Annotated in this window: 67 protein-coding genes and 2 pseudogenes (1 of these 69 running past the window's edge); 13 read left to right on the top strand and 56 right to left on the bottom strand. The window is 33.8% G+C overall.

Annotation, left to right across the window (positions count from 1 at the left end; all coding sequences use genetic code 11):
- Positions 1-4 precede the first annotated feature (4 nt).
- Genes NST60_RS00005 through NST60_RS00025 form a run of 5 tightly spaced genes read right to left on the bottom strand, consistent with a single transcriptional unit; the run spans position 5 to position 1539 of the window.
- The gene (locus tag NST60_RS00005) at positions 5-214 is read right to left on the bottom strand and encodes a hypothetical protein (RefSeq protein ID WP_224428334.1); all 210 of its coding nucleotides are present in this window, start codon (positions 212-214) and stop codon (positions 5-7) included.
- Positions 215-228: 14 nt separating this feature from the next.
- Positions 229-894: an ORF6N domain-containing protein gene (locus NST60_RS00010; RefSeq protein WP_224428335.1), complete on the bottom strand. Its 666-nt coding sequence runs from the start codon at positions 892-894 to the stop codon at positions 229-231.
- 5 nt (positions 895-899) lie between these two features.
- Positions 900-1028, bottom strand: a complete 129-nt coding sequence (locus tag NST60_RS00015; RefSeq protein ID WP_263479857.1) for a hypothetical protein — start codon at positions 1026-1028, stop codon at positions 900-902.
- An 11-nt stretch (positions 1029-1039) separates the two neighbouring features.
- Complete coding sequence (locus tag NST60_RS00020) at positions 1040-1309, bottom strand: DUF771 domain-containing protein (protein ID WP_224428336.1); 270 nt, start codon at positions 1307-1309, stop codon at positions 1040-1042.
- A 5-nt stretch (positions 1310-1314) separates the two neighbouring features.
- Positions 1315-1539: a helix-turn-helix domain-containing protein gene (locus tag NST60_RS00025; RefSeq protein WP_224428337.1), complete on the bottom strand. Its 225-nt coding sequence runs from the start codon at positions 1537-1539 to the stop codon at positions 1315-1317.
- A 253-nt stretch (positions 1540-1792) separates the two neighbouring features.
- Between NST60_RS00025 and NST60_RS00030 the strand changes: the two genes are divergently transcribed.
- The 3 genes from NST60_RS00030 (at position 1793) to NST60_RS00040 (ending at position 3895) form a co-directional block, all read left to right on the top strand.
- A complete protein-coding gene (locus NST60_RS00030) occupies positions 1793-2230 on the top strand; it encodes a helix-turn-helix domain-containing protein (protein ID WP_224428338.1) in 438 nt (145 codons plus the stop codon).
- Between the two features lie 14 nt (positions 2231-2244).
- Positions 2245-2661: an ImmA/IrrE family metallo-endopeptidase gene (locus NST60_RS00035; RefSeq protein ID WP_224428339.1), complete on the top strand. Its 417-nt coding sequence runs from the start codon at positions 2245-2247 to the stop codon at positions 2659-2661.
- 82 nt (positions 2662-2743) lie between these two features.
- Positions 2744-3895, top strand: coding sequence for a tyrosine-type recombinase/integrase (locus tag NST60_RS00040; RefSeq protein ID WP_224428340.1), 1152 nt, complete (start codon positions 2744-2746; stop codon positions 3893-3895).
- Positions 3896-4000: 105 nt separating this feature from the next.
- On the opposite strand, the gene glnA is transcribed toward NST60_RS00040, so the two are convergent.
- The 5 genes from glnA to spoVK form a co-directional block, all read right to left on the bottom strand.
- Positions 4001-5338: a type I glutamate--ammonia ligase gene (gene glnA, locus NST60_RS00045; protein ID WP_169188525.1), complete on the bottom strand. Its 1338-nt coding sequence runs from the start codon at positions 5336-5338 to the stop codon at positions 4001-4003.
- Positions 5339-5372: 34 nt separating this feature from the next.
- Positions 5373-5792 (bottom strand): MerR family transcriptional regulator, encoded by a 420-nt coding sequence (locus NST60_RS00050; RefSeq protein ID WP_016204997.1) that lies wholly within the window; start codon positions 5790-5792, stop codon positions 5373-5375.
- Positions 5793-5903: 111 nt separating this feature from the next.
- Entirely contained in the window at positions 5904-7172 is a 1269-nt protein-coding gene (locus NST60_RS00055) for a methionine gamma-lyase family protein (protein ID WP_169188524.1), read from the bottom strand.
- Positions 7173-8447, bottom strand: coding sequence for a GTPase HflX (gene hflX, locus NST60_RS00060; RefSeq protein ID WP_169188523.1), 1275 nt, complete (start codon positions 8445-8447; stop codon positions 7173-7175).
- A 179-nt stretch (positions 8448-8626) separates the two neighbouring features.
- Positions 8627-9580: a stage V sporulation protein K gene (spoVK, locus tag NST60_RS00065; protein ID WP_169188522.1), complete on the bottom strand. Its 954-nt coding sequence runs from the start codon at positions 9578-9580 to the stop codon at positions 8627-8629.
- A 346-nt stretch (positions 9581-9926) separates the two neighbouring features.
- On the opposite strand from spoVK, the gene NST60_RS00070 reads away from it, so the two are divergent.
- Positions 9927-10538, top strand: a complete 612-nt coding sequence (locus NST60_RS00070; RefSeq protein WP_224428341.1) for a Type 1 glutamine amidotransferase-like domain-containing protein — start codon at positions 9927-9929, stop codon at positions 10536-10538.
- Positions 10539-10694: 156 nt separating this feature from the next.
- Here the strand turns inward: NST60_RS00070 and hfq are convergent, their stop codons facing one another.
- From hfq to nadB, 7 genes are all read right to left on the bottom strand, one after another.
- Positions 10695-10931 carry an RNA chaperone Hfq gene (hfq, locus tag NST60_RS00075; protein WP_169188520.1) on the bottom strand — a complete coding sequence of 79 codons (237 nt, stop codon included), beginning with the start codon at positions 10929-10931 and terminating at the stop codon, positions 10695-10697.
- Positions 10932-10958: 27 nt separating this feature from the next.
- On the bottom strand, positions 10959-11921 hold the full coding sequence (gene miaA / locus NST60_RS00080) for a tRNA (adenosine(37)-N6)-dimethylallyltransferase MiaA (RefSeq protein WP_407939812.1): 963 nt from the start codon (positions 11919-11921) through the stop codon (positions 10959-10961).
- Between the two features lie 126 nt (positions 11922-12047).
- Positions 12048-13403 carry a DUF4030 domain-containing protein gene (locus NST60_RS00085; RefSeq protein WP_169188518.1) on the bottom strand — a complete coding sequence of 452 codons (1356 nt, stop codon included), beginning with the start codon at positions 13401-13403 and terminating at the stop codon, positions 12048-12050.
- A gap of 22 nt (positions 13404-13425) precedes the next feature.
- Complete coding sequence (locus NST60_RS00090) at positions 13426-14868, bottom strand: sigma factor-like helix-turn-helix DNA-binding protein (protein WP_341097900.1); 1443 nt, start codon at positions 14866-14868, stop codon at positions 13426-13428.
- A 208-nt stretch (positions 14869-15076) separates the two neighbouring features.
- Positions 15077-16180, bottom strand: a complete 1104-nt coding sequence (nadA, locus tag NST60_RS00095) for a quinolinate synthase NadA (protein WP_341097902.1) — start codon at positions 16178-16180, stop codon at positions 15077-15079.
- A gap of 21 nt (positions 16181-16201) precedes the next feature.
- Positions 16202-17038: a carboxylating nicotinate-nucleotide diphosphorylase gene (nadC, locus tag NST60_RS00100; protein ID WP_341097903.1), complete on the bottom strand. Its 837-nt coding sequence runs from the start codon at positions 17036-17038 to the stop codon at positions 16202-16204.
- Positions 16992-18587, bottom strand: a complete 1596-nt coding sequence (nadB, locus tag NST60_RS00105) for an L-aspartate oxidase (RefSeq protein WP_341097905.1) — start codon at positions 18585-18587, stop codon at positions 16992-16994. Before nadB ends, nadC begins: the two co-directional genes overlap by 47 nt.
- A gap of 292 nt (positions 18588-18879) precedes the next feature.
- Between nadB and NST60_RS00110 the strand changes: the two genes are divergently transcribed.
- Entirely contained in the window at positions 18880-20010 is a 1131-nt protein-coding gene (locus NST60_RS00110; RefSeq protein ID WP_016204985.1) for an IscS subfamily cysteine desulfurase, read from the top strand.
- A gap of 50 nt (positions 20011-20060) precedes the next feature.
- Here the strand turns inward: NST60_RS00110 and NST60_RS00115 are convergent, their stop codons facing one another.
- The 8 genes and pseudogenes from NST60_RS00115 to NST60_RS00150 all read right to left on the bottom strand — a co-directional run bounded on the left by NST60_RS00115 (position 20061) and on the right by NST60_RS00150 (position 27593).
- Positions 20061-20579, bottom strand: coding sequence for a GNAT family N-acetyltransferase (locus tag NST60_RS00115; protein ID WP_016204984.1), 519 nt, complete (start codon positions 20577-20579; stop codon positions 20061-20063).
- A gap of 27 nt (positions 20580-20606) precedes the next feature.
- Positions 20607-21059: a MarR family winged helix-turn-helix transcriptional regulator gene (locus NST60_RS00120; protein WP_101731289.1), complete on the bottom strand. Its 453-nt coding sequence runs from the start codon at positions 21057-21059 to the stop codon at positions 20607-20609.
- A gap of 313 nt (positions 21060-21372) precedes the next feature.
- A pseudogene (locus tag NST60_RS00125) lies at positions 21373-21630 on the bottom strand (GNAT family N-acetyltransferase); the annotation flags it as partial.
- A gap of 202 nt (positions 21631-21832) precedes the next feature.
- Positions 21833-22651: a lipid II flippase Amj family protein gene (locus NST60_RS00130; RefSeq protein ID WP_016204981.1), complete on the bottom strand. Its 819-nt coding sequence runs from the start codon at positions 22649-22651 to the stop codon at positions 21833-21835.
- A 475-nt stretch (positions 22652-23126) separates the two neighbouring features.
- On the bottom strand, positions 23127-23678 hold the full coding sequence (locus NST60_RS00135; protein WP_016204980.1) for a hypothetical protein: 552 nt from the start codon (positions 23676-23678) through the stop codon (positions 23127-23129).
- A 155-nt stretch (positions 23679-23833) separates the two neighbouring features.
- Positions 23834-25102 (bottom strand): MFS transporter, encoded by a 1269-nt coding sequence (locus NST60_RS00140; RefSeq protein WP_341097907.1) that lies wholly within the window; start codon positions 25100-25102, stop codon positions 23834-23836.
- A gap of 116 nt (positions 25103-25218) precedes the next feature.
- A complete protein-coding gene (locus NST60_RS00145; protein ID WP_341097908.1) occupies positions 25219-26607 on the bottom strand; it encodes an aminotransferase-like domain-containing protein in 1389 nt (462 codons plus the stop codon).
- A gap of 140 nt (positions 26608-26747) precedes the next feature.
- Positions 26748-27593 carry a protein phosphatase 2C domain-containing protein gene (locus NST60_RS00150; protein ID WP_040344263.1) on the bottom strand — a complete coding sequence of 282 codons (846 nt, stop codon included), beginning with the start codon at positions 27591-27593 and terminating at the stop codon, positions 26748-26750.
- Between the two features lie 373 nt (positions 27594-27966).
- Here NST60_RS00150 and NST60_RS00155 point away from each other — a divergent pair, with 373 nt between their 5' ends.
- On the top strand, positions 27967-28134 hold the full coding sequence (locus tag NST60_RS00155; protein ID WP_084668780.1) for a DUF3934 family protein: 168 nt from the start codon (positions 27967-27969) through the stop codon (positions 28132-28134).
- 122 nt (positions 28135-28256) lie between these two features.
- On the opposite strand, the gene NST60_RS00160 is transcribed toward NST60_RS00155, so the two are convergent.
- The 7 genes and pseudogenes from NST60_RS00160 to NST60_RS00190 form a co-directional block, all read right to left on the bottom strand.
- Positions 28257-28379: a hypothetical protein gene (locus NST60_RS00160; RefSeq protein WP_263479867.1), complete on the bottom strand. Its 123-nt coding sequence runs from the start codon at positions 28377-28379 to the stop codon at positions 28257-28259.
- A 148-nt stretch (positions 28380-28527) separates the two neighbouring features.
- Positions 28528-29685, bottom strand: a complete 1158-nt coding sequence (gene spoIIP / locus NST60_RS00165) for a stage II sporulation protein P (RefSeq protein ID WP_101731297.1) — start codon at positions 29683-29685, stop codon at positions 28528-28530.
- Positions 29686-29957: 272 nt separating this feature from the next.
- Entirely contained in the window at positions 29958-31394 is a 1437-nt protein-coding gene (locus tag NST60_RS00170) for a DDE-type integrase/transposase/recombinase (RefSeq protein WP_016205479.1), read from the bottom strand.
- 481 nt (positions 31395-31875) lie between these two features.
- Positions 31876-32682, bottom strand: coding sequence for a hypothetical protein (locus NST60_RS00175; RefSeq protein ID WP_341097911.1), 807 nt, complete (start codon positions 32680-32682; stop codon positions 31876-31878).
- 95 nt (positions 32683-32777) lie between these two features.
- Positions 32778-32987, bottom strand: a pseudogene (locus NST60_RS00180) (HAD family hydrolase); the annotation flags it as partial.
- 204 nt (positions 32988-33191) lie between these two features.
- On the bottom strand, positions 33192-34412 hold the full coding sequence (locus NST60_RS00185) for a HAMP domain-containing sensor histidine kinase (RefSeq protein ID WP_341097913.1): 1221 nt from the start codon (positions 34410-34412) through the stop codon (positions 33192-33194).
- 945 nt (positions 34413-35357) lie between these two features.
- Positions 35358-36119: an SDR family oxidoreductase gene (locus NST60_RS00190; protein WP_254415055.1), complete on the bottom strand. Its 762-nt coding sequence runs from the start codon at positions 36117-36119 to the stop codon at positions 35358-35360.
- Between the two features lie 136 nt (positions 36120-36255).
- Between NST60_RS00190 and NST60_RS00195 the strand changes: the two genes are divergently transcribed.
- Positions 36256-36804: a TetR/AcrR family transcriptional regulator gene (locus NST60_RS00195; protein WP_016205144.1), complete on the top strand. Its 549-nt coding sequence runs from the start codon at positions 36256-36258 to the stop codon at positions 36802-36804.
- A 676-nt stretch (positions 36805-37480) separates the two neighbouring features.
- Here NST60_RS00195 and NST60_RS00200 read toward each other — a convergent pair.
- A complete protein-coding gene (locus tag NST60_RS00200; RefSeq protein WP_341097917.1) occupies positions 37481-38068 on the bottom strand; it encodes a GNAT family N-acetyltransferase in 588 nt (195 codons plus the stop codon).
- Positions 38069-38270: 202 nt separating this feature from the next.
- Positions 38271-38672 carry a hypothetical protein gene (locus tag NST60_RS00205; protein WP_169188503.1) on the bottom strand — a complete coding sequence of 134 codons (402 nt, stop codon included), beginning with the start codon at positions 38670-38672 and terminating at the stop codon, positions 38271-38273.
- Positions 38673-39198: 526 nt separating this feature from the next.
- Between NST60_RS00205 and NST60_RS00210 the strand changes: the two genes are divergently transcribed.
- From NST60_RS00210 to NST60_RS00220, 4 genes are all read left to right on the top strand, one after another.
- Positions 39199-39882 carry a hypothetical protein gene (locus tag NST60_RS00210; protein WP_016205148.1) on the top strand — a complete coding sequence of 228 codons (684 nt, stop codon included), beginning with the start codon at positions 39199-39201 and terminating at the stop codon, positions 39880-39882.
- 105 nt (positions 39883-39987) lie between these two features.
- Entirely contained in the window at positions 39988-40836 is an 849-nt protein-coding gene (locus NST60_RS00215) for an alpha/beta fold hydrolase (RefSeq protein WP_341097919.1), read from the top strand.
- Positions 40837-40859: 23 nt separating this feature from the next.
- On the top strand, positions 40860-41225 hold the full coding sequence (locus tag NST60_RS26700) for a UPF0715 family protein (RefSeq protein ID WP_224428583.1): 366 nt from the start codon (positions 40860-40862) through the stop codon (positions 41223-41225).
- A gap of 28 nt (positions 41226-41253) precedes the next feature.
- Entirely contained in the window at positions 41254-41376 is a 123-nt protein-coding gene (locus NST60_RS00220) for a hypothetical protein (protein WP_263479875.1), read from the top strand.
- Between the two features lie 371 nt (positions 41377-41747).
- On the opposite strand, the gene NST60_RS00225 is transcribed toward NST60_RS00220, so the two are convergent.
- From NST60_RS00225 to NST60_RS00245, 5 genes are all read right to left on the bottom strand, one after another.
- Positions 41748-42077, bottom strand: coding sequence for an HAD family hydrolase (locus NST60_RS00225; RefSeq protein WP_254415053.1), 330 nt, complete (start codon positions 42075-42077; stop codon positions 41748-41750).
- A gap of 76 nt (positions 42078-42153) precedes the next feature.
- A complete protein-coding gene (locus NST60_RS00230; protein WP_169188499.1) occupies positions 42154-42363 on the bottom strand; it encodes a hypothetical protein in 210 nt (69 codons plus the stop codon).
- 174 nt (positions 42364-42537) lie between these two features.
- The gene (locus NST60_RS00235) at positions 42538-43209 is read right to left on the bottom strand and encodes a 5'-methylthioadenosine/S-adenosylhomocysteine nucleosidase family protein (RefSeq protein WP_169188498.1); all 672 of its coding nucleotides are present in this window, start codon (positions 43207-43209) and stop codon (positions 42538-42540) included.
- Positions 43210-43925: 716 nt separating this feature from the next.
- On the bottom strand, positions 43926-44222 hold the full coding sequence (locus tag NST60_RS00240; RefSeq protein WP_016205153.1) for a hypothetical protein: 297 nt from the start codon (positions 44220-44222) through the stop codon (positions 43926-43928).
- Positions 44223-44234: 12 nt separating this feature from the next.
- Entirely contained in the window at positions 44235-44486 is a 252-nt protein-coding gene (locus NST60_RS00245) for a hypothetical protein (RefSeq protein WP_016205154.1), read from the bottom strand.
- A gap of 195 nt (positions 44487-44681) precedes the next feature.
- On the opposite strand from NST60_RS00245, the gene NST60_RS00250 reads away from it, so the two are divergent.
- Positions 44682-45137, top strand: a complete 456-nt coding sequence (locus NST60_RS00250; protein WP_341097921.1) for a VanZ family protein — start codon at positions 44682-44684, stop codon at positions 45135-45137.
- A 141-nt stretch (positions 45138-45278) separates the two neighbouring features.
- On the opposite strand, the gene NST60_RS00255 is transcribed toward NST60_RS00250, so the two are convergent.
- The 10 genes from NST60_RS00255 to NST60_RS00300 form a co-directional block, all read right to left on the bottom strand.
- A complete protein-coding gene (locus NST60_RS00255; protein WP_341097923.1) occupies positions 45279-45698 on the bottom strand; it encodes a GNAT family N-acetyltransferase in 420 nt (139 codons plus the stop codon).
- Positions 45699-45888: 190 nt separating this feature from the next.
- Positions 45889-46299, bottom strand: coding sequence for a hypothetical protein (locus NST60_RS00260; protein ID WP_341097924.1), 411 nt, complete (start codon positions 46297-46299; stop codon positions 45889-45891).
- A gap of 85 nt (positions 46300-46384) precedes the next feature.
- Complete coding sequence (locus NST60_RS00265; RefSeq protein ID WP_341097925.1) at positions 46385-46963, bottom strand: TetR/AcrR family transcriptional regulator; 579 nt, start codon at positions 46961-46963, stop codon at positions 46385-46387.
- A 13-nt stretch (positions 46964-46976) separates the two neighbouring features.
- A complete protein-coding gene (locus NST60_RS00270) occupies positions 46977-47288 on the bottom strand; it encodes a DMT family transporter (protein ID WP_016205159.1) in 312 nt (103 codons plus the stop codon).
- Between the two features lie 4 nt (positions 47289-47292).
- Positions 47293-47631: a DMT family transporter gene (locus NST60_RS00275; protein ID WP_101731307.1), complete on the bottom strand. Its 339-nt coding sequence runs from the start codon at positions 47629-47631 to the stop codon at positions 47293-47295.
- Positions 47632-48119: 488 nt separating this feature from the next.
- Positions 48120-49169, bottom strand: coding sequence for a DUF4179 domain-containing protein (locus tag NST60_RS00280; protein ID WP_341097927.1), 1050 nt, complete (start codon positions 49167-49169; stop codon positions 48120-48122).
- A complete protein-coding gene (locus NST60_RS00285) occupies positions 49162-49689 on the bottom strand; it encodes a sigma-70 family RNA polymerase sigma factor (protein WP_169188493.1) in 528 nt (175 codons plus the stop codon). The genes NST60_RS00280 and NST60_RS00285 overlap by 8 nt, the downstream gene beginning before the upstream one ends.
- Positions 49690-49920: 231 nt before the next feature.
- Positions 49921-50280, bottom strand: coding sequence for a DUF1835 domain-containing protein (locus tag NST60_RS00290; protein ID WP_084668794.1), 360 nt, complete (start codon positions 50278-50280; stop codon positions 49921-49923).
- Positions 50281-50823, bottom strand: coding sequence for a DUF6241 domain-containing protein (locus NST60_RS00295; RefSeq protein ID WP_016205165.1), 543 nt, complete (start codon positions 50821-50823; stop codon positions 50281-50283).
- Positions 50824-51150: 327 nt separating this feature from the next.
- Positions 51151-51486, bottom strand: coding sequence for a hypothetical protein (locus NST60_RS00300; RefSeq protein WP_169188492.1), 336 nt, complete (start codon positions 51484-51486; stop codon positions 51151-51153).
- Positions 51487-51950: 464 nt separating this feature from the next.
- On the opposite strand from NST60_RS00300, the gene NST60_RS00305 reads away from it, so the two are divergent.
- Entirely contained in the window at positions 51951-52826 is an 876-nt protein-coding gene (locus tag NST60_RS00305; RefSeq protein WP_016205168.1) for a DMT family transporter, read from the top strand.
- A 78-nt stretch (positions 52827-52904) separates the two neighbouring features.
- Here NST60_RS00305 and NST60_RS00310 read toward each other — a convergent pair whose 3' ends face one another.
- The 7 genes from NST60_RS00310 to NST60_RS00340 form a co-directional block, all read right to left on the bottom strand.
- Positions 52905-53501: a class I SAM-dependent DNA methyltransferase gene (locus NST60_RS00310; protein WP_016205169.1), complete on the bottom strand. Its 597-nt coding sequence runs from the start codon at positions 53499-53501 to the stop codon at positions 52905-52907.
- 99 nt (positions 53502-53600) lie between these two features.
- The gene (locus NST60_RS00315; RefSeq protein ID WP_101731315.1) at positions 53601-54287 is read right to left on the bottom strand and encodes a GNAT family N-acetyltransferase; all 687 of its coding nucleotides are present in this window, start codon (positions 54285-54287) and stop codon (positions 53601-53603) included.
- 214 nt (positions 54288-54501) lie between these two features.
- A complete protein-coding gene (locus NST60_RS00320) occupies positions 54502-55020 on the bottom strand; it encodes a GNAT family N-acetyltransferase (protein WP_169189663.1) in 519 nt (172 codons plus the stop codon).
- A gap of 203 nt (positions 55021-55223) precedes the next feature.
- Positions 55224-55979: an isoprenyl transferase gene (locus tag NST60_RS00325; RefSeq protein ID WP_341097931.1), complete on the bottom strand. Its 756-nt coding sequence runs from the start codon at positions 55977-55979 to the stop codon at positions 55224-55226.
- Positions 55980-56070: 91 nt separating this feature from the next.
- Positions 56071-56280: a helix-turn-helix domain-containing protein gene (locus tag NST60_RS00330; RefSeq protein WP_341097932.1), complete on the bottom strand. Its 210-nt coding sequence runs from the start codon at positions 56278-56280 to the stop codon at positions 56071-56073.
- A gap of 10 nt (positions 56281-56290) precedes the next feature.
- Positions 56291-56767: a DUF2975 domain-containing protein gene (locus NST60_RS00335; RefSeq protein WP_016205174.1), complete on the bottom strand. Its 477-nt coding sequence runs from the start codon at positions 56765-56767 to the stop codon at positions 56291-56293.
- A gap of 477 nt (positions 56768-57244) precedes the next feature.
- Positions 57245-57671 carry the end of a glutamine--tRNA ligase/YqeY domain fusion protein gene (locus NST60_RS00340; protein ID WP_341097934.1) on the bottom strand. Its footprint extends 1253 nt past the window's final position, so 427 of the gene's 1680 nt are visible here — the last part of the coding sequence; the start codon falls outside the window, past its right edge; the stop codon is at positions 57245-57247.

Consider the following 57671-nt stretch of genomic DNA (forward strand, 5'->3'; position numbering starts at 1 on the left):
TAGATCACTTCCTTTTCTTTTTTGGTAGTCCACAATCTTTGCAGTAATAAGTAGTACCAACAAAATCGGAATCGCTTTTTATTATTTCTGCAATTTCTTCCGGCTCAACTTCCATTTCTTTTCCGCAAGTACCGCAGCTAGTAAATATTTCATCTTCGTATAAATCCACTTTTATTTCGATTTGATCATTAATTTTTGCTTTGACATATAACAAGTGTTTCACTCCTTTCAGATTAATGGTCTCCATGTCTTCACCCATGAAATAGCTTCTTCAAAGTCTTTTCTTTTTACAAATACATATTTAGGTGCAGCAAAAGCTCTTCTAAGATGACTATGTATCTGTGAATAAATTTCTCTAGTTGTCATTTCATAGTCATTTTTGATTGATTCAACACGTTTCTTGATTTCATGGTGCAACGACTGCTGTTGTCCATGGTTAAGAGTTAATTCCTCACTTACCTGGTGCTTTACTAAATCCAAGTCATTCTTTATATGATTAATCTCTTCTGCTGTTTCTAATGACAGCTTCATAGATGCTATGAGTTGTTCTCTTTCGGATAAGACTTTGACCACTGAATAATATTCATCCACAAGTTTCTCGTAGGCATCCCATGCAGCATCTGTATTTAATGACTTTGCGTGCAGCCATGCTCCTTTTTCTGTCCAAAGGTAAAGTGTGTTGGCATTTTTTGAACCGTCCTCAATTTGATGAAGGTTGATGAATTGACGTTTAGACTCATCTGTTAAAGCAAAATAATGTTTCCCTTCTTTGTAACGATCTTTATTACGGTTAAAGTTATTAGATATGACCTTATTTTCTGTTTGATAACTTGTTGCTAATTGTGCTGTAGTTAAAATACGTTGGTTGTTATGATTAATTACTGTTAAATTCATTTTGTTTATCCTTTCTCATGTAAAATGATATATTTTTCACTTTCCTTAGAAGCCCATATAGCCACTTTGATTCTGTTCTTTAAATACATAGACACAGATAAACTCATAAACATTTCTGCCTTTTCTAAGTGCATTGAATCACCACCTAATGAGTTGGTTGTTCTTTAATCCAAGTTAAAATAAATTGCTCTGCTTCTCTTGCTGGGAAGTACCATTTGCCACCAACTTTGTACTTTGGAAATCTTGGATCATAAAAGAATTTCTCTTTGATGTTGTTGTCGCTCATATTTGTTTGTTTCATAAGTTCCTTCATATCCCATAAAGTACATCTATTTTCTAACTCATTTAACCTTTTGCTTAATTCTTGGAGAAACTGTTGTTCTACGTATTTTTCATCAATATTTACACTGATCAAATCAATCACTCCATAACTTGTATTTCCGTCATTCTAAGCAAATTTAAATCCATTTCTATACAAGAAGCAATTTTATACAAAGATTCAGCACTTGGCATATATCTTCCTTTTTCTATGTCAGAAATATAACTTCTTGATAATCCTGTTGTTTCTGAAACATTAAGCTGTGTAAGTTTTTTCTCCTTTCTCTTTTCTTTTATTAGAGCTCCAAGTTTTTCTTTATCTAACATGCTTTAACACCTCCTGTTTTTTGCTTTCAATTTCTATATTTGAATTGTATTGTATTCACGACAAATAGTAAAACCTCAAATTAAACTAAAAACGAGCATATTTAAGCATTTTAGAGAAATATACTGGTATACACGACATAATACTTAAAATTACTTGTATTTACGTCATTTTAGGCATTGTATTACCGACATTTTGTTATTATAATAAAAATATCAAGTCGGAATTACCGACAAAACGGAGGAACATATTAAGATGTCTATAGGGGAAAAAATAAAAATACATAGAAAAAAAGCTGGATTGACACAAGTTGTTCTAGCTGAGAAAGCAAACATGTCTAGATCATACTTAGCTGATTTGGAAAGAAACAGATACAATCCAAGTCTTGATACTCTAACTGCTATCGCAGAAGCTTTAAATATAAATGTTAGTAATCTATTGGATGAAGAAGAAAAAGAAAACTCATTTGAGCCTAAGTTAACTGAAAAAGATGAGAGAGACATACAAAAAGAACTACAAAAGATGATAGATGGACTGGAAGGAAAAAATGGTTATGCTCATTTCAACGGACAATCAATTGATGATATGGATCAAGAAGATAGAGAGTTACTCATTTCTTCGTTAGAAAATTCCTTACGGATTGCCAAACGTTTAGCTAAACAAAAATTCACTCCAAAAAAATATAGAGATTAGGATGTGTGGGGTCAATGGAGTACATAGAAAAAAAGGTTAATACCTTACTTAATAAATACAAAACATCCAACCCAATAAAGTTAGCTGAAGCATTAGGAATTGTAGTAATCCATGAAAACTTAGGGAATACCTTAGGCTATTACAGCAAGCATTTTAGATTAAAAATAATTCATTTAAATGAAAAATTATATGAAGAAAAGTTAGAGTTTGTGTGTGCGCATGAATTAGGACATGCTATTTTACACCCAGATTCTAACACTCCATTTCTTAAGAAAAACACATTGTTTTCTACAGATAAAATAGAAATGGAAGCTAACATTTTCGCTATGAATCTTTTATTTAGAGAAAAGGATTTATATAATCAATTAACTATGGAACTAGCATTAAACAAATATGAAATTCCACAAAAATTATTAACTAAATTTTTTTGAGATAAAAACAGAACATGCATTCTGAATAAAGGAGGTGAGGAACTTTCAATCATCAAAAACTAATAGAAAGGAATGATTTTCTATGCCAATCAGCTATAGAAAAAGAGACGATGGTAAGTGGGAATATCGGATAACCTTTAAAGATCCGATTACAAAAAAACAAAAGGAGCGTTCAAAACGAGGGTTTAGAACTAAACCAGAAGCGCGACATGTAGCACAAGAGCACGAAAAAAAGTTGTTGAGTGGTTTAGAAGTTGATAATAAGGTACTTCTAAAGGATTATTTACAAGAGTGGTTTACGGAGTATAAGAAGCCTCATGTAAGAAAAAATACTTATATACTTCATGAAAGAAACATAAATAAACACATAAATCCCTATTTTCAAGATATATATCTGAATGATGTTAAACCTATTATGTATCAAAAGTTTTTAAAGTCTCTTGCGGATAAAGGATATAGCAGACGCACAATTGAAATTATTCATACTACGTTTTTCTCAGCAATGGAGAAAGCAGTTATACTAAAAAAGTTAGAGAATAATCCTGCTGTTGGCGCCACGATTCCCAAGCCAGTTAAACCAAAAATAAAGTTGGAATACATGGAATCAGATAATATACCAACCTTCTTAGAAGCAGCTTATAAATATGGTTATATTTATTGGATATTCTTTAAAGTACTTATCGAAACAGGAATGAGGAAAGGAGAAGCTGCTGCTTTAACTTGGAATGATGTGGATTTGAAAGCTGGAACAATTTCTATCAATAAAACTTTAGACTTTCAAGCGAAGAATAAAGATGAATTGTTTGGTGATACAAAAACTTTTACATCTAATCGAATAATTACCATTAGAAAAGGATTGATAAATGATCTTTCTTTTCACAGGAATTTTCAAAATCAAAATAAATTAGCTTTAAATACAAACTATCATCATGACTTGAACTTAGTGTTATGCAGGAATGATGGAAATTTCATGCCAAAGTCTAGTCTATTTAATGCCATGGAACGAATATTAAGAAGAGCTGATTTACCACAAATTCCTATTCACGCTCTAAGAGATACACATGCAGTTTTATTATTAGAATCAGGAGCAAGTGTTGAATACGTACAAAAAAGACTTGGGCATAAAAACTACCAAGTCACAGTTGATACCTATTCGCATATATCTAAAAAAATCGAGGAAAATTCTTTATCTAAATACGAAGAACATATGAATAATGTACTCGGAAAAATTTAAATTTCATGGGCGAATAATGGGCGTATGTTATTCTGACCAATAATTCACCCTTTCCACCCATGAAATTGTTTAGCCAGACCTCAGTAATACCAAGGTCTCACTCACTTAATACATTTCCATATACTGGTCGCGCTCCCATGGGTGCACTTGGACTCTAAACATATCCCATTCAATTTCTTTTGCTTCCACAAAATGAACAAAGATATGCTCTCCTAGAGCGTCGATCATTGTTTCGTTTTGTTTTAACTCATCTAATGCTTGCGCTAATGTGGATGGTAAATCAACAATGCCTTCAGCAATTCTTTCTTCTTTGCTCATGATATAGATATTTCTATCTACTGGAGCTTGAGGAGTTAATTGGTTGGCAATTCCGTCTAATCCTGCTTTTAGTAAAGCTGCCATTGCTAAGTATGGGTTAGCTGCTGGATCCACGCTGCGCACTTCTACACGAGTGCTTAATCCACGTGAAGCTGGAATACGCATCAATGGTGAACGGTTTCTAGCTGACCATGCAACATAGCAAGGTGCTTCATAGCCAGGTACTAGACGTTTGTATGAATTTACAGTCGGGTTCGTAATAGCTGTAAAGCTAGTTGCATGTTTACCGATACCAGCAATAAACTGTAATGCTGTTTCGCTTAATTCTAATTCACCTTTTGGATCATAGAAAACATTTTCGCCATTTTTGAATAAGGAAAGGTTGCAGTGCATTCCTGATCCATTCACACCGAATAATGGTTTTGGCATAAATGTTGCATGTAAACCATGCTTACGTGCTATTGTTTTTACTACTAATTTAAAAGTTTGGATTTGGTCACATGCAGTAATCGCATCTGCATATTTGAAATCAATTTCATGCTGACCAGGTGCTACTTCATGGTGAGAAGCTTCAATTTCAAAGCCCATCTCTTCCAGTTCTAAAACAATATCACGACGACAGTTTTCCCCTAAATCTGTTGGTGCTAAATCGAAGTATCCACCGTTATCATTTAATTCTAATGAAGGTGTGCCTTTTTCATCCAATTTAAATAAGAAAAATTCTGGCTCTGGTCCAAGATTGAAATCAGTGAATCCTAGGGCTTCCATCTCTTTTAAGACTCTTTTTAAATTATTTCGAGGATCTCCTTCAAATGGTGTTCCATCTGGATTATAAATATCACAGATTAAACGTGCCACTTTTCCTTTTTCTGCAGTCCATGGGAAAACAACCCAAGTGTTTAGATCAGGATATAGATACATATCAGATTCTTCAATTCGAACAAAACCTTCGATAGAAGAACCATCAAACATCATTTTGTTATCCAATGCCTTATCCAGCTGACTGATTGGAATTTCCACGTTTTTGATTGTTCCTAGGATATCCGTAAATTGTAAGCGGATAAATTTCACGTTACTTTCACTTGCAAACCTTTTGATATCTTCCTTAGTGTAATTTTTAGCCACGACTATTCCTCCACTCCCAACTTTTCTGTTTTATCTATTTTTGAAAATAACGAGACATGTCTCCTTGTCTCATAGAGGGACGATGAGTATCATTAAAGCGTCCTGCATTTAATAACTCTTTGCGCAATAACTTGCGTAAATCCTCATCCGATAATTCTCTGCGTGCTTTTTCTGCTTCTTTCTTCACTTCATCTGTCAGCACTTGTTTTTCTTGAACAGAGAAAATTTGTTTAATTCCAGCAAGGTTTACTCCTTGATCAATTAGATCTTTAATCTCCAACAACTTATCAATATCCGATAAGGAAAAAAGTCTTCTATTGCCATCCGATCTTGCTGGAGCCACTAATTCGTGTTCTTCATAGTAACGAATTTGTCGAGCAGACAGCTCTGTTAATTGCATGACAATACTTATTGGAAAAAGAGGCATCGACCGACGAATTTGACTACCAGACATAGCATTCGGCTCCTTTAAAATGATTTAATCCACCTTCATTATATGATTGGGAAAAAAAGATGTCAACTCATGTTACACTTTCTTCCCAATCCATGTAACTGATTGCTATATTCAAATAGTAATCAGTTTTTGTTCTGCTAATCGATTAATTGCGATACAAATGGCGATTTTCACATGAGAATAAGTTAAGCCCCCTTGTACGTAAGCAACATACGGTGGACGAATTGGACCATCTGCAGTTAATTCGATGCTTGCACCTTGAATAAATGTACCAGCTGCCATAATAACGTCATCTTCATAACCTGGCATGTAATTTGGATAAGCTGTTACATGGGAATTAATTGGCGAAGCAAATTGAATGGCTTGGCAAAAAGCAATCATTTTGTCTTTATCATCAAACTGAACAGACTGAATTAAATCGGTTCTTTTCGTATTCCAGCTAGGCGAGGAATTCATTCCTAGTTTCTCTAACACCGCTGCTGTAAAAATGGCCCCTTTCAAGCTTTGACCAACTACATGTGGAGCAAGGAAAAAGCCTTGATACATCTCTTGTAAACTGTAGAGGGAAGCTCCTGCTTCTGCCCCAATTCCAGGAGATGTCATTCGATAGGAACATGCTTTAACAAGCTCTTCTTTCCCGATAATGTATCCACCTGTTTTCGCAATTCCTCCACCTGGATTTTTGATTAAAGAACCTGCCATTAAATCTGCACCAACATGACAAGGTTCCTTTTCTTCCACAAATTCGCCATAACAATTATCTACAAAAACAACGACGTCTTTTTTAATCTCTTTTACAAATGCAATCATCTTTTCCATTTCTGCAATTGTAAAAGAGGGTCTTGTTGCATACCCTTTTGAACGCTGGATGCCAATCATTTTTGTATTTGCATGAATGGATGCAGCAATTTTTTCATAATCTGGCTGTCCATCTGGAAGCAAATCTACACTGTTATAGCCAATATTAAACTCTCGGAGTGAGCCAATTCCTTCGCCTCTAATTCCAACAATTTCTTCTAACGTATCATATGGTTTACCTGTAATATACAGAAGTTCATCCCCTGGTCGAAGGATCCCAAACAACGCCGTGCTAATGGCATGTGTTCCAGAAATGATTTGTGGTCTCACTAAACCAGCTTCCCCACCGAATACTTCAGCATAAATACTTTCTAACGTATCACGGCCATTATCATCATATCCATACCCAGTTGATGGGATAAAGTGTGATTCACTCACTCGATGATTTTGAAAGCTTGATAAAACACGAAATTGATTGGTATCAATTCTTTTATCAATTGCTTGTTGTACTTCTTTAATTTGTTCTTCCACTTCATTTACTAACGCTTCTAGCTGTGTTCCATATGTTAACTGCTTATACATTTATTTCTCCCATTCCTCTACTTCTATAGGCTTTTTATATTTTAATATAGCATGTTCTTTTAGAGCATACCCTTTACATAAATAATTTTGCGTTTCTTCATCAAAAATTAAGCTACGCAAAACTGTCTCATTTTTTAGCTGAGACAATAATTTTCCGTTATTACTTTCAACCGTTGTCTCATAATATTCCATGTTTTCAATCATGATTTGTTCAATCGTTTGCTTAAGCTGTTCCCTATCTTCGTTATCAAAAGCGCTAATTAAAATGCTTTCCGTTTTCGATGTGGGCACAAATTTCGCATGCACTAAATCTTTTTTATTATAGACAGTTAATTGAGGGATTGCAGGTATTTCCAAATCTTCTAGTAATTTATGTACTGTTTCTTCATGCTGAAAATATTCCTCATTTGAGCTATCAACCACATGGAGCAATAAGTCTGCTTCTCGCACCTCTTCTAACGTTGAGCGAAATGCGGCAACTAACGTTGTTGGCAAATCTTGAATAAACCCTACAGTATCTGTAATAAGGGCCGAAAAGCCACTTGGCAAAATTATTTTTCTCGTCATTGGATCTAATGTTGCAAACAGGATATCCTCTTCAAATGAATCTGCTTCAGAGAGACGATTGAACAAAGTCGATTTCCCCGCATTCGTATAACCAACTAATGCGATTTGGAAGGCTCTATTTTTCTTTCGTCTTTCTCGGTAGCGATCTCGATGTTCGACAATAACGTTTAATTGGCTTTTAATATCATCAATTCTTCGTCTAATATGCCTTCTGTCTGATTCAAGCTTTGTTTCACCAGGCCCTCTCGTCCCAATACCTGCACCAAGTCTTGATAATTGGAGACCTTGTCCACCTAACCGTGGCAATAAGTATTGTAATTGGGCTAGCTCTACTTGAAGCTTTCCTTCTTTCGATCTTGCTCTTGAGGCAAATATATCTAGAATAAGCTGTGTTCGGTCAATGATTCTTGCATCCAAATTCTTTGACACATTCCGAACCTGACTTGGTGATAATTCATCATTAAAAATAATTAAGTCTGCTTCTAATTCCTCTGCAAGACTTTCTAATTCTTCAACCTTCCCTTTGCCGATATAGGTGGAGGGATGAATTCTTTCTCTCATTTGCGTTAAGGTGGCAACTACTTGTCCATTCGCTGTTTTCGTTAAATTTGCAAGTTCTTCCATTGAATATTCAAATCTGGCAGCATCATTCTGTGTTTCGCAACCAACCAGGATTACTTTTTCTTTCTCTACTTTGGTTTCCTTCAACTATGTAAACCTTCTTTCCATGCTGAACTTCATCTATTATAGCAAACAAATACCATTTCATCTATTTGCTCCTTATAAGGTTACCCAAATTTTAACGTAGTAAAAATGGTTTGTAAAAAAGCATATTAAAAAAGCTATTCCAAAAGAAATTCACTCTTTTAGAATAGCATTCTTATCCTTTATTTTTCTTTAGAGTCTAACACTATATCGTTGCTTCTTAATGTCATTAGTTCGTATTTATCATAATTGCTTTGCATAAGTAATCGCATTGCTTGAGCTCTTATTGATTTTTCAATAATATTGCGGATATATCGTCCGTTAGAAAAACTTTTGGGATGTTGCACATTTCGTACATAGGAAAGATGTTCTTTTAGCTTTTTTTCCGCCTCATGACTGAGCGCATACTCCCTTTCTTTTAACATCCGATCTGCTATCTCCATTAACTGATCGGTCGTATAATCAGGAAAATCAATGACAAGGGGAAACCTGGAATGTAGACCTGGATTTAAGGATAGAAAAAAATCCATCTCCCTAGAATAGCCTGCTAATATTAAAATGAAATCATGCTGTTTATCTTCCATATGCTTTACTAATGTATCAATTGCTTCTTTTCCGAAATCCTTTTCTCCTCCTCTTCCTAATGAATAAGCTTCATCAATGAAGAGAATCCCTCCCATCGCTTTTTTGACAAGATCTCTCGTTTTCTGTGCCGTATGACCAATATATTCACCAACTAAATCGGCACGCTCTGCTTCAATTAAATGACCTTTCGATAAAACATTCATCTTTTGAAAAAGCTTGCCAATTAACCTGGCAACAGTTGTCTTCCCTGTTCCTGGATTACCTTTAAACATCATATGCAATGCTTGTTTACCTGTTTTCAAGCCATTTTCTTCTCGCTTTTTATTTACATAAATCCATGCGTATATCTCTTTTATCATTTTTTTCATTTCGTCCATACCAACAAGGCTTCCTAATTCTGCTTCAATTTCCCTAAGTGCTTCATGTTCACTCGGAACAGTTCTGGGGATTGACTCAGCTTCTGGCTTTTCCTTTGGAAGAACCTTCTTCTTCTGTGAGTTGATTACTACGCTTATCTGTCCATTATTCTTCATCCGGATTGGATGCTCCAAAAGCCACACCTCCTCTAAAAACAAAACGCTCAAAATCTTGCTCATCAAAAGTTCCATTTATTGATGTTGACAGTATTTAAATGATTTCATACTGTTTGCTACTATTCCCCATTGTTAATGTATATTCAGAACCTCTTCTATTCATTAAACTATTTTCAGATTATTTTTTAATTCTGTTATCAAGATATTATAGAAGAGAATGTAACTATTTCATTCATTGAATTGTTATGTTTATTCAAGACAAACCAAAATTAATTAGAAATTTATAGTAAAATATAATTAATCTTTTTGATTATGATGTAGTTTCCTCATGCAAAAACAAAAAAATATAAAGGGAGATAGGGAAATGGCTAAAATATTTTTAACATCAAATGGCCTCTCTACAGAGATTATTAAACATGAATTTATAACAGCTCTAAAACAATTGACAAACCCGAAAGCAGTGATCATAACCACTGCGTCTCCACAAAAAGAAAAGAATAAATATGCCAGCAAAACGAAAAATGACTTGTTACAAATAGGGCTTAAACAAGTAGATTTTCTTGATGTAGAAGTGGAAGAAGCAAAGAAACTTAAACAGTATAATATCATTTATATTAACGGAGGCAATCCATTTCACTTACTTTATTACATAAAAAAAAGTGGAGCTGATACTGTCATAAGTAAGTTGTCCAAACAGAATGCTATCATTATGGGGACAAGTGCAGGTGCGCTAATTTTAGGACCTCATATCGAAGTGGTAAATCATTTTACTCCAGAGATGAACAAAATAGGAATGAATGATTTCACTGCATTAAACATAACTGATAAGGCTATATTTCCGCATTACGATAGAGAAGATGTTTTTCAAGACAACTCTGGACAAAGCATTGAGCATCGTATAAGAGAATTTGAAAGCAATAAACATGTTTCTATTGTTAGATTACAGGACAACCAATACATTCTTGTAAATAGATAAAACATTTTAGGGAATTATAGGACACAAAAAAACTTGAGGAGAATATCCTCAAGTTTTTTTGTATGCAATAATACCTTATAACATAAAATACTATTCCTCATCTCAAAAACAGAGCTAGGAATTATGCTAGAAGCAATGCTCAACGTCTTTTTCTTATTAAGCCTGCGTACCTTCTAAATCAATCTGTACATTCTTTTGCGGAGAAAACGTAGAAATGGCATGCTTATAAACTAATTGCTGCTTTCCTTCTGATTCAAATAATACAGTGAAATTATCGAAGCCTTTTATAAATCCACGTATTTGGAATCCGTTTAATAAGAATACCGTTACGTTTGTGCCGTCTTTACGTAATTGATTTAAAAATTGATCTTGAATGTTAACTGATTGCTTCATGAAAATCCTCCTCTTTTCTCTATACTATTATGTATTCGATTTAATTTTTAGCATTCCTTCTAAATAAGATGAAATTTCCTGTATTTTTTTTGTTATGTCATGTGTTTTTACACTTTCTGTCATATCAAACCACTGTACATTCATTTTATTACGAAACCAAGTCAATTGTCTTTTCGCATATCTCCTAGAATTCTGCTTTAATTCTTCAATAGACTCATCCAAGCTTTGCACACCATCGAAATACTTATAGATTTCTTTATAACCAATCGCTTGTATCGATTGGCAATCTCTTATACCTTCATCATAAAAACGCTGGACTTCTTCTAACAATCCGATTTCAAGCATTTGATTCACTCTTTTGTTAATTCGCTCATAAAGAACTTCTCTATCCATTGTTAAGCCAATTAATGCAGCATCATAGAGTGACTCTTGTCTCTGCTCTTTTTGAATGTCTGACATTTTTCTACCAGTTACATGAAAGACCTCTAACGCTCTAATAACACGGCGAATATTATGATGATGGATAGCTGCTGCAGATTCTGGATCCACTTCTTGAAGTCTGTCATGAATGGCTAAGCTTCCTTCTATTTGTGCGATTTCTTCCAATTTTGTACGGAATTCGGGATCAGAAGCAGTTTCTTGAAACTGATAATCAAATAAGACCGATTGAATGTACAAACCTGTTCCACCAACAATAAACGGTAATTTGCCTCTTGACGTTATTTCCGTTATTTTCTTGCGGACAAGTTCCTGAAATTGTGCAACTGAAAAACTATCATCAGGATCTACAATATCAATTAAATGATGGGGAACTCCTTGCATTTCTTCCTTAGATATTTTTGCTGTGGCAATATCCATTCCTTTATAAATCTGCATGGAATCTCCACTAATAATTTCCCCGTCGAATTTTTTCGCCAACTCAATACTAAGATTTGTCTTACCTACAGCAGTAGGTCCGATTAACACAACCACTTTTTCCTTTATTGTCAACTGATTCAACTGCCTTTTACTAACATTTAGCTAATGATTTTAAGCTATAATTATTATTTTATCACATTCCTCCGCGCAGTTTAACCTGTAAGCATTATTACCCAAACTACATGAAATATACAAAATTTAATAATGGATCTTTATTTTTTTCTTTCCCGCCGAATAGATATTAATGGTATAAGCATCATTTTGGACGATTTGTTTTACTTCCTCACTTTGTAGAAATTGATCTATAGAACGTTTAACAGCCCGAGCAATCTCTTCCTTGTTAGTATCTTTCATTAAAAAATATGTATATACATCAATAGAAACTTCTTTCGTATAGGCATTAATACTTATACTTTCAATATTATATTCTTTTCCTAATAAGAATCCTTCCTCAAAATAAGGAGTTAATTCTAACCATCTTTCTTGTCGGTCAACTCTGTCTTTATCATAATGGGATACAATCAGAGGTGCTTTATGGTTATATTTTTTTAAAATTCCTTGAGCCCTTGTTACTTCAGCATGCTCGGTTACCAGTTCAATAGCATCTGGAAGTGCTAAAACCCATTCCATCACTTTTTCTTGCTCTGAATAATCTCCTGGCCAAAGTTTGATTCCTTTCGCATTGGCTTCTATAATCACTTGATATGCTATTTCATCATCTCCAATTGTCTCTTCCATATAATCTAATTGGACAATGTATGGTATGTCTTTCTCTTTCAAAAACTGGTTTACAAAAGTAATGATTTCCGCTTTCTGACGATAAAGTACTTCGTCAAATATACCAATAGAAACTTCACTTTCTTCAAAATTGATTTTTATCGCAAATGACTCTTTTTGAAAGGTTTCCTCTAAATCCTTCTTTAATTGTTGCTCAAAAGTTCCATCCCGGTATATTGTTAATAAATCTGGCCCTTGTTTTGCTTGTGTCTTTTCCACAATACCACTATTCATGGCGCCACCAACAATAAGAAAATGTAAAATTAGGAGCGAATATAAAGCAGTCTTTTTCCTATTAATTTTTATCCCCTTAGTAACTACTGGCGTTAAAGGCAACGATATCGTCATTATTTCCGCATGTAGTATGTTATTAAATGTATGCACTGTAATCCCCTTTGTCGATAACACCTGTAAAAAAGAAAAGAGTCTTTTTCTAATCTCTCTTTTTGATTTCCTTACGATTCTTGCAATCTTCTTTATCTCTAGTTGAAAATAATAGTGTAAGAGAATAATAGCTTGATCAATTTCCTTTATTGACTTGAAGGAATATTCCGAAAGTAAAACTTTTGAAACTCTCCTCCTATTTTCCCCTTTCATTTGTTTTAGAATATATCGGAATCCTCTTTCCATTACATGATTTCTTTGAAATTTCGTGGAAGGTTTTATTAACCAAGCTTTGACGATTTCCTGTGACTTTTCCTTGTCTCCGATAAAGAACTGCGTAAATAACAACCAATCATTTACTTGTTTGCTATGAACAAAGGTTGACCCGTCCAATAAAGCCCCTACCCTTCTTTATTTATATTTCCTCTCTATTTTCTCCATGTATCTTTATTACATAAGGGACATTATTCATTAGATCTTGAATATCTTCATGCTCGAGAAAAAATTGTAAAGATCTTCTCAGCTCTTTTATAATCTCTTCTGTTTCATCTGCATCTTTTTCTGTTGTAAGGGAAAGTTCTGTATATACATTAAATTCCATAACACCATTTATATATTCTGAATACACATCATATAGTTTGTATTTATTTTCTCCAAAGAAAAATGCCTCTATTATAGCAAGATAAATATCCCACTTTGCTCTTTCCATATCTACTACATCTGCCGAAACCTTTCCAAAAGAAAAATTCCATTCCAAATTGTGTTTATGTATAATATTTTCGATTTCCTCTTTTAAAATCTCTTCTTCTTCTACTGAAATTTCTTCAGATAAAAGAATTTCTGTTGATTCTCCAGATTGTTCGCTGGTACCTCTTTGCATATAATAATACGGGTTTTCAGAGACTAATTCGAATATCTCTTGTTCCATTTCCATTACTTTATTCGCATCTTTTTGTTCATCAGTTAGTTCTACTTCCAATTGGTCTAGTACTTGAAATTCAAGTTGATACTCGAGATCTCTATTTTCTAAATAGGACTCTATTAAAGCTGCTACTTCCTCCTTTTCACCTAATCTTTCTGGTGTGGGAAAATATACTTCAATCGTTTTTGTCTCTGAATCAGGTATGGTATAAATGTCCCCAAATCCTTTGTCTTTAATGTCTTGATTTATCTGTAACACTCCTCCTTCTTTAAAATATTTATAAATATCAGGTCCTAAACTAACTCTCGTCTTGCTAAGTGTCTCTTGATTAATAGATCCGCCAGCAACTAAAATTAATAATATTAATAATAAACCTGGTAGCTTATGCCTACCTTTTGTTCCCATAACTAGGACTTGATTTCTATTGTCTGGCGTTACATTTTCTATCCATTTACTTTTTATTAGTAATATCTCTTTTTTTAAAACCCCATCTATATTATTAACTGATACGAATTTACCATTATTTGTCCATATAGTAAGGCCATCATAAATAACTGTCTTCGCTTTTCTTTCTGAAATCCCTAAATGGTTGGCGATTTTTTTATAGGAATAATCGTAATAATACTTTAGTAGAAAAGCAATACGGGCTTGTTCGTTAAGTAATCCAAGGCGATTTAATAGGGGGCTAGCATCGATAGGTTGATAGATAATGTCATGATTACGATAATATTTCTTATATTCCTTGATTAATGGTTTTAAGACAAAATGATCGAGTCTTATTGAGATAAACTTGTCCTTTACTTGATTAACTGTTCTAGTAATTAATCGGTCGGTCAATACTTTGTCTCCAGTTAATAAAAATCCCAATAAATACCATTCTTCTATATCTGCATTTAAATTATTTCGCTTTGACAAATGTTTACGGCGTATTTTCAAACACATTCCGCCTTTCTGGAAAGCCCTTTATATTACCTTTATTTTACATGATGGAAGAAAAGTTGTCAGTATCATCTGTTTGAAAATTCCTTCTTCATGCAATATTCTGTTTAAACGAATTACAAAATGCCCCATTAGCGTTAGACGAGACGTATCTAACACTTAATGGAGCATTCAAAAAATCTTAGAAGCAATTTCCAAACAATATTTAAGATAAAGCCAACATTCTATCCAATGCCAATTTCGCATTCGAGGCAATTGGCTCTTCTACGATAATACGATTACTTTCAAAGTCCTGTTCAATTGATTCTAAGCACCAGACAAAATGAGGCAAATCGATTCGATTCATGGTGAGACAAGCGCACATATACGGATTAAGAGAGATAATCTGTTTATCGGGATGATCTTTAATAATCCGGTTCACTAAGTTCATTTCCGTCCCAATCGCAAAGGCACTACCTGACTTCGCATTTTCAATAATATCGATAATATAGTTCGTCGAACCAGCTAAGTCAGATGCTGCCACTACTTCTCTACTGCATTCTGGATGGACAATGATTTTCATATGAGGATATTGCTTTCTAGCTTGTTCCACATTTTGCACAGTAAAATTCTCATGTACAGAACAATGTCCTTTCCAAAGAATAACTTTAATTTCTTCTAGCGGACACTCATGAACAAGTTCATTTTTGATTGGATCCCAAATGGCCATTCTGTCTAAAGGTACTCCTAAATTGTAGGCTGTATTTCTTCCTAAGTGCTGATCTGGTAGAAATAACAATCTTTCCTTTTGCGTAAATGCCCAAGAAACCATTTTCTCTGCATTAGAGGACGTTACGGTTGCTCCTCCATTTTCTCCGACAAATGCTTTAATAGCTGCTGTTGAATTGACATAGGTAAGCGGAATAATCGTGTCGCCAAACAATTCCTGAAGCTTTGTCCAAGCTCGATTTGTTTGATAAATATCGGCCATATCAGCCATGGAACAACCTGCTCGCATATCTGGCAAATAGACTTTCTGCTTCTCTGTTGTTAAAATATCCGCTGTTTCTGCCATAAAATGAACACCGCAAAAGACAATATACTCTGCTTCTGTGTTTTCTGCAGCAACTTGTGCTAGCTTTAAACTATCCCCTGTAGCATCGGAAAATTGAATGACTTCATCCTTTTGATAATGATGGCCTGGAATAAATAGTTTTTTTCCTAAGCGCTGCTTGATACTTGCTACTCGTTCTTCTAATTCTGTGTTTGTCATCGCTAAGTATTTTTCAGGTATCGTATTCGAAGCTTGTAAACCCTCTAAAATATTCATTTTCCTCTCCCCTTTTATCCTTTATTGAATACTTACTTTTACACTAATATCTAAAGCTTTCACCGAATGCGTTAAAAATCCTAATGAAATATAGTCCACTCCACACTCTCGATAAGAAGCAAGATTATCTAAAGTAATTCCACCAGACGCTTCTGTTGTAACAGTTTCTGGGACATGGGGAATCCACTCGACAATTTCTTCTGGCTTCCGATTATCAAACATAATGACATCTGCACCCGCTGCTAATGCTTCAAGCATTTGTTCCTTCGTCTCTGTTTCCACTTCAACCTTGACCATGTGGCCAATCGACTGTTTAACTGCCTTTACCGCATTAGCAATCGAACCAGCAAAAGCAATGTGGTTATCCTTAATCATGACCGCATCATACAGCCCAAAGCGATGATTATGTCCGCCACCAACAGTTACTGCATACTTTTCAAGCATTCGTAATCCTGGTGTTGTTTTTCGTGTATCACAAATTTTCGTATAGCCACTGTTTAACACATCGACCGCTTCACGGGTTCTCGTGGCTATCCCACTCATTCTTTGAACAAGGTTTAAAATCACTCGTTCCCCTTTTAATAGCTCTCTAATATTCCCTTTTGCCGTCGCTATTTGCTGGCTACTTTCTATTCGATCTCCATCCCGGACGAGCATCGTTATCTCAATTGCTGGATTTAACACATGGAATCCTGCTTGAATAACCTCTTCTCCGCAAAAAATCCCATTGTCCTTTGCTAGAAACACAATCTCTCCTTGCTGCTCCTTTGGGAAAATGGCATCTGTTGTAACATCTCGTTCACCAATATCTTCAATAAAGAACGCTTCCAATTGTTTGTGCAATTTCAATTGATTCATTTGGCTTCTCCTTTGTTAGTTCTCGTTTAAAGCTAACCTTTTTCTTTAACCATTCATCGTTTTCCTCTGGATAATCAGAGCGGAAATGACCACCTCTGCTTTCTTTTCTTTCTAAAGCAGATCTTGTAATAAGCCAAGAGGTTACAAGCATAAAATATTTCTCAACCTCTTCAATCGATCTATTTTCTAGAGGAAGGTTAAAGCAATCTGATATTCCAAAACGCTCAAGCCATTGCAGCTGATTTTGTAAGTTTATTTCATTCCGAACAATTCCCACATTCGCCATCATGCGATGTTGTAACTCTTCTTTTTCTGGAAAAATTGGATGCAATGTATTATCCGATTCTTCCCTTTCTAATATGAAACCTTTCACTTTTGACTTTGGTATTTCCCGAAGGAGGTTTGCCAAGTTATTCCCCATATATAATCCTTCTAAAAGGGAATTGCTAGCTAGGCGATTCGCTCCGTGAAATCCAGTACAAGCTGCTTCTCCGATGGCATAAAGGTTATTAACAGATGTTCTTCCAAAAAGGTCTGTATCAATGCCTCCCATTAAGAAATGGCTGCCTGGAGCAACGGGAAGCAACCCTTTTTGCAAATCAATGCCATGCTCTATGCACATTTTTGTTATTGAAGGGAATCTTGTTTGAAAATTTGTAATCATTGATATATCTAAATAGACCGTTTCCCCATTTGATAAGTACTGATAGATTGTTTGCGATACAATATGGCGTGGCGCTAAATCTTCATATGAATGTACATTTTCCATAATGTACTTTCCAGATGCAGTTACTAGTCGTGCTCCATCTCCTCTTACCGCTTCTGAAATAAGACCGACCGTTTCTCCATTTACATATAGTAAGGTCGGATGAAATTGGACAAATTCCATATCGATAATAGATGCACCAGCTAAATATGCAAGTGCAATACCATCCCCTGTAATGGTGGAAGCACTACTTGTATAAGTATAAAGCGTTCCACATCCCCCAGTTGCAATGACAGTATGCGCGCTATAAAACTCTATTCGAGTGCCATCTGCGGTAATACCCTTTGCTCCAAAACATTGATTACTATTAGTATTTACCATTAATTCATAGACAAAAACATTTTCGATTAATTCTATATTGTTATTCTTATTTTCTGTAAGAAACTCCATTACCTTTTTTCCAGTAGTATCGCCGCCACTGTGGACAATTCTTTTTTCCGAATGAGCACCTTCCATGCCCAATGAAAGTTTCCCTGTTGAATCCTTATCAAATGTACATCCATCTTGCCATAATTCTTCAATTAAACGAGGTGCTGTCTTTGTAATTTCTGCCACTACCTCTGGATTATTATGAAAGCGTCCGGCTTCAAGTGTATCTAATGCATGTTTTCTATAATCATCTGAATCTCCAAGACTTGCAGCAATTCCTCCTTGTGCTAGGTAGGAATTACTTAATTCAGCTTTAGACTTTGTGAGAATAATCACATTAAATTCAGTTGAAAGTTTTTTGGCTAGTTGTAAACTAGCGATACCACTGCCGATTATCAGTACATCTGTATCCATTTTTCACCCTCCTATTTTACAGGTGTCTTGACACTTATATTTACATAGTTTTAAACTAATGACAAGTGTTTTTTTCATTTTCGTTAATTAAAGTAAGTCGATTTCCTTTCTAGACACAAGAATCCCTGGGAAGAAAGAAAGCCTGTGTGAAATCTTACTTCCCTTCTACCCATAGGAATCAAATACCTTTCACTATAAATAGCTCAAATTTGTTAAAAGATGTTTTCCATTTAAAAATAAACTTTACTATGATTCTTCTACTTTATAAAAATAATAATGGGAGGAAATTTATATGAAATATTTTGATTATGCTGCAACTACTCCTTTGGATAATGATGCAGCAAATGTTTATGTGGACGTTGCTTGTAAATACTTTGCTAATTCGAATAGTCTTCATGATATGGGCGATAAAGCTGGAAAAATTTTGGAGAATTGTCGCGAGGAATGGGGAAGACTATTAAACGCAGATAAAAATGGGGTTTATTTTACAAGTGGCGGCACGGAGAGTAATTTTCTTATCATACAAAATTTGGTACTCGCTACAAAAAAACAAGGAAAACATATTATTACATCTGTTGCAGAGCATGCTTCCATTCATAGTACGATGCAATTATTAGCAGTAAATGACTATGAAATTACTTATATCCCATTATTGGATAATGGAATAATCGATACACAACTTTTAGAGCAATCTATTCGACCAGATACCATTCTAGTTTCCATTCAGCACGTTAATTCTGAAATTGGTGCCATTCAGCCTATTAAAGAAATTGGGACTATTTGTAGAAAATACAATGTTCTTTTTCATAGTGACATGGTACAAAGTTTTGGAAAAATAGACGTTTCAGAAGTGACGAAATTTGTTGATGGGTTATCGATATCGGGACATAAATTTTATGGTCCTAAAGGAGTCGGCATTGCCTATATTAATCCTCAAACAGCTTGGATTCCCTTTTTGCCAAATGGCAGTCATGAAAAAGGCTTTCGATCCGGTACCGTAAATACAGCAGGGATTGCCAGTATGACAGTTGCTGCTCAAAAAACATGCTTGAAGATAGCAGATAATTTACAGGAACTTTCCCAACTTCGTGCATTATTTAAAGAAACCGTTAAAGCTGAATCTATTAAACTGTTTGAATGTATAGAACAATATCCTGGAATTATTGGATTACGAGTAAAGGGATTGGAGGGTCAATGGCTCATGCTTGAGTGCAATCGGCGAGGCTTTGCTATATCAACAGGAAGTGCTTGTCAGGTTGGAAAACATACTCCTTCTAAAACCATGAAGGCGCTTGGATTAGCAGATGGTGAAGCAAAGGAATTTATTCGGATATCATTGGGAAAAGATAACTCGAAAGAAGATATAATGGATTTAGCTAAGTTAATAAACGAATTAGCGAAAGAATATGCAAAGTATCGTTAAGATTCTAGAATGGTCAGTCAGTAGATAATGGCTGACCATCTTTATAACTATTATTCCACTATTTTCGTCATGATCAGATCAGTTTGTTCTTCATCTCCCATAAAAAAGGAGTGAGCCCCTGTTTGGATGAACCCCATTTTTTTATAAAAATTAATTGCATTTTCGTTCTTTTCCCAGACACCAAGCCAAACCATTTTTTTATTTTCCTTGTTTGCCATTTCCAGAGCTTTATTTAGCAATATTTTTCCCAGTCCATGTTTTTGAAATTTACTTTTCACATAAATCCTTTCTATTTCAAGGGAATCATCATCGATTTTTTCAGATTGCGCATCATCTATATTAATTTTTAAATATCCAGCTAATTCATTGTCAAAACAGGCAAAATAGAATTCTGAAGAAACATTGGATAATTCCTTTTCTACTTGTTCGAAATTGAATGCTTTTTCCAAATAAGCCTTCAAATTTTCCGATGAATTCTGATGTTTAAAAGTTTCATTAAATGTTTGATAACTTATTTCTTGAAGTTTATCGATATCCGCAAGTCTACACTTTTTTATCTTTATCGTCATTGAAATAGCTCCCTACTATATATTTAATCAATAATTCCTCTTGTTTCCTTTCTTTACTGTATCCCAATCTTTTTCGACATTTTTTCTTACTCTTTGAAGTAAAGTAAATATCACTTCTATCTCTGATTCAGAAAAACCCTCTAATGCAACATTATTTGAATACTCGTTTTCTCTTTTTATAAAAGGATAAACTTTTTTGCCTCTCTCTGTTGGAAAGAGTTTTTTAATTTTTTTATTGTGTTGATCATTTTTCTTCTCAATGAAACCATTAATCTCCAGTTTGCTTATCGCGCGTGCAGCGGTTGTTCGATCTACTTTTATCATTTCTGCTAATTTTTCTTGGATAATCCCTGGGTTTTCACATATTCTCACAACATACAAGTACTGCCCCTTTGTAAGATCAAATTCTTTAAATTCAATATTACTAATAGAATCTAAGGCCCGTGCGATCATTCCAATTTCGCGAAGAATTTCTTTCATGATTTGCTCCTTTTTATTATCGCATTTACAACAAAAATTACTTACGTTGAATATAACTTATTTTTGTTGCATTTGCAACATTAAAAACGGTGAGTAATGTAGAAGATGGTTGGTTGAAGCAACCATCTTAGCTCATGATTGAGATAAATTAGTTAGTAAGAAGTAATGTGGAGCTTATGAAAAAAGAAAAGTATTAGTTAAAACATATACTGGACTTTGCTTAAGTTTTAAATAAAAAATACCTAGCTTATTGGGAACAGTCTGCTAGACGATAAGTTGCTTAACCCCGTTCTGTTTCCTCCAAATTTTCATGCTACAGTTTCATCTTCATTCCTTCATGTGTTGCTTGAAAGCCTAATCGTTCATAAAAACGCAAGGCATCTGGTCTTTGTTTGTCAGTCGTAAGCTGAATTAAATGACACCCTCGTTCTTTGGCACGCTCGATTGCCCAATAGATCATTTTAGTACCTACTCCTTTTCCCCGAACAGATGAAGCAGTTCTAACCCCTTCAATCGTAGCTCGCCATCCACCTTGATGGGTGATGTATGGCGTGAATGTAATTTGTTGCACATTTCATTCTTTTTTCAAACATCATATGTGATTTTAGCCAAAAAAGAGAATGTCGGACAATTGAGTTAGCAGAAGCTAACCCTTGTCCGAAGCCGATTCATCTCATGACTGAGTCACGAGGGTTCTCGGCTAAAGCCTAAAAATCGACATAGCAATTAAATGATTCTTCATCCTACTCCCCTTCCTATTTTCACTCAAAAAGTTAAATCCACTCTGCAAACCAGGCTACATAATATGCTGCAGGTAAAAACAGAAGTTGAGCTACTATCGTACCAATAAATTTGGAGCTAACCATTGTTAAAGAATAGCTCTTCAAATAAATGTAATCTGTTTGTTTTTTCATCACTCGATCAGCTAAAACGGATGCTTTCGGATCAATAAATAAGGTCAAGATGATTGTCGCAATCCCATTAATAACACCTGATGACATCGATGCAGCTTGCCGCATATCATCTGGAACTAAAATGGAAGCATACATTGAAGAAATAACGCCTGTTGTAAAAATAGCAGAAATAAGGATATTCATAATAAATAGTCGTTTGGGAATAGTCTCTAGCGTAATCCCCTTAAGATAGGATATTCTCGGCATTTTTATACAGCTTATAAGCTTTATAAAACCATTTTGTTTGAATAACTTTGAAAAAAGAGCTAGCATAGACCCTCGCTCGTTTGCCAGTTGAACAATTGCTCGTGAAAAAATATTAATAAACGTAGGGAACAGCAAGATTCCAAGCAGTACTCCAATAGATGTTACTCCAAGTAAAATCCTATATTGCCCAGCTATAAAAGCAAATTTATCTACCCCTTTCGGAACTTCTGCTATAAGTTTTGCTGTTAATGGCTGTTGAAACATAGTAGAAAACCGTGAAACAATAACCATTGTACTGAACAAAGAAATTGCAGTAGCAATTAGCCTCACTCTTGTACCAGATATTCTAGTAGAATAAGCCAATGTTTCTACCATTGTAATGATCAATAATAAAATAGATATGATTACTACCTTCGTCGTTATAAATTCCATATTAACTCCTTATATTTTTATTCTAGGTACATTATAACTCTTTTTTTGGAATTAACTAGAAAATTTTTCTAAAATTTATTTTTCCTTTGTTGGATGTTTTAAATACTACTAGAGGTCACTGGAATTTTTAAAAACTTTAATTATAATGAAATACCTGCTTCCGATATTCAACATCAAGTAGCATTTGTGCGAATAGCAGAGACAACGAAATAGATTTTTAAACCATTATATAGTAAGGCAATCTATTATTAAATGAATAAAGTAAGGAGTAATTTATATTCAATGGGCTAGGAACTTGTTAGACACCTCTATTAGAAACTATCGTTGACTTAGAAGCGATACTGCGAAAAGTCGATTTACAATACCCACTTACCTATTCAGTCGAAATGAATAAGTTAATACCGAATTTAAAACTAATTATATTTAGTAGTAGCAATCATTATCCCCTTTCTAGAAGAAGCTACTTCCCAAGTTTTCACTTGCTATTCAATTCACCTAACTTTTTAGAGATTACATTAACAATATCTAATATTGGTAAAGCCCCATCGACAATGAAATCTGAATTTGGTTTTATCGTTTTTAACATTTCTAGATAACCTCGTCTACCATAAGAGATATAATTTTTCATTTCCAAAATTATATCTTCACCAGTAGAATGCTTAAAATCTCTTGTAACTCTTCGTGCCATTGCAACATCCAAAGGAGTGTCGATAAAGAATGCACTATCAATATGCTTGCTTATTTTCGTATGTTTATAGGCAAACGGATAATCTAGAACAATATAATCCAAAGATTCATTAAGTAGTCCTTCTAAATCTTTAATTAGGGGAGTCAAATTCCATTCATCATAATTAGCTCCTCTATCTACCCAATCTATTATGTCAACTGGTCCTTCAAAATCGTAATTATCAAAATATAGTATTTTTGAAGATTGTAAACTTTCGGTTAGCTGTGTAGATATTGTTGTTTTCCCTCCTCCTGATACCGACGCAATGGCTATGACATGTGGAAACTGTTCTCTATTCATAAATTCACCTCTCTATCTTTTATCTTATTATACATTACTATTGGAATATTTTGTTACTACACGAATCTAGCTTACTAGTACCTTTTAGGGTAGTTTTTTATAAATAAAAAGACGACTGCTCATTTCGAACAATCGTAATTTATTGAAATCCTGTTCTATTTTTTACTTTGACGAGCCCATATCACGACTGGAATTAATACGATCGACAAAATCCCTCCGACTAATGATAATGTTGAATAACTTGAGCCAGCTACAATCATCCCAGACAAGGCTCCTCCAGCAGCGCCTGACAATGCTATTAGAACATCCACTGTACCTTGCGTTTTAGCCCGTGTTGAAGGTTCTGTAGAATCAACGATAAGAGCAGTTCCACTTATCAACCCAAAATTCCAACCTAAACCAAGGAGGGAAAGAGCGATTACTAGTAGAATCATAGAATCTCCTGGTGCAAATGCAGATATTAAACCTGCGACAAGCAAGGTAATTCCAGAAATAATTGCCATCACGATCCGACCAAACTTATCAACAAGAATACCTGTAATCAAGGAGGGAAGATACATGGCACCTATATGGAAACCAATTACTAGCCCCACAGCACCTAAGTCATGCCCATGATGTCTCATATGAACTGGCGTCATAGTCATAATTGCTACCATAACAATTTGAGTTAGCACCATAATGGCTGCACCGACGATGATACCTCTTTTGTCTTCTGTATATTCTCTTGTTGTCGAAGCCCTTGTATCATTAGACTTCTGGTTAGCTTCAATACTTCTTGCTATCACTAATGGGTCTGGACGAAGCATGATGAAAAGGACAAGACCAGCTAAAATATATGCCGCTGCAGCTAATATGAATGGACCAGCAAGCGACGGAATCCCAATAGAAAAAGCAAAATTCCCCATTACATTGACTAAATTAGGACCAGCAACTGCACCAAATGTTGTGAAAACCATCGTTATACTAATAGCAGTTGCCCGCTGTTTATTATTTGCTAAGTCCGTGCCTGCATATCGTGCCTGTAAATTTGTTGCTGTCCCTGCACCATAAATAAGCAAAGAAATAAATAATAGAATAATGCTATTTATGATGGCTGAAACTATGACCCCTATTGCTCCAATCCCACCAATGATAAATCCAGCTGTCAGACCAATTCGACGGCCATAACGTTGTGAAAATCTGCCCACAAATAAAGCTGCTCCTGCTGATCCTAGTGTAAACAAAGCTGTAGGTAATCCAGCAAAGGCATCTGTACCTAGCATTTGCTGTGCAAGAAGAGCCCCAACCGTAACTCCCGCTGCTAAGCCCGCGCCACCAAAAATTTGTGAAATACTAACAATAAATAAAGTGCGTTTATATAAAGATTTTTGTTTATCTGCTGAATCGATGTAACTTTGTAACTGATCCGATTGAACGTCAAACACATTCTCTACCTGCCTTTCTAAATATCCATGCTTCTAATAATAACCAACTAGATTTTAAGTCATCATAACATGCAATAAAAAAGCCACACAATATTATAATTGTATGGCGAACAATTTTAGTTTAGATTATCTAGCAAATCTTTGATAATTCTTAATCCTCGTTCGAGTTCTTCTAGTGAATTTGGTGCACATACAGAAATCCTTACCGCTCTATCAGGATTGCTATTTCCAACGACAAAACGTTCAGCTCCATAAAGCTGTACCCCATTTTGTGCTGCCAACATTTCAAATTGAGCACCCGTTATCTTTCTAGGTAATAACAACCAGCGAAAAATCCCAGTTTCATCACCAAGACATGTATAATCTGACAAATATTGATTCAACAGTCGATTTCTCCTTATGTTTTGTTCTCGATGCCTATCGATCAAGTTTTCAAATTGATTGGATACAATCGTTCTAGCCGTAAGTTCTGCTAATAGAGGAGACACTGTTATATTTAAATTATAAAGAGCTTTAGAAATAGTTTCCTTAAATTGGCTCGGCACAGCGACATATGCTAATCGTAATCCTGGCGCTAATGATTTTGATAAACTTGCAATATAGATGACCTGTTCTGGAGCAAATGATGCGACTGCTGGTAAGGGTTTTTCGTGGAGAAGATGGTACGATGCATCCTCAATCACAAACTGGTTATACTTTTTAGCAATTTCGGCAATCTGTTTCCGATTCTCTACCGACATAATAGTAGTCGTTGGATTATGATAGTCTGGAATTAAATAAATTCCTTTTATATTATCATTTTTACAGGCATCTTCAAAAGATGTTGGACTCATTTCATAATGAATGGACTTTATTGGCACAATTTGTACACTGAGCATAGCTGCAACTGTTTTTAGACCGGGATATGTATGTTCGTCCACACCAATTCGTTCTCCTGGCTTGCAAAGACTTGCCAAGGTAGCTGCTATAGCATTTTGTCCCCCATTTGCAAATAAGATATGATCCACTGTTGTTTTAAAACCACCCCGGCGAATTAGCTTAATAGCTGCATCCTTTTGCCAATGGCTTTCGCCTGAGCGACCATAGCCAAACCATTTTTCATAATCTGCTTCTTGGACCATCCTTTTAAGTTGGAGCATCAATGGCTCAAAGGAATCATTATCTGGCAATGTAGCACCCATTTCTATCAGATGGATTGGCTTTATATCTTCTAGTAAATAAGCATTTGATACAGCATCATACGAAACAAATGTACCGCTTCCTACAGATGCACTTAACAAGCCTTTCAACTCACAAACTTTAAAGGTCTTTGAAATAGTACTCAAATTTAAATCTAAAAAATCTGCTAGTTCTCGCTGTGGAGGGAGTTTGGTTCCAGGTAATAAAGTTCCCTCTAAGATGTCCCGTTCCAATTGTCTTGCCAACTCTATATAAATTGGCTTTTTCATTTTATCAATAGATGGCTTCCAGCTCATCGGATAGTTTTCAAAAGAATTAATTGGCATAATTTACACCTTTTTAATCCATTATATGATCAAAATATTTGTAAAAGCAATTGGTTTTCTAACCTATTACATTGTTTCCAGATTAAACTTTTTTACGCCCCTATTCTTCTTAGCTTTATTTAAGAATGGGATCTTTTATATTAAAAACTAATAACAATCCCTGTTTTATCATCAGATTTTTTAAATCTTGGATATTTTAAACACTCTGGATCAGAATCTTCTAACTTAATTAATTCCAAAGCATATTGTTCCATACTTTTTTCAAGAATTAAATTAGTGATATACTCCCAATAATTTATTTGAGTGGGAACTATTTCTCTTGGCAATAATAATCCGTCTGTTACTAGTATTAAATGCTTTAATCTATTCCGGTTTATCTTCCCGTACTCTATGTAGTTAATGGCTTCTGGTTCGCCATTTAAAACACCATATCCATCTTTAGAATTACTTTTTTGCCTGTTTGAAAGGAGAATATCTTTAACTTTTGTTAATAAATCATCCCTTTTCGTTATTCCTTTATTTATATACTCCTTCCACTTTACGATTGCACCTTTCTCTAAATGGCTTACTTGGAGACGTGTTAATGGTCTAATCTCATTGTTATCTACATAAACCGCTAGAATCATACAGTCACCAGTCTGAACATATTCTATGCTATTCTCCGATACTTTTATAACTGCTAAAGCTGTTCCCCATAACTGTTCTTTCTCCAATATATTAATATTATTATTTAACATTTTCTTTTTTAGTGTATCATTTATCATTTTCACATCAGATAGAAGAGACTTACTATTTTTAATTGTTTCAAAATAACTTTTTACTTCATTAGAAGCTATGTAGCCACCAGTACGATTATTTTTATCTTTTGTTGGTACTAATGAAGAAACACCGTCAGCAACCCCAAACACTTGAGCATCGTTATTAATTATTAACGAATCTTCGTTTAACTCACTTACTCCTTTACATGTTATATGTGCTATTTTCAAAGATATCCCTCCATGAATTAATTGGCTTACAATACCTACAAAATCAATTTTTCCTTCTCGGAAACGTATTGGTAGGTTCATTATGAACTTTCATTTTATAAATAATTTATTTTTAATCGATTTTGCATCAGATATTGTATTCATTTATAAGTTCTGTAGCAAAGATCCTTATTCCTTCCTGAAAAAAAGTTAATAAGGAACTGGTTCGCTCTAAGGAAAATATCTCCAAATAACTTTAAATATGTTTATTGTTTAAATCATGATCTTTCTGTTATATACTTATAGTTCATTATGTATGATTTTTATCAAACTAAAAAGATAAAACTAACTATTGATAGATATGTAATCGCACAAGAAAATCGGAGATGATAGAATGGCTAAAGGTAAAGGTGGAACAGGCAGGGGAACTGGTAAGAAGGGATGGAATCGTTGGCAAGCTAGTGCAAACAAAGCCAAGAGTAATAAACCCTACAAAAGTAAAGGTGTTAAAAATCGCAAAAATACTGAGAACGCTAATAATGGTAATACATCTGAAAAATAGTTCTTATTAGTTAAATAACGATAAGTGAAAAAGACATGTATATAAAGTATTAATCGATTAAAATCAAAAAGGACACTTGCTAACTAAGTGTCCTTTTTGATCTACCATTTAAAATGTTTGTGTTAAACTATTGGACTCTCTCCTATAAAGTTTCCTTCCATTAAAGATAAAAACACATTAAGCAGCAACTCTACTTTCTCCGATTTACCTTTTTTAACTTTAAACCTTGTTAATTCAACGTTCATGTTTCTCCCCCTGTTTCGCCTATCCTATACAATGTCTACATACAAATTTCAGCAGAAAACAGTGCTATTTTAAAATTAAGGTAACAAGCATTACTCTGTCAAAGAAAAGATACCTAGAAGAAAATTATGTTCACCTAAGCATTTTATTTTACTGTTGTGTAGCCTGATTTTCTTCCCAATATAATTTACTGTAGACGTCCGCAAAAGCTTCTATGCTTCGCGTCAATTCTGCATTTGTATTATCTACTCCACCGACTTCTAAAAGAATAGCACGATCAGAAAAATTCTGATTATAAACCCCATTGCCTAGTTCATATCCTTTTGCATAAACACCTTTTGAAATTCCAGGATATTTTTTCTTTAGCGCATTATGCAATTTTGTTGCAAATTGCTCGTTCTGCTCGTAATTTTTATTTTCTTTTCCTATAATAAATAAGAGTTTAGCGTAGTTTTTTCCGTTAATATTTGCTGTTGTTTGTTTTTTTCTAGCTGAATCACGATGTATATCAATTAAGTATTTTAAATTACCATTATTATTAATTGCCGTTTCAACTACTTCTTTTGAAACTGTATAAGAATAAGTATAGTCCCATTTTCGGTCAAGGATAACCTGATTGATATTTGTCTTATCTAACTCAACGCCTAACCCTTCTTGTTGAAGCAATTCTGAAAGCTTGCTACTTACTCCTACTACATTTGCTCGTTCATCTGCACTGACTACATTATCATTATTTTTTGTGTTTTTTAGCAATGGGAGATAAGCTTCAAAATTATGCGAATTGTAAATAAATACAGTTTTATTTTTTGGTTTTGTTATAGCCCTATTACGATCCTCTTTAGTCGGCTGTTCTTCTTTTTGCTCTTGCTCAGCCTTTTCTTCATCTACCTCAACTGGATTTTCTAACATTTCCTTAGATGGAATGGATTCAAATGGTAAATCTGCAATAGTTGTCCCTTCCTCAGCGACGACTATTTCTGTATGAAAGAATGCTAAAGCTGGTAGCTCTCTCCCCAATAATGTTCTTATATCATCAAAATGGATATTTGATGATAATGGTAGAAAAAAATTAGAAAGAGAAAACTCTCTTGCTTCTGATGGGGGAAATAAATGATTCTCACTATGAATGAATTCCAAATACAATTCTGTAGAATTTATATCATTTAGTAGATTAGCAACATTATTGGAAGTCAATTTAAAAGAAAAAAAAGATGTAGTAATTAAAGCTATTAAAATAAAAACTAAGATAATACCTAGAATAGTTATATGTAAATACCTAATTAATGATCGACTTTTGGAATTATTCATACTTTTCCCCCTTTCTCTTCAAAGGTAGTGTCAAAACTTCTATGAAAAAGTAACCTGAAGTCTTTTTCTTCTTTCCTTTTTGAAGTGGAGAGGCTCGCAATCGCTCTTGACAAACACACCAATGGTTTGAATTCAGGTTATCAAGGGCGAAGGGGACAAAAGAAGGCATGCCAAATAAGCCCTTGATTTTTTCCATTTTAAACCATTGGCAAGTTCGGTTTGTCAAGAGTTCGCTCCGCCGATTGCTGGTTCAGGGCTCAGCTAAACAAAAGCTAGGTTGTTTGTTCTATAATCCAATCTTGAGCTAATCCAATTAGCTTAGTCCATCTTGCTGGCATATTGGGAAGCTGAAGTAACTCTGGATGAATCACAGGTACTTTTCCTTCTAAGGCTGAATGAGGCCGTAGAAAGTTAAAGTATGCGACAAACAAAGTGACGAAAGAAACAGATCCATGATCAGATCCAAACCCATGAGTCGAGCGATAATTTCCTTTAAACGTTCGATTGAGTCGTTCAATAATTTGCTTGAGTGGTCGGTATTCTGTTGATACTGGATCTTCGTTGGTTAATCCAATGACTTGCTTCACATCAAACGAAATATCATGTTGGGCAAAGAAATGTTGGGCTAATAGGTAAATCGGATTGCCATCTACAATAAACGTGAGGTTTTTAGGGATTTCCTTCATCTTTAGAAGAACCTCATCGATAGCCAGAATGGCTGACTGAGTATCTCGATTAGGAGAAACAGGATAAGACAGAATAATCTTTTTTACGGCATCAAAAAAGAAGAATAAATAATGCCAGCGACCTTTCACTCGAATGTAGGTCTCGTCTCCACAGAATTGATCAGAAAGCTCATAAGGATAATGGTCCACATAAGGTTTAAGCATCAGTGCTACGCTATTTTCGTAATTCAAAATGCTTTGGTGGGAGATGGATACACCATGTACATCCTTCATGAGTGCAGCTGTTTTACGGGCTGACAACCCATAGTTCACATGGTAGGTCAAAATCAGTCCCAATGTATGTGGCGACACATATAGTCTTGATAAATCTAACTTTGGTTTCTGAGGTGAACGCTTCGATAAGGGTTGGTAATCGATACGAAACTGACGGAAAATATAACGCATTTTAAATGCCTGTGGATCCTTTTTAAACTGTTTTTTCTCTTTTGAAGATAGTCCATTTTGTTTCTTTTGGTAATAAGAACAGTCGTTGTTTTTACACTTGAATACATCGAAATCTTTTCTCTCTTTGACCTTTTCAAGCGTTTTAGCACAGTGAGGACATTTTAAAATTGCCTCTTTTGAATAATGATTTTTTTGGTTAAACAAACATGTACACACCTTGCATTGATACTGTCCCTTGTCTCCGTTATTTGCATAAAGAAAATCAGATGGAGCACCACACTTTGGACATTTTATGCTGGAAGGAACAGTTGTTTTTGAATTTGAGTGTCTTCGAACAGGTTTAAGGGGTTTCCCATTTTTCTCCTGATACTCATTCAAAAGAAGTTTATAATCAAACTTTTGTAGGGTTTCGATGATTGGGAGGTCGTCTACCTGTAGTTTTCGATAAGGCTTATTTACAGGTTTTTCTACAGGTTTATCAAACATACTTTTCCCAATCAAAAGAGTTAATAATGTTCGAATAACCTGATCTTGGTACTTAATAAAAGTAAGTAAATAGGTTATAATTTGAGGGTACAATTTGTCACTTCCTATTCTAGGTTGTTGGGTGTGTGGTAACCTCAATTATCCTTAGAATTCAGGGGGTGGCAATTTTTTTGCTCAAAAAGCCCTCTATTATAGGATATAATAGCCTATTTCTATATAAAGTTTTGACAATACGTCTTCAAAAACATATGATGTATTACTATAAAATAGACTAGCGTTCTTCCAAATAATTCAAAAGAACAGCTTAGAATCGTCAATCTATAGTTTTATTTTAAAATTTAAGATGGATGTATGAAGAAACCACCATTACCAGTTAATGTGAAACTACACAAAAAAACGCAATACCTTAAGTATCACGTTTACTTTGCATTGCATAAATATTTTAAATGTATAAATTAAAATATTCCCTCTAATTTATCTCTCTTCTTTTGAAATAAAGCCGTCATAAAGTCTGGTACACCAATAGTGTACTCTAATGGTTGAATTTTTTATTAATAATATATTCTCTTTGTTTTCAAGGTTCTTGCAAACAATCTTTTTCAGGAACGAGTTTTACCTGTTTCCAATCTTCATTGCTTTCCTTACGATACTGAATAATTTCTATATCCGTGCCATTCGTTAAAGTAAAGAAAATAATACAATAGTCAGCTTCATCGGTGCCTTGAAAGTAAATATAATTCACATAGTCTTTTTTTATTGTAGGATATCTTTTCTTAATCAGCTTGCACCATTCTCCATATTTTATATCAATAGCTGCTTCTGCATCATGCTCCCAAAGATGGTAGGGTGCACATAGAAAATCTTCGCGAATTTGTTGGTTTGTATTAATTCGGTAGCCCGAATGTTCATATATAATCTCCATAAATCCATACGAATACCCAAAATATTCAGCCGTGAAATCTATGGAACCTACAATAGTTTCAATTTCATAAAAAAAACGTATTGCCTGTTTTTCAGTAGCTATTTTGGAAAGCTTGATTAAACTCGTATGTCCAACTCCAGCAAATGTTTGTACGTACTCCTTATAACTTACTTTCTCTTGATATTCTTTTGATAAGAAATTATAAGCAATTGGAAATGGCATATGTCCTTGACCAACCGAACCACAGCTTCTACCTAACAGATTTCCTGCTTCCAGTAATATACGAAAATAATTTAGAATAGTGTCTTCAGGTGTTTTAGTTAATTCAGCAGGTAACTGTATTTCATTATATGTTTTACCATAAAAAGGATTAAAAAACTCGGACGTTAATAGTCCAAGATTTAATGCTGGTAATCGAGATGGACGAAAGTATTTTTGATGATACTCAATATTTTTCATATTCATAACCCCCATTATACTTTATGGAGGTTATGAATATTGGTGAAAAGTTTCCTTATTACAACAGTTAGAAAGCACCAAATAAATCATTATAATCATGTAATATAACTTAATAAACGATCAAATGTATGAATTTCAGCATATGGTTTTATTTTCGTATGATTCTCCGTTCTATAAGGATTGAACCATATCCCCTTTATATTTGCCCTTTGACATCCGCCAATATCTTTTTCTAAGTCATCTCCTACGAATAATGTGTCTTTCGGCAATACATTAAGCTTATTTAATGTTAATTCAAATATTTTATTACACAGCTCGATCAAAACTAGTCTATAATCGTCTATTTAACTTCCATTATTAATCTTCTGCTATGCGCTTAATCCATTCTAACTTTCTATCCCAATCCGTAGCTAGATTTGCCATCCACTCTGCTGTTGAAGACAGTTGCTGTGGACAGTCTCTTGAAATATACTGACTTCAACTTCATTTAGTTTGTATATAATAATTTCCTAACCATCCGTTTTTACAATGGGAAAGGTCACTGTAACCTCTGTCCCTATTCCTTCCTCGCTCCAAAAGTTAATCGTTCCATTATATTTTTGGACAATGTTATAACAGATCATTAAGCCTAGTCCTGTTCCTTTGGCTTTTAATGAGTAGAAAGGGGTTCCTATCCTCTCTAGTTGTTCTCGGTTCATTCCTGAACCGCTATCGACTATCACAATTTTCACTATATCCTTTTCACTTGTTACTTTTACTCGAATTGTATCTCCATGATGTGAAGCTTCAATCGCATTTTTTAATAAATTCACAAATAACTGCTTAAACTCCAAGATATTACATTGGATTTTGTATTCATTTTCAATTTCTAACTCAATATGAATAGTATCAACCGACGCATAGGTGTTTAATAAGTCCATCACAGTATGAAGTGAAGGGTTGACTGATACAATCTCCGTCTTGGTTTCCACAGGCTTTGCGAGTGATAAAAAATCAGAAATAACTGTTTCAGCGGCTTGTAACTCATCCAACATCAGCTTGTAATGCTTTTTGATATGCTCTGGTATCGAATGATCATTTTCATGCAGTTGGATAAATCCTTTTACTACCGTAATAGGGTTGCGAATTTCATGGGCAACAGCTGCCGCAAGCTGTCCAGTTGTCCTTAGCTTTTCATCTTGCTTAACTTGAACGTAATATAACTCTTGATCCTTCATCTTTTTTTGGAAGAGAAGGAAGAGGAAAAGTAGCATAAGCTGTGTCCCAAGGAAGTTAATGGCTACTCCATAGTAATCCAAATAGGTGTATGTATGTATACTACGTGTGTCATACATCATCAAGTAGATAATAATGCTAACAGTTATCGTAATATTACTCAGCAATGTTACATAGAACAATCTAGTATGTAGAAACAATATAGGGATTACTGGGATAAAACTAATAAGTAATAACGATGCAAATCTGTCAGGAAATCGTAAAAACATAAAGAAAAAGTATGCAGACATGAAAAAAGTAATCGCAGCTCTAACATTTATTGAATCTTTATTCGGAAAAATTATTAATAGAATTGCAATACATGCTACAAATAAAAATTGAAAAACTAAAGAAAGAGAAATAATTCGTCCATCTTCTTCGTAAATTAATACTAACCCTGCACTCATTAATATAATTAACAAGCTAATAATAAGACGATACAGCTTAATACTTGGTAAAAATTCATTGTCTATCATTTGAAAAGTCCTCACAATACTATTGTATCTTATTATATTATAGAAAAAATGTTTATTTGGATACGTAGAAAAGCGATATCTTAAAAGGTACTCACCTTGTAATCTTTTCCTCTTTGCCTTCTGGACCAAGCTCTTTAAGTTTTTATTAGGCTGTTTTCGTAAAGTTTGTTGCGATTACCCGCAGCTGGAATACACTTCGCTTTCCGTGGGGCGAAGCTTAAGCCTCCTCAGCTTCGCCTCCGGGGTCTCAGACTGTCTCGCTAATCCCACAGGAGTCTACGTGTATTCCGGCTGCTTCATTTTTCCAATTAATTCCTTTTTTCGATTAAAAAACAACAATTCTTTAGAAAACAGCCTTTTATTATGAGTTGTCCATCATCTTAATGAAAAAACGTACCCAGGTAGTTGAGCTACTCACTATGTAAAAGTCTATTTTACCTTAAAATTCCTTCTTTTTGTAGTCCAGCTTATTCTAAAACTGTTTTTGACGCTATATTTCTAGTTCTGGCTGACGTTCTTCAATAGAGTAAGTTCGTTCACATCTGCCAAATCCTTAATTCTATCTGCATGCTACTTTTTCAATCTTAATAACTTCTTTTCTTGGAATTATTTCATATAGAATGCTTCTTCCATTAATCTATTCCGATTGATATATAGCAAAGACCCAATATTATAAATATAACGAGGATTAATTCAGAGATTGAGCGTTAAACCTTTAGAATAATTTGCAAACTAAAAAACGTCTAATCTCCTAAATATCTAGGTTATAGACGTTTCCAACTAGAATTTATTTAATTTTCACATTCATTTATTATAAAAATGCTAACACGAGCTACTGTTTAAACATTTAATAATCCATATATAACATCTTTTATTATGAGTTTAGTCATAGTGCTGTGTCATCTAATATTATTTTGAGCTAAATACCCTACTGTGGTATGAATCTTATTTCTCATTTTTCACCATTGAGCTAGCCAGTGTGTCAGGAAAGAATTTCCCGCCAAAGCGCAAGACTTTTGAAAGACCTGGAACTACTCGTTTTTTGTTCTTTTCCATACCTTTGATACCATGTTTAACTAATGTATCTAAAGTCATATTTGGAAATTTGTCTCCTTCTTTTACGCTCGGTTCTAGATTTGTTTCCGCAACAAGCGGCGGTACCAACTCCATCACATGAATATTTTTATCTGACTTATTTAATTGAATACGAAGGGCATCTGTATACATGTGAATCCCAGCTTTCGTTGCAGAATACACTGGATGAACAGGTGAAGTTACATAAGATAGGCCAGAACTAACAGTAACGATCATCGCTTCCTTTTGCTCACAAAGTTGTGGTAGTAAAGCTTGGGTCATCCATATTGTTCCATTAAGATTTGTTGTAATTTCGGCTGTGACCTGCTCTAACTCCATTTTTTCATCTAGTAATGGAAAAGCACGCATAATACCGGCTGAATGGAATAAAACATTAGCTTCTGGATAGTTTTCCTTAATGAATATTGCCATTTTTCGAACTGAATCAACACTAGAAACGTCCCCCTGTAAACCGATTAGTCCTTTGTGATCTTTCAATACCTTATCAATTGCTTTTTGATTACGACCAATTACAATGACTTTATTCCCACGTTTTAACAACTCTTTAGCGAAAGCAAGACCTATTCCTGAAGTGCCGCCGGTGATAATAATGGTATTATTTGAAATGTTCATAACATTCTCCTCTATTTGTTACATATTTATTTTTTTGTAACTACAAATCCAACTTTATCTTAACTAGTTACAAAAGTCAACTTTTGTAACTAGACATTCAATTTTACCTCAACCAATAATGTTGTATAATTAATACATGAAAAATTTAAGTAAAGAACTCATATTAGCAACTGCTCACCGTATGGTAGTGAAACAAGGAATGGAAAAAGTCAATCTTTCAAAGGTTGGCCAAGAACTAGGAACAAGTCATGCAGCAATATACAAGTATTTCACAGGAAAGGAAGAATTATGGACAGCACTCGCCCTTTCATGGCTTGATAATGAACTAACAAAACTATTTCCTTTTGACACTAAAAATTATTCTTCAACAAAGGAAATCATTCATGATTGGTTTTGGATTTTAAGTGAATCAAAATATCAATCGTATCATCGCGAACCAGAAATGTTTAAATTATATACAACATATATTGATGGAAATCTATCAGTTTTAACTCGTCACATGACAGCTTTACTTAGTAGCTTAAAAGAAGCAAGTAGAATTGAGGATGAGAGTATACTAAAAGCTCTGTTCATGGCATTTGCTTACTTTTCATCTCCTTCCTTTGCAGAAAATTGGTCACAAATTGACTTTAAAAGAGAATTTGAAGCTGTCTGGAAATTAGTCGAAGCTGGAATTCATGTATGATAAACTGGAACTTTATGTGTGGTTGAATAACTAGATTGAACAGGCTAGCATGTTTTCGGTTGAGAACTTGCTAGCCTGACTATACGCAGCGAATTTAGGAGATATTCTTTTGTTTTTATTGCTACATTTGGGAAATTAAAAGTCGATCACTGGTTTACTAAAAGTAACTAGCATTGAAAACTTATTAAGTTTAGATTTGTTCAAAAGTAATTGTAGTTGATTTCCAAGTAATAACGGATTTTATTTTAACCGAATACTTTCCCCGGGCAAGGTTTAGGCAGTATTTTTCGAGAACCTAGATTAAGCAAGAATCATAAATTTGTAAACTACGAACATGATTACAGTGAGAAGTACTTGAACAGCAACGAAATTTGCATATTTTTTATTGCTCTTCTTTTCGCTGTTTTTTTCAAAGTATTGAATAACTAAATATTCGTTTGTAAAAGAAGTAACATTGACGATTAATAGGAACGCGAATGTTTTTGAAAATGCATTTTCAAAAGAAGTAAACGACGTGGAAAAAAGTAAAAGCGTCAAAATAAATGAGTGAAAGAAAATCTGAATTTTTTTGCTGACATGTAGATGCTTTCAGTATTAATCATAAACAAACACCTCCAGTATTAATCACAGAGAATCGCTGATAAAGTATATGCAGCAGTAACTATAAAGGGAATTGCTATACTTGTTTTATTAAACTATTCTGCCCTGCTTTTCTTATTTCTCGTTTGACTAACCTTTTCACCAAATGTTTCTTACAAATCACACGACAATATCTCAATGAAGTGTACTTTTCTTCCTCTACATTCCCGTATCCATCTTGTTCATTCTTCAAAATAAATCCTTTTGCTTCGTAGAAAGGGATTCCCTTTTGATTTCCTTTTGCAACAGACACCCATTGTTCATTCGCACCGAACTCTTCCTTCTGCTGTTTTGTAAGCACATCTAATAACATTGTACCGATACCTTCATTACGTCTATTAGGATTAAGATATAAGACAAAAACCTCTCCAGCAGTATCATTAATCATCCCGCCTCCAATTGCTCCAATTACTTCCTTATTTTCAGTGGCAACAAAATAGCCTCCCCATTCTCTGCTAGTTTCCATTACTTCATTATGTATTCTTTCAATGTTATAAAACGCTGAAATAATTCTAGTAATATATTCTTTAGAACGCAGCTCGAAGTATGTTGCCCAATAGCCATTACTACAAACCTTTGCAATTCCTTCTACATGTTTAGGTTCTGCCTTTTTAATTTCTATCATAATCTTCTCTTCACCCACTCATCATTTTATGTATAAAAGTTCACAAAATTTATTTACTCTGTTATTATTTTTTCTAAACAATAATGGGATTTACCATTGTAATTCAACTTTTTGTACAATTATGAATCGTACGAAATTCATAAAGTACATGCCCTTAAGGAAAATGGAAGATTGCAATGCCCCCTTCTCGCTTTCAGCTATCCTAATCAACAAGACCATTACCTATATAATCAAATGTATTTATGTCTGCATAAGCAATCATATTGTTTGGACTGGATTTACTTTTCGTAGGAAAATCAAGCAAATATACTACTTTTCCTTCATATGTTTTATCATCAACTTGAGACATCATATTCTCAGTCAGAGTAATTTTAGAAATCTTTCCATCTTCCCAAGTACCATTGATCCATTCTTGTTGTTCTGATGACAATTGGTTCCAAATTTTTTCTCGAATATCACCTTTTTTCACAACCTTTTCAACTTGTTCTTTGCTACTCTTAACAACTTTACCGTTATTATTTCTTGATTGTACACTCTCGTTAGAACAAGCAAAAAGTCCTAACACAAATGCTGAGGAAAGAATAAATAAAACAATTCTTTTCACTCTAACACCTCCTTATATAATATGACGGTTAACCTATCAATTAGTTTCAATTCAAATTCAAAGCCAAAGCTTCATCAAAATTAATAGGTCGGACCAACTGGATGCTCTCTAACAAAATATCAACTATACCGTCTAACTGATACCATAATTCTGTTCTCTTTTCAATTTATTTTTTTGCTTGTACTAGTAGTTTCTCCATTTTCTTTTACTTTATCGTCAACTTGCGCCACTTGATACCGGTGATTATCAAAGTTTCCTGTTTACTTAAATACATATCCACCATAAAATCAATCGCAACAAAAGATATTGCAAGTGTAAAGGAAAAACGTTTTACTTTAAGCCTCTCCTTTATTTTATTTTCTTATAGACGATTCAAACGAGCTAAATCTTTTAACCTATAATTCAATTGTCTTTAATTATCTACTCCAAGACACTTAAACTTTATCATGCCCAAAATATCATATACAACATTTTCCAATATATATGATATACTATACCTGTATTTTTGAAAGAAAGGAATGATGGAATGAGTATCCGAAATAAACTTTTATCTATAAATGCAATTTTACTATTTGTTCTATTACTAGTTGGTTGTTCACATGATTCGTCGAAATACTCTTCTGAGAACAGCCCCCCTCTTCCTAAATCTAGTACAGAGATAGTAGAACTTGAAAATGATGAATCTTCAACACTGAAGCCTTCCACCAGTTCAGATGAAAAAAATCTGAATGGTACTGAAACAAATAAAGAACCTGAATCGGAGAAAGTTATTACAGAATTAGACAACACCAATGGAAATAGTACATCCGAAAAGAAAAAAGAGATTTCATTGTCTAAATATTCTGCTCAAGAAATCGAATACGCGAGAATTTGGTTGCAGCTTGGGCCAACTCAGGATATAGATGCATTATCTGTTCAAACATTTCATGAAGGGGAACCGCTCAATCCAAATGACGAAACAAGTGCTAATTATCCAGAAGATGTTATTCATTTATCAGGCTCACGTTTAGCAGAAGGTTCCATTACATATAGTGGCAATGGGGATGGCACGATTAATGTATATAAAGTGCCACATAGATGGGATGGAAAATACCCAGCTGGTGAACAATTCTATATTGATTTTTTTATTAATGATACGAAGCTAGTTAAGGTGGGTACAGGGGATAATGAAAAAATAGTAGAATTAATAGATAAAATGTTTATTCAATAATCCCATATTTAGATATCCGGCATGATGCTGAGTTTGTGAGATTAGCAGATTAAATGAACTAACTTTCAACATTTTCATACTGGTGTATACCATAAAGGAGTATTTATGAAGAAATGGACTAGAAAGCTATTACATACCTCTCGGGGGAAATTTGAAATTTTCATAAAAGGGCAAGGTGAACCTCTTTGTGTTACCCATCATTATTCAGAATTTAATGAGACAGGAGATTATTTTGCAGACTCCTTTGTCCGTACGCATAAAGTATTTCTTGTTAATCTACGGGAGGCAGGTAGCTCAGATGAAGCTACTCAACCGTATGAACTAGGATTATTAGAGTCTATCTTCGACTTAGAAGCAATACGTGAAGCAGTAGGATATAAAAAATGGAGCTTTGCAGGTCATTCCACTGGGGGCATGTTAGGAGTTCTTTATGGGATATATTGCTCTAACAGTTTGAGCAAACTCATATTAGTAGGGGCTGCTGCAAGAGAATATATGACATTTTCTCCTGATTGTATATACAATGAAGAACATCCATCCTATAAAAAAATGCAAGATTTGATAGAAAGCCTCAAACGTTCTGATTTAACAGCGGAGGAAAAAATGGCATTAACAAAAGAACGGACAAAGTTATCCTTATATGTTTCTGAAAAGTATGATGATTATTTTTTCCTGCCTATCCAGAAGAAAATATCCTCTATTAGACTGAACTATTTTAGCCGGGAAGTGCAACTATTTGATGTTACTAGGAAACTCAAACTGATTACAACTCCAACATTAATCATTTGTGGAAAATTTGATGTACAGTGCCCTCTTCCCTATTCGGTCGAAATGAATGAGTGCATCCCTCATTCCAAATTATTGGTGTTTAATCAAAGCAATCATTATCCCTTTCTAGAAGAAGCTATACGATTTAAAGATGAAATAGAAGCTTTTATGGGAGACAGTGTATGAAATTAAAAAGTGTAGATATTGATATGATTGCTCGCTCGTTACTTACTTCCCTTATTTCCGCTATTTTCGTTAGTATGCTTCAACTTATTGGTTCACCCTATTTTAGTTTTTTTGGAATACTAATCTTCACTTGCATTTTCTTTTGCTTTTATCTAGTTATCGCGTCACCTCTGCAGATTTTCTTAAATCAACGGCCTAAGAAATTTAGTATTCTCTACCTTGCTATCTATAATGTTTTTTCGGGGGTGATAACAGGCATTGTGGCAATGATTTTCGGTATAAAAAATCCTTTTCACTCCTCAGAATTTTATTTCCTATTTATTATGTGCGCATTCCTTTTTTGGATCGTTGATTCAATTTTACTTCAAAAAATGATGAATAAACATTGAATACATTTTTGGAATTAGGAGGATCACGATGAAGAATTCATTACAATTAATAACAGACACAGCTTATTCATTAAACTTTTTTTATTTTATTTTCCAAAATATCTTTCTCAACCAGAATAATAATAAGGATGATTGTAAAATGATTCTATAGTAGAAGATCTACCTCCATTGTCTTATTTTGCAGTGTTATCTATAAAAGAGTGTATGATCCATCATGAAGAGGTAGTTGCTGGATTAAGGATGAGTGTTTATTAATTAACTTATAGAATTTATTTTCCATTAGTTTGTTATAAAACCTTTACCTTAATAACAAAGTGTCTATCTCTTTCCAGTCTTTTACTCTCGTTATTCGTTCATGATTACATATTCGGTTATATGGCTTATCAAGTAGCCATACATCCATTCCACTATTCGTAACAGCTAATGCATGGGAAGGATTGTCTTCAATAAATAGAGTGACATTATGAATTAAAGCACATTCAGGTTTACCATTTTTATATTCTGAAGCACATATTATATCATCTATGGCAGCTTATGTTTAACAATCCAGAGTTCCGCTGAATTCATCCAAGCTTTCGGTCTTCCCGTCATTATTGATAGTTTTGAAGTTTTGCTTAGTTCACTAAGAACATCGATTATAAATGGATACGGTTTAGCTAAATGCAGTACCTTTTGGTTTTTTGTAAAAAAATCTAAAAATGTTTCAAAGGAATACCCATACAAATCCGAAACTCCATACTCAACCATTTCTTCGTAATTTAAGTCTTTATTATGTATTTTATTTAAAAGCTGTACAATCGATTTTCTCATATCAACAAGTGTATCATCAAAATCTAATCCGATGTGGTTCATATAACTCCTCGCGTTTCCTTTATTTCTCTTATATCATTATTTAAAGCACCAAGTAAGTATTGCTGTATTTTTATGTCTAAATCCCAAAAATCCGCGGCACTTTAACTCCCCAGTCAAACAAGATCCCCATTACTGTAAAAACCAAAAACATAACAATGCAAAGGTTTACAAACGCTTTACCAACTCGGTTATCATTTTTAGCTTCTCTATTTTGTTGTACTCTTTCTCTATAAAGTTCTTGAACTATTTTTTGTTTTTCTAATTTTTCTTCTTTGTGTTGATTCATCCCTTTACCCAACTCCTTCCTTCAAAAAATTCTTTTTGTTTTGATTAGCGTCTATACGAAGCTTCTCGTCATCAAATAGAATTATGCAACTTGTAAAATAACCCACATATTACGAGGAGAAAGTTCCAACTCATCAATTTATAAATATCTCAAATGGTCTAACTTTAAAAAGATTTATATAAATTTTTTTAAATATTCGCCAAATATTTTGTTCATAACTTTGGGCGTGTTTTCTAAATAAACATTAATTTGTTCCATGTTTGATTCGAATTTATCAGCGTTTCTTTCATCTGTTGGAAAATCTGATATTCCTTTAATAATAATACATTCAACATCATTTTTCTCACAGATATAAGCAATTGCCCCCGCTTCTGTATCCGCTATTGTTATTTCATTTTCTTTAAGTTCTAAATAGTCCTTCCACATAACTACTGCTTTATCAGCAGTACCAATTGTTCCGGTATAAAAATCATTTCCATATTTCGATAGATCAATATCGACTATGAAGGATTGTTTAATAAAAGGCTCGATTTCTTTTACTGTGCAATCATATTGAACGGCTTTATCGGGTACAAAAATATCCAAATTATTGAACTTATCATCTATTCCTGCACATGTTCCAGCAACGATTACTTTAGTTAAATTAAATTTAGAAATCATATACTGATTACCACCTACACCATTTACTTTTCTTACACCGGTACTATAAAAAACAAGTTTGGTATCATTAATTGTTCTTATGAAATATTCACCATAAGGATAAGCGAAACGTTCACTATCTTTTATGCTGAAATATTCCAATGTCGCTTTATATTCCCAATTCGTTGCTATACTTATTCCTATCATCGACTTATCACCCTGCAAATATAATTTGTCACTATTGAATGTCTATACACGGTCTGATTTCATTATTACCACTATCCTTCTATACTCTGTTCAACAACAATTCGTTATTATTATGTAAATATCCTTTTTTACTAACCTGGTCTTTTTCTTTAATGCTATAAGTGCATCCCTTTTATTTTAAGGAAAGCACCAATTGCTTTAATAAGCGTATTCCATTACAAATTGTCGATCTCATTTAATAAGTAATCAACCCACTCATTTTGAGGAGAAACTATCTGTGGTAAGTTGTCTAATGGAGACAAAAATAATTTAAAGTGGTGATTATCTGTCTCTATTTCCCATTCATCAACCTGACTGCTTGATTGGAGATGATAAAATTGTCTTGTTACTTTTGATGCTAAATTCGATTCTTCCGTCCAACCAGTTATCTGATATGTTATGTAATTGGGTTCTGGAAATTTTTTTCATCGTCTCCTCCAAAGAATAGTTATGCTAATTCTTCACCTAAAACTTCTTCTATATTTTATAAAATTAGATCCATATCCCTGTTTTACTAACATACCCCGTTTGCGACATAAGAAGTCTCTCATTTATTACAGGCATGCAACACAATAGTTACAAAGAATTTTATCATTAGATTCTTTTAAATAAATGTTAAAACAATACTCGAGAAGAAATGCAGAGGCAAACACTTTATAGGGCTTGGTTTCCAAGATTTATTCTAAGAATGGTTTATTTAAATTCTGAATTTCATTATCATCTAGTCTCTCGGACATTTCTTCTAAGAACTCTCGTACAGGTAACAACTCCTCTGAATAATCCTTATACATCTCTTTAGAAACAAGCTTTAAAACTTTATAGTACTCTTCAGCTAGTCGATACAAAGAATTCTCTTTTATATCCCTTTCTGGTAGTAACCGATGAAATATATATAACCTTTCAATAGTCATCTCATAGTTATCTAGCAGAGCAGTTATTGGGTCTGGAATTGAAAGTGTTTTTATTTCAGTCATTTATATTCCCCTTCACATATATCTAGATACTATCTTTTGCAATTCTATTAAGTTCAGATGGTTTCTCTTAAACAGTCCAGTGCCATAATTTTCCATTTTCATCAATCTAACATGAGGAATATAACCTAGAAGCAGCTCCTTTATTTTGATTGGTGTTAATATATCATGACTTCCTTGAAAACAAGTCACTGCAAACATGCCATTAGGCTTCAAAGATTTTTTCACTAGATTTGTTAAATCAAGAGAATCAGTAGAACCATCCACCGCTTCCTATCTTAACAATGGCCTAAATGCTTTCAAATAGACCTTTAAAAAAGATATTTGAATAGGTGATACAGTTATTGATTGTTTTACTATTCCTTTTAATTCAAAAAAGCTTGTTACCAGCTAACAACCTTTTCCCGGTTCTTATCTCACGGAGAGAATTACAATCAATAACAAATAATACAGGAGATTCAAATGAAAAAATTGATAAAGATTGGATTAGTCCTTAGTTTCACTTTCTATGTATTTATATTAACTATTCTATTGTTCTTTGGTGGCAGAAGTAATGGTTGGATGGCAAATTTAACTTTCCTAGAATATATGAAGTATTCTTCGAATTTTGTGCCTTTTAAAACAATAAGTACTTACATAAACGCGATTTTCAGTGGAAATATGAATCTGGACATCCCTTTAAAAAACCTATTCGGTAATTTGCTTATGTTTTTGCCAATGGGGATCTATCTGCCTTATTTTATAAAAAGATTAAAGAGAATTAGCAGTTTTTCCGTTACATTCATGATCATATTGCTCGTAATCAAAATAACCCAATCTATTTCAAGAAGAGGAAGTTTTGATATTGATGATTTCATTCTTAATACGATTGGAGCGTTGATAGGTTTCGGAGTTTGGAAAAAATTTTTCAGAAGGTAATGGAATAGAAATTGAAGAATTTTTACTAGTAGCTTAAATAGATTGTATATGTAACTAACATCTGTTTTCATAGCTGAAATAGATAGTTTTTTCGCATGATTTCGGCTTTTTAAATAGATTAATTGATTCTTGTATAATGGTTTATTTCGATTTAAAATAGACGATTTCTGGATCACCTTCATCTAAATTTTCAATTATTCCACTTTTTATAAAGCCATTTGCGTTAAATACTTCCTGCATACTCTGATTGGATTGATTTGTAGAAGAGAATATCTTGCTCGTTGAGGAAATATTAACAAAATGATTTAATAGAGAGCTTGCACACCCCTTTCGTCGGTAAGGAGGTTCAATAATAATTAACGAAATAAAACTATAATCATAAAAATGAGTATTAAAAATGAGAAATCCCACAATTCTACTCTCCGTTTTAGCAACAATACAACGTTCTTCCATAATAGCATTTTTTATGTATTCTAATCTGCTGGCGTTTCCGATTACTTTTGTATCTATTTCAACTATTTCTTCTAAATCTTTTAAGTAAGGTTTACATATGAATTTCATTTATTGATACTCCTCTGTTTTTATGCTTACATTTTCAAAAAAGTAAGATAAATCATAATTTATTTATTAATTGGATAAACGGGAATCTGGTTTTCTTCCTTTCAAACCTTAGGGAAATTTAATGAAAATCATCTTCCCTTATTCATGATAAAAATAAGCATTAGTAATTCGTTTATCCATGCTGTACTCTCTACCTTTGTTGGTTATCAAACATTACTTCCGTTTGATCTTCTGAATGATTATAATGTGCTGAAAGTGATAATTCCCCATCAAACCCTGGTTTTCTCCATCTAGAATAAAATCCAGACCAATCATTTTCCGAATCATTGTCATCAAGTGCAGTACCTTTGTATTCCACGGTCCATCCCTGTTTAGGAAGCTCTTCTAAATAGTATTCATAAACTTTGGACCAATGGTCACCATCTATTTTGTAATAATATTCAGTAGGTTCAAGTCCTTCATATAACGGAATATCCTTCTGCTGTTTAGGGATAATTGTCATTCCCTTATATGTGTCATCCGTCACTTTTTGATAAATAAATATACTTATTAAAAACAAAATAGACATTATTCCATATAATAAAAGTCTTTTTTGAGCCATTTGAATTCTCCTATTCGCTTTCAATTGAAAAATGGATACTAATGAGATTCATGTTTATTTTCTTCGTCTTTATTTGCTAATCTATTTACTTCGAAACACCCTTCCAAAAAACATCCCACAATGCTTCTAATTTATCATCGACTCTTCTTTCCGAATTAAAATAAACGATTTCTACCATGATTGCCATGATTATACCTGTAAAAGCTAAGTTAAATGTGTTTGCATCTTTTACGACTATTTGTTTTTGTTCGATCCACTTGCTACTTTTTTGACCAATTAAGTGTTCTTGAAAATGCTCTGCTTCTATAACCTCTTTTTGGATGACATCATATAAATGCATGGGTGGAAAAAATCCCATTCTTAGCCAGAACTTCAGTATTTCATTTTCTTGGAACATCTTTTTTGTGTAAAGTAAATAATCATAAAGAAAAGTCTCTGGATTGCTACTTTTCTCTTTTTTGAAAAAATGCTCTTTGCGCTTTATTTCTTCTGCTTTTGCTTCCCTTAATACTTCGAGAAACAAGTCATCTTTTCCTTTAAAATGGGAATAAATTGATGCTTTCTTTATTCCAGCTTCCTCTGCAATTTCTGACAGGGAAGCTCCTTCATATCCTTTTTGTAGAAAATACTTGATTGCCGCTTTTTTAATTTCTTCTTTTTTCATATCGCTCTCTCCTTTACGCGATTAGTTTTAAACCAACTGCTGCAACAAGAATCATCGAAATAAATAAGATTCTTTTACCGTCCTTGGGCTCTCCATATACAAACATCCCTAATAACGCAGAGCCAACTGTTCCAATTCCTGTCCAAACACCATATGCTGTTCCCATAGAGATAGTTTTCATCGCATATGATAACAATGCGAAGCTACACATAAAACCAATAATTAAATACAGTAGCGCATCCCATTTTTTCATCGTAAAACGTTTAATATTTAGAACACCTATTATTTCACAACCCCCGGCTGCAATTAAAGCTAACCATGCCATGTACTCAAGCCTCCTCTTGATTCGTTCCTTCATCCGTTACCATTTTTAAGCCAATCACACCAATTAATAAAACTAAAATTAATAGTATCTTCACTAAATTAATTGGTTCATTAAATAAAATTATTTCTGCAATCACTGTTCCAGCTGTCCCTAACCCTGTAAATACCGCATAAACCGTTCCAATTGGTAAATACTTTGTCGTATATATTAATAGATAAAAACTGATGACAATTGCGAGAATCGTTCCACTCCATTCTAAAAAAGTGGATGCATGTTTTAGACCAGAAACCCATGCAACCTCCACAATCCCTGCACTAAAAACCATGAGCCAATACTTATTCAAATTAATAACCTCCCCCTCAATTAACTACCGACCGTTCGGTAGTTATTGTGTCACAAAATGGGTCCTTCGTCAAGAAACTATTCAAACGGACTTAAATATTTGTATAAAATGTTTAATTAACTATGTATGTTAAAATTTCAGATGATTAATTTACCATAATTTCCTATTCGGCTAAATGATTAATGAGACTTATATGCAGTTTTATCAAGCTTAATCGGTGCATTGCTTGTAATTTTACTAATGTGGATGTCTCATGTAGCAATTTTTATGATGATGCCACAGAACCTGATTATATACAGAAAGCGGGATTTAAATACTAAACAGCTTAATTGGATGGCACAAAAAGGGGATAAAACAGAGGAAGAAAGACTAAAATATAATGGAGGCACTTTTGAATATGCCGCATTATATAAATCTTTATATAAATCAACAAAAATATGACAGATTAAAAGAAATATGGGAAGTCGATGTGACTTCCCATATTTCTTTTAGTTTATTTTCTTATTGTCTTTACTGTTTACAATAATGCTATACTCTTCATTGGCTAGTATTTCCACTATTTCATCAGACTTCAAAAACTCCACAATTTCTCCTTCAATTTCAGCTCCTAGTTGTTTTGCAGTAGGGTTGGTACTTAATTCAGAGGTACTAATAATAAATGTCAATGGTACCCTTTTATAGCTTACACCTGTTACCTTGTATTCTTTTTTAGATAATAAACCTTCAACAATTGCTGATTCGATTGGTGCTATATTATCAGCAACTCTTACTTCCACCGTTGTATTGGTTGGAAGAATCCGATAACCTTTAAATTTATTTTCATTTGTCACCTCTAGCCCAGCCTTCTCCACCTCTTTCTCTATAGAGTGGAAATATTTTTTGTCCCCGACAATATTGATAAAAATAGCATTCTCAGTGGGATCGACTTGAACCATATCATATTTGTAATCCAACTGCTTCATTTTTTCTTCCACTTTTTGCTCGAGTAGTTTTTTTTCTGCCTTTTCCTCTTCATTAAGGACATAATCTGTTCTCTCTTTAAATTCATCCACCTCAACAGAATAAGCATCATACCCCTTTTCGTTCAGTATACTTATAGCAATTTTTTTCACTTCATCTCTTACTTCTTTATAATAATCCGAACCTTTAATACTAATAGTAATCTTTTTTTGAGAGTCATAGGTTGTTCCCATACTTTCTATTTCATAACCTTTGTCTTCTAGTTCCTCATAAATTACTGTCATAATGGATTTCGATTGAAAAACGGAACCCAAATATGGGATAGATGAAATCATTTTTGCCATTGTAGGCGAAACAAGCCCAGAGCTGGTGAACAGTATAATCATTAAAATAGCTGCCATAATCCAAGTTACGATTATTTTCTTTCGCTTCGACTTTTGCTTTTTAATACTTGCAGAGCTATTTATTACAGGGATTTGATTATCTTCTTTTGCTTTTTGCACCCCTAATATGACTCGATTATGTAACTCATCCGGTATCTCGATTTTATCTAATTCTTGTCTGATTTTATTATCCATACATATCCACCCTCCTTACTTTTTTCCGAAGTTTCTCAAGCGCACGATATAACACAGATTTGACTGTACTTAGTGGCATATTTAACAAGTCTGATATCTCATTAAACGTATAACTCTGATAATACTTTAGCAATACTACCGTCTTTTCCTCTTCGTTTAATATAACCAATAGATCTTGTAAAGATATTGAAAGTGGAATATCCTCTTTAATAGGACTTGAAGATTCTAATGTACTTTCCACTTGAAAATAAACTAATTTCTTATTTTTTCTTAACAAATCAATGGAACAGTTTATCGCAATTTTTAATAACCATGACTTAAACAACGATAAATCCTTTAAACTGCTAAGCTTTAGAAAAGAACGATAAGCGGTTTCTTGTACAATATCTAATGCATCCTCTTTATTTTTGACATAAACATAAGCCATCCGGTATATGTCATGCTCGTATTGCTGAAAAAGCCTTATAAAAGTTACTTCTTTTTCATTTTCTTCTGTATTCTCGGTACTTATGTCCCTCACCTACTTTCTTACTTATAATAATAAGACGGTTCTATTTAACTTTTGGCCGAAATTTTTTTTCACCTTAAGATTAATTCCTACTTTTTTATTTGAATGTACTAATAAATATCAAGAAAAAAGTGATCAAAGAATGACCACTTTTTAACTCCTATATTTCTCATGAAGCTTCACACTATAAAACCTCATCACTTTTGGTACTCCTTCTATTTCAAATACCCCATTTAATACCAATTAGATTAATCTGTATTCAAAATACTCATCACCGATTCTCTGATTGAGATGCCCAATAATCTCCCCAATTAAAATATCATTCTTTTTATTTTTTAATAAAGAAAGAACAAAACGTTGCGCTGTTTGTTCATCAGAATTCTCGCATGCCCAAATCATTATACGAGTTTGATCACTCATGTCTTTCAATTCCAGAATAGTATTGTTGAAACTATGCTGATCCTTATACAAGTACTCTTCATCCATATTAATATGGTTTATAAACCATTTATGCCTAAGAGAAAGTCCCTTTTTCTCTTCTATATTACATAGTGGACCGATTGAAAAATTATCGGAAAAACATTCATAAAGAAAACGGGAAATTCATTCCTTTGCATCTTTTTTATATAATTCGAATGTACTTTCTATGAAACTTTGTTCGTCCTCTTCACTCATGATGCCGGTTGCTTTCCCTACTGTTCCATCTTGATATTGCCAAAAATAATTATGATCCTCATCCACAGAATTAAAATCTCCCGCTTTCCATTTATCTAATATGCTTATAAGGATATCTTTATTGGAAAAACTGCTGTTTTTTACAACTTCATAAAGCTTTTCCACTCTATCTTCCGTCATTTGTACCGCTCCCCATTTATCAGTAGCGTATACCTTTTGGTGAGTCATTTTATGCATAGTAGTGATAACCTTATCCTTATTCCAATAGGAATAATCTATACTATCTCCAACCATTTCGTCGAGAACCTCTCCCTCTTTCGTTTCGGCAACAAAGGCGTCATTACTTCCTTTTACCATATAATGCATATAAAAACCAATTGAACCACTAACAACTACTAATAAAACAACTAGCCCTATTGAATATTTCATCCATTTGCTGCGTTTCTTTTTAGTATTTTTTGGTTCTCCCATTTATATAACACTCCTATCGATTTTGTGTTTAGAGAGATATTTTAATTTTCCCTGTTGACTATAACTTCTTCCATTTTGATAACAAATGATAACTCTTCTAAAATAGCTATCTCCTTATTTTTTTATAAAAAAAATAAACCTGTTATATTTTTCTATACTAATAATAACATAATATTCCAACTGTTGAATTTTCACATCAAAAAAGTGATCATCCATTGATCACTTTGAATGAACTATATAGATGTACGCTACTTTTCACTACATTTAATCTTGCTCAATCATTACCTTCCTTTAGCAAAACTTTGTTTCCAATTGAAATTAATGTTTTTAAAAATAAAAGAAAGAAAATATTCCCGCGATAATGGTATACCCTAAAGAAACGTAAAATGAAATGGTAGGTTGGAAACTACGTTTTTGCCTAGTTATTTTTGTTCGTACTTCTTTTGCAGCCCAATGTTCATCATTATTGCCACTTTGAAGCCTTGCATCAGCCAAATCAGACGTAAACCCACCAGAAGAGTTAAAAAAGGCGATGATAATTGCAGCAGCCAATCCTGATAACAAAGACCAATCAATAAAACTATTATGAAAAATGCTAGCCAAGCCCCAGTTAACAAAAATAATTACACCGAAAGTAATGATAGCCCAAACAACTTTTTTCATTTTATCACCCTCCATTATTAGGTTATTCTTGTTTCTTAGGAACTTGTTTAGTTTTTGAATTTGTCACATTCCTGGCATAAATAGAAAAAAACCTGATAATATCAAGAATACAATTTTCTTCATTTCCCCTCCAATTGGTTTTTGAATTGATTCTTATTCTACTTACGTTTATTAATCCAATTAGTTTCATTATGATTCCTTGCTGTTTCAATGAGTATAAGAAGGACGTTCTCCATGAAAATTACAATCCATCTAATATATTACAAAATAGCAAACTTAAAATTAACAAATTCTGTTATAATAAATTCAAAATTGAAAAATGTTAGAGGTGAAATAAACATGTATTGGAATCCGTTATTTGAAAATGATGTACCAGTAGCACACTTCTGCTCTTAATGAGAGAAGAGTGACTACACTTCTCCGTTGAGGGCTTTTGTACCTATTAATAAACGGAGGAGAATAAAATGAAAAACACAATATTAGGATCAATCTATTTAACATTAGCAGCCAGCATTTGGGGTGGGATGTACGTTGTTGTTAAAGTGGTAGTAGCAGTCATTCCCCCACTTGAGCTTGTATGGATACGCTATTTAGTCGCTATCTTGGCATTGCTTATCATTGGTTTTGCCACCCGCCAAAAATGGCGAATGGCAAAACGTTATTTTTTTATTATCATAGCCATCGGGATTATTGGAAATACTATTTCAATTGTTGCTCAAGAAACGGGTACTATGCTGTCCACAGCACAAATGGGCGCAATTATAACTTCTTCCACTCCTGCTTTTATGGTTATTTTTGCACGCTTATTGCTCAAAGAACGATTGACGATAAAAAAGCTGCTTTCCGTATGTCTCGCTACAACTGGAGTTTTTTTTATTGTTGGAATTGGGGAAATTGATTTAACGAGTAAATTAGGCGGAATAGCACTTCTAATTGCAGCTTTAACATGGGCTTTAATGTCAGTACTTGTAAAGCTTTTACCAAGTGACTATTCACAAATTGTTGTAACGACTTATTCCATTTCTGTAGCTCTAGTTGTGTTAACACCTTTTGTGTTGCCAAGGTTACAAGTAATAGATACGTCTGGATGGACACACCCAACCATTTGGGGCGGTCTCTTATATTTGGGGATTGTTTCAACTGCCGGTGGATTTCTCCTTTGGAACCGTGGGTTACAAATGCTGAACGCCTCGAGTGGTGGAATCTTTTTCTTCTTTCAACCAGTTGTCGGAACATTACTTGGATGGCTTATTCTAGGAGAAAGTATCGGTGTAACCTTTTGGATTGGCTCGATTCTTATTGTTATTGGTGTTTTATTTATTGTGATGGAGAAAAAATAAACAAACGGGACCCCTTCTATTAGCATGGAAGGGGTTCCGCTTGCTCCTTAGCTATGGATGAATCTGCATTTTTCAATCTTACTTTATACTATTAGAAATGAACATCGAAGCATCTTGATTCATAAAAATACGTTCTCCATAGTAGAATGTATTTATTTTAGTTGATGTAAATCCAGCATCAACTAATTTTTTTTTCAGTTCTTCATGAGAAAAACCATTATGCACTTTCGGATGATTTATTTTATCATTTTTGTCAAAATCAATAATGATAAGCTGGCCGTCCTTATTTAAAATATTAAACAATTGTTGTAAAATCTTGTTAGTATCCGGTATATGGAGAAGGACTAGAGACATTAAAATGATGTCTGCCTTAAGTTCAGGAGTTTCTTGCGTAAAATCGGAATAAAGTACTTGTGAGTTTATAATTTCCTTGTGAATGATTTTAGCTTTCACAACCTCCAGCATTTGTTCGGATGAGTCTACCAACAAAATAGAATCTACTAAATCCGCTAATTCTAAACTAACTAGACCAGTACCACTGCCATAATCTATTAAAGATTTTGATTTACAATCATGTAGTTCTGCTCTTACTTCCTTCACAATGACTTTCGCTAATTCCATTCTATCCTCTGTATCGTATCTTTTGGCCATCTGTTCAAAAACATTATTCTCCATGCGCTTCTCCTCTAAGAAATATAGTGGGTTAATTATTGCAAGTTCATTCGGTGGTTATATAACTATACCCAAATGCATGAGTTTAAGACAAACTATTCTTTAGCTCGGTAAGTGGACATTTTCAATCCCCATCATTTCTAAACAACTCTTAAGAACCTGTTTATCAATTCTATTTACGAAGCAGTATTTTTCTTTATAGATAATTTGAATATATTTAATGATTTCTTCTTTAGATACATCATTCTTATTAATGAAAAGATTTAATGGTACATTGCTATCACCGTTATTTAAAGGTGGCTGTATGTATTGAATTTCATCTATTTTTTTATAGCCATTTCTTTCGAAGAAACGATTTCTTTTGATGCAGTCTTCTTTTTCTGCTTCGTTATGCACGATTTCTTGTTTCTCTGTTTCCAAAATCGTTGCACGCAGTGAAACATTCCCTGCTGAAATGGCATCTTCATTTAATAATTCTTCTATTTTCACTAATGTTTTTGTCCCTAACCCCTTGCTTCGTATTAGAGGATTAGTAGCGATATAAACAATAAACCCTATATTCGCCTCCGCAAAATAGTGCCCGGTTGCAAAAGAAACAAGCTGTTCTCCTTCATAACCGACCAAGAACCGAAATCCATTCGGTAACCTAGTTTTTGCATAATCTAAACTTTGATAGAAAATGTCCTGTGGCTCTCTTACTTCAATAGGAAATGCTTCGTCATAAATTTCAAAGACCTTCTCTATGTTAGTTAAGTTGTCATAGGTTATCTCTTCCCATCTAATTGTCATTACGTTACCACCTTTTTGTGAAATATATTAATCATATCATAAAGTGAAACTTCCATCAGTGGGTTTTTCCATCCTCCCCTACTGATGGTTAGTTGAACCAATCGGGCCTTTACGGACAGTAAGAATCTTACAGGAAACTTTTAACACGACTTTCCCACTTGTGAAATAGGAAAATAGCTGCCAATAATGCCAGCTATTTTTACAGTTCCATTCATTATAATTCTATCCAATAGCGCTGAACAATTTCCTTACCGTCAGAGGTTATTAGTTCATTCTCTAAAATTCCTCCTACTTTTTGAATCGTTTTAGCTGAGGCAATATTTGTTTTATCACAAGTTACCAATACTTTCTTTAATCCTATTTTTTTTGCTTCCTGTAAACTAAGACGAAGCTGCTCTGTTGCATATCCCTTCTGACGTTCTTCGGGGTGTATACTATAACCAATATGCCCGCTCTCCATTAACAATTCTGGTGTTAAACGATGGCGTATATTAATCAGTCCAACTAACTTCCCATCTATCACCGTCAAAAATTGAGTAGCAGGAACCCGATTTGAAGGCAATTTATCTCCATTTTCCTGATTAATCACTTTGGCTAGCCATTCATTAAAGTCAGCATAATTTTGTAAAGAGGTACCACCATATGGTTGTTCCCCAACATGTAAAAATGCTGCCCGGTATTCCATTAATTGCTCACTATATTTTGCTGATGGTCTTATTAATTCCATTGTCATCATCCTTCACTGTATCTATATTTTTTAGTTCGATAGCTGATGACCTTTATCCTTCTAAACTTAAGCAGCTTGTTATTGATGATTTTATACTAAATACGATTGGTGCTTTAATCGGCACTTAATTTTGTTACTATTAAGGATAGTTAAATAATTCTATAAAACAAATGGAAATAAACGCCATTTTACCTCAAAAAGTATCGCTCTTATAGTCCTCCATACCTTCTTTTTCGATTTCGGTATACTTCCAATGCTTGAAGAAATTCCTTCTCGGAGAAATCTGGCCACAGTATATCAGTAAACCAGAACTCTGTGTATGCCAGCTGCCAAAGCAGGAAATTACTCAGGCGTATTTCCCCTCCTGTACGAATAAGAAGGTCAGGTTCCTTCATACCGGCAGTATAAAGATATCCTGAAAACTTCTGTTCATCCAATTCTTCCAGTGAAAATTTTCCATTATTTATATCCAAAAACATCTCTTTCATCGCATTTAAAATCTCATGCCGACTTCCATAGTTTAGGGCAAAGTTTAGCAAAAGACCGTCATTATTCTGAGTACGTTCCATTGCATATTCTATAGCTTTACGCGTATGAGCTGGAAGTCTTTCCATATCACCAACTGCCTCTATACGGACATTATTCGCTATAAGATCTGGTAGATAAATAGATAGAAACTCTTTGGGAAGTTTCAATATAAACTCTATCTCAGGCTTTGGACGTTTCCAGTTTTCTGTAGAAAACGTATAAAGTGTCAGAACTTTCACTTTGCATTTGACTGCTGTCTTAACAATTCTTACGACCGTAGATACTCCTTCTTTATGGCCAGCAACTCTGGGCATGCCTCGCGTCTTCGCCCAGCGTCCGTTTCCGTCCATAATGATAGCAATATGTTCCGGTACAATATCATTCAGATAAGGGACAGGTACTTCTGATTGTTTTTTAGACAAAAAAGGTATTTTCATTAATTTCTCCTCCTCTCGAAATGTTTTTCAATATGTTACATTACTCTCGTATATACATGAAATGAACCTCTTGAAATACCGTTTATTCACTCTATTCATTGCTACGATATTCTAAGATATCTCCAGGTTGACAGTCTAAAGCTTTGCAAATTCCCTCTAATGTAGATAATCGAATTGCCTTTGCTTTTCCATTTTTCAAAATAGAAAGATTCGCCATCGTGATTCCAACTCTCTCTGAAAGTTCGGTCACGCTCATCTTCCTTTTCGCTAACATCACATCAATATTAATAATAATTCCCATTCCATTCACCTCAGACCGTTAAATCATTTTCCGATTTTATATCAATCGCTTGTTGTAACAGTCTTTGAAGTACAGCGGCAAAGACTGCGATTACGATGGAAGCAAAAATTGGAACCATTCCAAATAGAATGAGACCTGGTGCATCCTCTATTTGAGCTAAAAGAAAAATGAAAGGGACCATTAATACATATACGATACTAATTACGATTGCATCTTTCTTTATACGGCTTAATGCCTTTATTGACACTTCCGAGAAAGCTTCATTCTTATCAATATAGCCCAATATTCTTAAAGCTTGATACAATGCCATGTAAAACGGTATTGCTGATACGTAGATCCCTATTACAATTGGATATAGTATATGGGCATATTCTGGATTTACTGGATTTTTAATTAAGTCAAACACACCCCATATACCTAAAGCAAGCACTGGAATTCCAATAAGAATCACGGCTAGCTTTAAAAAAAGTGTTGTTCCTCTTTTCATAAAAAAGCACCTCTTCTATTTATTATCTTATAGAAATTTACCACATTTTTTATCGTTTTACAATAAATTTTTATTCATTTTTATTCTTTATTTATTGTTAAACAGATTGAATTATTATTTCAAATCGCATTCGATACTTTCCTAAATAGGGTGCTTATTCATTTTCTTTTTGCTGAAAAGTTATCCTATCAAAAAAACCAACACTTCTTGTATAATCTCTTACTTTACCTATTAAGAAATGCGATACGTTTTTTTCTTCGTATGAAAAACAGCGTCAGGAGCAATGCAACCAAGCAAAAATACTGTTTTGTATTCAATCGATAAGCCTTTGCAATTTTATTACTAATAATCGAGTGTATTATCCTTGAACCCATTATCTATTCCCTCCTATTGCTTCATTAAAAATTAGAATCCCTAGTCTATATCATTGCTAGTTATGAAAAATCGAGTGCAAAACTTTTGCACTCGATTTCCACTTTATTTTTGTTTTCCCTTCCAAGAATCCTTCAATGACACAATTCTATTAAAAATCAACTTATTTTCTGTTGAGTGTTTATCCACGCAAAAATATCCGTGTCGCAAAAATTGAAACTTATCTTCGATTTTTGCCTCCTTAATCCAAGATTCTATTCGGCAATTTTTCATTCTAACTTTAGAATTAGGATTCATTTTTTCCTCCCACGTTTTTTCCGTATCTTTCACAATCGTTTCGTCTTCGAATAATTTATCGAAAAGATTTACTTCCACTATTTCACTATTTAGAGCAGACACCCAATGGATTGTCCCTTTTACTTTTCTCTCGGAAAAACCTGTTCCACTTTTGGTCTTTGGATCATAAGTACATCTAAGCTCGATAATTTCTCCTGTGTCTTCCTCTTTAATCACTTCATTACACTGTATAAAA

This window comes from Niallia sp. FSL W8-1348 (assembly GCF_038006745.1).
GTDB lineage: Bacteria > Bacillota > Bacilli > Bacillales > Cytobacillaceae > Niallia > Niallia alba.

Bases quoted from the DNA above. Each gene is read 5' to 3' on its own strand.
- NST60_RS00010 (WP_224428335.1), bottom strand. From the start codon at position 894: ATGAATTTAACAGTAATTAATCATAACAACCAACGTATTTTAACTACA.
- NST60_RS00015 (WP_263479857.1), bottom strand. From the start codon at position 1,028: ATGCACTTAGAAAAGGCAGAAATGTTTATGAGTTTATCTGTGTCTATG.
- NST60_RS00025 (WP_224428337.1), bottom strand. From the start codon at position 1,539: ATGTTAGATAAAGAAAAACTTGGAGCTCTAATAAAAGAAAAGAGAAAG.
- NST60_RS00030 (WP_224428338.1), top strand. From the start codon at position 1,793: ATGTCTATAGGGGAAAAAATAAAAATACATAGAAAAAAAGCTGGATTG.
- NST60_RS00035 (WP_224428339.1), top strand. From the start codon at position 2,245: ATGGAGTACATAGAAAAAAAGGTTAATACCTTACTTAATAAATACAAA.
- NST60_RS00040 (WP_224428340.1), top strand. From the start codon at position 2,744: ATGCCAATCAGCTATAGAAAAAGAGACGATGGTAAGTGGGAATATCGG.
- NST60_RS00050 (WP_016204997.1), bottom strand. From the start codon at position 5,792: ATGTCTGGTAGTCAAATTCGTCGGTCGATGCCTCTTTTTCCAATAAGT.
- NST60_RS00055 (WP_169188524.1), bottom strand. From the start codon at position 7,172: ATGTATAAGCAGTTAACATATGGAACACAGCTAGAAGCGTTAGTAAAT.
- NST60_RS00070 (WP_224428341.1), top strand. From the start codon at position 9,927: ATGGCTAAAATATTTTTAACATCAAATGGCCTCTCTACAGAGATTATT.
- hfq (WP_169188520.1), bottom strand. From the start codon at position 10,931: ATGAAGCAATCAGTTAACATTCAAGATCAATTTTTAAATCAATTACGT.
- nadA (WP_341097902.1), bottom strand. From the start codon at position 16,180: ATGAATATTTTAGAGGGTTTACAAGCTTCGAATACGATACCTGAAAAA.
- nadC (WP_341097903.1), bottom strand. From the start codon at position 17,038: ATGAATCAATTGAAATTGCACAAACAATTGGAAGCGTTCTTTATTGAA.
- nadB (WP_341097905.1), bottom strand. From the start codon at position 18,587: ATGGATACAGATGTACTGATAATCGGCAGTGGTATCGCTAGTTTACAA.
- NST60_RS00110 (WP_016204985.1), top strand. From the start codon at position 18,880: ATGAAATATTTTGATTATGCTGCAACTACTCCTTTGGATAATGATGCA.
- NST60_RS00115 (WP_016204984.1), bottom strand. From the start codon at position 20,579: ATGACGATAAAGATAAAAAAGTGTAGACTTGCGGATATCGATAAACTT.
- NST60_RS00120 (WP_101731289.1), bottom strand. From the start codon at position 21,059: ATGAAAGAAATTCTTCGCGAAATTGGAATGATCGCACGGGCCTTAGAT.
- NST60_RS00130 (WP_016204981.1), bottom strand. From the start codon at position 22,651: ATGGAATTTATAACGACGAAGGTAGTAATCATATCTATTTTATTATTG.
- NST60_RS00135 (WP_016204980.1), bottom strand. From the start codon at position 23,678: ATGAATAGAGAACAGTTTCCACATGTCATAGCCATTGCGTCGGTATCA.
- NST60_RS00145 (WP_341097908.1), bottom strand. From the start codon at position 26,607: ATGCCAATTAATTCTTTTGAAAACTATCCGATGAGCTGGAAGCCATCT.
- NST60_RS00155 (WP_084668780.1), top strand. From the start codon at position 27,967: ATGGCTAAAGGTAAAGGTGGAACAGGCAGGGGAACTGGTAAGAAGGGA.
- NST60_RS00160 (WP_263479867.1), bottom strand. From the start codon at position 28,379: ATGAACGTTGAATTAACAAGGTTTAAAGTTAAAAAAGGTAAATCGGAG.
- spoIIP (WP_101731297.1), bottom strand. From the start codon at position 29,685: ATGAATAATTCCAAAAGTCGATCATTAATTAGGTATTTACATATAACT.
- NST60_RS00175 (WP_341097911.1), bottom strand. From the start codon at position 32,682: ATGAAAAATATTGAGTATCATCAAAAATACTTTCGTCCATCTCGATTA.
- NST60_RS00185 (WP_341097913.1), bottom strand. From the start codon at position 34,412: ATGATAGACAATGAATTTTTACCAAGTATTAAGCTGTATCGTCTTATT.
- NST60_RS00190 (WP_254415055.1), bottom strand. From the start codon at position 36,119: ATGAACATTTCAAATAATACCATTATTATCACCGGCGGCACTTCAGGA.
- NST60_RS00195 (WP_016205144.1), top strand. From the start codon at position 36,256: ATGAAAAATTTAAGTAAAGAACTCATATTAGCAACTGCTCACCGTATG.
- NST60_RS00200 (WP_341097917.1), bottom strand. From the start codon at position 38,068: ATGATAGAAATTAAAAAGGCAGAACCTAAACATGTAGAAGGAATTGCA.
- NST60_RS00210 (WP_016205148.1), top strand. From the start codon at position 39,199: ATGAGTATCCGAAATAAACTTTTATCTATAAATGCAATTTTACTATTT.
- NST60_RS00215 (WP_341097919.1), top strand. From the start codon at position 39,988: ATGAAGAAATGGACTAGAAAGCTATTACATACCTCTCGGGGGAAATTT.
- NST60_RS26700 (WP_224428583.1), top strand. From the start codon at position 40,860: ATGATTGCTCGCTCGTTACTTACTTCCCTTATTTCCGCTATTTTCGTT.
- NST60_RS00220 (WP_263479875.1), top strand. From the start codon at position 41,254: ATGAAGAATTCATTACAATTAATAACAGACACAGCTTATTCATTAAAC.
- NST60_RS00225 (WP_254415053.1), bottom strand. From the start codon at position 42,077: ATGAACCACATCGGATTAGATTTTGATGATACACTTGTTGATATGAGA.
- NST60_RS00230 (WP_169188499.1), bottom strand. From the start codon at position 42,363: ATGAATCAACACAAAGAAGAAAAATTAGAAAAACAAAAAATAGTTCAA.
- NST60_RS00235 (WP_169188498.1), bottom strand. From the start codon at position 43,209: ATGATAGGAATAAGTATAGCAACGAATTGGGAATATAAAGCGACATTG.
- NST60_RS00240 (WP_016205153.1), bottom strand. From the start codon at position 44,222: ATGACTGAAATAAAAACACTTTCAATTCCAGACCCAATAACTGCTCTG.
- NST60_RS00250 (WP_341097921.1), top strand. From the start codon at position 44,682: ATGAAAAAATTGATAAAGATTGGATTAGTCCTTAGTTTCACTTTCTAT.
- NST60_RS00255 (WP_341097923.1), bottom strand. From the start codon at position 45,698: ATGAAATTCATATGTAAACCTTACTTAAAAGATTTAGAAGAAATAGTT.
- NST60_RS00260 (WP_341097924.1), bottom strand. From the start codon at position 46,299: ATGGCTCAAAAAAGACTTTTATTATATGGAATAATGTCTATTTTGTTT.
- NST60_RS00265 (WP_341097925.1), bottom strand. From the start codon at position 46,963: ATGAAAAAAGAAGAAATTAAAAAAGCGGCAATCAAGTATTTTCTACAA.
- NST60_RS00270 (WP_016205159.1), bottom strand. From the start codon at position 47,288: ATGGCATGGTTAGCTTTAATTGCAGCCGGGGGTTGTGAAATAATAGGT.
- NST60_RS00280 (WP_341097927.1), bottom strand. From the start codon at position 49,169: ATGGATAATAAAATCAGACAAGAATTAGATAAAATCGAGATACCGGAT.
- NST60_RS00295 (WP_016205165.1), bottom strand. From the start codon at position 50,823: ATGGGAGAACCAAAAAATACTAAAAAGAAACGCAGCAAATGGATGAAA.
- NST60_RS00300 (WP_169188492.1), bottom strand. From the start codon at position 51,486: ATGAAAAAAGTTGTTTGGGCTATCATTACTTTCGGTGTAATTATTTTT.
- NST60_RS00305 (WP_016205168.1), top strand. From the start codon at position 51,951: ATGAAAAACACAATATTAGGATCAATCTATTTAACATTAGCAGCCAGC.
- NST60_RS00310 (WP_016205169.1), bottom strand. From the start codon at position 53,501: ATGGAGAATAATGTTTTTGAACAGATGGCCAAAAGATACGATACAGAG.
- NST60_RS00315 (WP_101731315.1), bottom strand. From the start codon at position 54,287: ATGACAATTAGATGGGAAGAGATAACCTATGACAACTTAACTAACATA.
- NST60_RS00320 (WP_169189663.1), bottom strand. From the start codon at position 55,020: ATGACAATGGAATTAATAAGACCATCAGCAAAATATAGTGAGCAATTA.
- NST60_RS00325 (WP_341097931.1), bottom strand. From the start codon at position 55,979: ATGAAAATACCTTTTTTGTCTAAAAAACAATCAGAAGTACCTGTCCCT.
- NST60_RS00330 (WP_341097932.1), bottom strand. From the start codon at position 56,280: ATGGGAATTATTATTAATATTGATGTGATGTTAGCGAAAAGGAAGATG.
- NST60_RS00335 (WP_016205174.1), bottom strand. From the start codon at position 56,767: ATGAAAAGAGGAACAACACTTTTTTTAAAGCTAGCCGTGATTCTTATT.